This window comes from Nonomuraea sp. KM90 (genome assembly GCF_052246675.1).
In the GTDB taxonomy this organism is placed as follows: Bacteria; Actinomycetota; Actinomycetes; order Streptosporangiales; family Streptosporangiaceae; genus Nonomuraea.
This window is the reverse complement of record NZ_JBQQCB010000059.1, coordinates 1-57671: the sequence shown is the minus strand read 5'-3', so window position 1 is coordinate 57671 and position 57671 is coordinate 1. Positions and strand designations below refer to the sequence as shown.

46 protein-coding genes and 1 pseudogene (1 of these 47 running past the window's edge) are annotated in these 57671 nt (G+C 71.1%); 23 read left to right on the top strand and 24 right to left on the bottom strand.

Annotation, left to right across the window (positions count from 1 at the left end; genetic code table 11):
* Nucleotides 1-503 carry the end of a cytochrome P450 gene (locus ACTWPW_RS38730; protein ID WP_375116046.1) on the top strand. 607 nt of this gene lie to the left of the window's left edge, so 503 of the gene's 1110 nt are visible here — the last part of the coding sequence; its start codon lies beyond the left edge, outside the window; the stop codon is at nucleotides 501-503.
* Nucleotides 504-546: 43 nt separating this feature from the next.
* Here the strand turns inward: ACTWPW_RS38730 and ACTWPW_RS38725 are convergent, their stop codons facing one another.
* Nucleotides 547-1395, bottom strand: a complete 849-nt coding sequence (locus ACTWPW_RS38725) for a PIN domain-containing protein (protein WP_443171573.1) — start codon at nucleotides 1393-1395, stop codon at nucleotides 547-549.
* A 76-nt stretch (nucleotides 1396-1471) separates the two neighbouring features.
* Nucleotides 1472-2350 (bottom strand): NAD(P)/FAD-dependent oxidoreductase, encoded by an 879-nt coding sequence (locus ACTWPW_RS38720; protein ID WP_443171583.1) that lies wholly within the window; start codon nucleotides 2348-2350, stop codon nucleotides 1472-1474.
* A 215-nt stretch (nucleotides 2351-2565) separates the two neighbouring features.
* Between ACTWPW_RS38720 and ACTWPW_RS38715 the strand changes: the two genes are divergently transcribed.
* Nucleotides 2566-2712 (top strand): hypothetical protein, encoded by a 147-nt coding sequence (locus ACTWPW_RS38715; RefSeq protein ID WP_375116044.1) that lies wholly within the window; start codon nucleotides 2566-2568, stop codon nucleotides 2710-2712.
* A gap of 117 nt (nucleotides 2713-2829) precedes the next feature.
* On the opposite strand, the gene ACTWPW_RS38710 is transcribed toward ACTWPW_RS38715, so the two are convergent.
* The 6 genes from ACTWPW_RS38710 to ACTWPW_RS38685 form a co-directional block, all read right to left on the bottom strand.
* Nucleotides 2830-3009 (bottom strand): hypothetical protein, encoded by a 180-nt coding sequence (locus ACTWPW_RS38710; protein WP_375116043.1) that lies wholly within the window; start codon nucleotides 3007-3009, stop codon nucleotides 2830-2832.
* A 124-nt stretch (nucleotides 3010-3133) separates the two neighbouring features.
* On the bottom strand, nucleotides 3134-3544 hold the full coding sequence (locus tag ACTWPW_RS38705; protein WP_375116042.1) for a hypothetical protein: 411 nt from the start codon (nucleotides 3542-3544) through the stop codon (nucleotides 3134-3136).
* Nucleotides 3545-3554: 10 nt separating this feature from the next.
* Complete coding sequence (locus ACTWPW_RS38700; protein WP_443171582.1) at nucleotides 3555-4379, bottom strand: polymorphic toxin-type HINT domain-containing protein; 825 nt, start codon at nucleotides 4377-4379, stop codon at nucleotides 3555-3557.
* A gap of 105 nt (nucleotides 4380-4484) precedes the next feature.
* Nucleotides 4485-4940 carry an SUKH-3 domain-containing protein gene (locus ACTWPW_RS38695; RefSeq protein WP_375116041.1) on the bottom strand — a complete coding sequence of 152 codons (456 nt, stop codon included), beginning with the start codon at nucleotides 4938-4940 and terminating at the stop codon, nucleotides 4485-4487.
* Between the two features lie 78 nt (nucleotides 4941-5018).
* Nucleotides 5019-9992, bottom strand: a complete 4974-nt coding sequence (locus ACTWPW_RS38690; RefSeq protein ID WP_443171581.1) for a golvesin C-terminal-like domain-containing protein — start codon at nucleotides 9990-9992, stop codon at nucleotides 5019-5021.
* 808 nt (nucleotides 9993-10800) lie between these two features.
* Entirely contained in the window at nucleotides 10801-13917 is a 3117-nt protein-coding gene (locus ACTWPW_RS38685; RefSeq protein ID WP_443171572.1) for a DNRLRE domain-containing protein, read from the bottom strand.
* Nucleotides 13918-14455: 538 nt separating this feature from the next.
* Here ACTWPW_RS38685 and ACTWPW_RS38680 point away from each other — a divergent pair.
* A complete protein-coding gene (locus ACTWPW_RS38680) occupies nucleotides 14456-16105 on the top strand; it encodes a hypothetical protein (protein ID WP_443171571.1) in 1650 nt (549 codons plus the stop codon).
* 23 nt (nucleotides 16106-16128) lie between these two features.
* On the opposite strand, the gene ACTWPW_RS38675 is transcribed toward ACTWPW_RS38680, so the two are convergent.
* From ACTWPW_RS38675 to ACTWPW_RS38655, 5 genes are all read right to left on the bottom strand, one after another.
* Nucleotides 16129-16956, bottom strand: a complete 828-nt coding sequence (locus ACTWPW_RS38675; protein WP_443171570.1) for an SAM-dependent methyltransferase — start codon at nucleotides 16954-16956, stop codon at nucleotides 16129-16131.
* Between the two features lie 91 nt (nucleotides 16957-17047).
* Nucleotides 17048-17722: a response regulator gene (locus tag ACTWPW_RS38670; RefSeq protein ID WP_443171569.1), complete on the bottom strand. Its 675-nt coding sequence runs from the start codon at nucleotides 17720-17722 to the stop codon at nucleotides 17048-17050.
* Nucleotides 17719-18741, bottom strand: coding sequence for a sensor histidine kinase (locus tag ACTWPW_RS38665; RefSeq protein WP_443171568.1), 1023 nt, complete (start codon nucleotides 18739-18741; stop codon nucleotides 17719-17721). Before ACTWPW_RS38665 ends, ACTWPW_RS38670 begins: the two co-directional genes overlap by 4 nt.
* Nucleotides 18742-18943: 202 nt before the next feature.
* Nucleotides 18944-20218 carry a glycosyltransferase gene (locus ACTWPW_RS38660; RefSeq protein ID WP_443171567.1) on the bottom strand — a complete coding sequence of 425 codons (1275 nt, stop codon included), beginning with the start codon at nucleotides 20216-20218 and terminating at the stop codon, nucleotides 18944-18946.
* Entirely contained in the window at nucleotides 20215-22452 is a 2238-nt protein-coding gene (locus ACTWPW_RS38655; RefSeq protein WP_443171580.1) for a glycoside hydrolase domain-containing protein, read from the bottom strand. The genes ACTWPW_RS38660 and ACTWPW_RS38655 overlap by 4 nt, the downstream gene beginning before the upstream one ends.
* Nucleotides 22453-22608: 156 nt before the next feature.
* Here ACTWPW_RS38655 and mqo point away from each other — a divergent pair, with 156 nt between their 5' ends.
* Together mqo and ACTWPW_RS38645 are read left to right on the top strand one after the other, a co-directional pair.
* Nucleotides 22609-24120 (top strand): malate dehydrogenase (quinone), encoded by a 1512-nt coding sequence (gene mqo / locus ACTWPW_RS38650; RefSeq protein ID WP_443171566.1) that lies wholly within the window; start codon nucleotides 22609-22611, stop codon nucleotides 24118-24120.
* A complete protein-coding gene (locus ACTWPW_RS38645) occupies nucleotides 24113-24799 on the top strand; it encodes a FadR/GntR family transcriptional regulator (RefSeq protein WP_375116033.1) in 687 nt (228 codons plus the stop codon). The genes mqo and ACTWPW_RS38645 overlap by 8 nt, the downstream gene beginning before the upstream one ends.
* Here ACTWPW_RS38645 and ACTWPW_RS38640 read toward each other — a convergent pair.
* The gene (locus ACTWPW_RS38640; protein ID WP_443171565.1) at nucleotides 24789-25751 is read right to left on the bottom strand and encodes an endonuclease/exonuclease/phosphatase family protein; all 963 of its coding nucleotides are present in this window, start codon (nucleotides 25749-25751) and stop codon (nucleotides 24789-24791) included. The two genes, ACTWPW_RS38645 and ACTWPW_RS38640, sit on opposite strands and share 11 nt — an antisense overlap.
* A 276-nt stretch (nucleotides 25752-26027) precedes the next feature.
* Here ACTWPW_RS38640 and ACTWPW_RS38635 point away from each other — a divergent pair, with 276 nt between their 5' ends.
* Both ACTWPW_RS38635 and ACTWPW_RS38630 read left to right on the top strand, forming a co-directional pair.
* Nucleotides 26028-27380 carry a family 43 glycosylhydrolase gene (locus tag ACTWPW_RS38635; protein ID WP_375116031.1) on the top strand — a complete coding sequence of 451 codons (1353 nt, stop codon included), beginning with the start codon at nucleotides 26028-26030 and terminating at the stop codon, nucleotides 27378-27380.
* A gap of 160 nt (nucleotides 27381-27540) precedes the next feature.
* Complete coding sequence (locus ACTWPW_RS38630) at nucleotides 27541-28935, top strand: FAD-binding oxidoreductase (RefSeq protein WP_443171564.1); 1395 nt, start codon at nucleotides 27541-27543, stop codon at nucleotides 28933-28935.
* A 10-nt stretch (nucleotides 28936-28945) separates the two neighbouring features.
* Here ACTWPW_RS38630 and ACTWPW_RS38625 read toward each other — a convergent pair whose 3' ends face one another.
* Together ACTWPW_RS38625 and ACTWPW_RS38620 are read right to left on the bottom strand one after the other, a co-directional pair.
* On the bottom strand, nucleotides 28946-29503 hold the full coding sequence (locus tag ACTWPW_RS38625; protein WP_375116029.1) for a CGNR zinc finger domain-containing protein: 558 nt from the start codon (nucleotides 29501-29503) through the stop codon (nucleotides 28946-28948).
* 51 nt (nucleotides 29504-29554) lie between these two features.
* The gene (locus ACTWPW_RS38620; RefSeq protein ID WP_443171563.1) at nucleotides 29555-30673 is read right to left on the bottom strand and encodes a S1 family peptidase; all 1119 of its coding nucleotides are present in this window, start codon (nucleotides 30671-30673) and stop codon (nucleotides 29555-29557) included.
* A gap of 138 nt (nucleotides 30674-30811) precedes the next feature.
* Here ACTWPW_RS38620 and ACTWPW_RS38615 point away from each other — a divergent pair, with 138 nt between their 5' ends.
* On the top strand, nucleotides 30812-32188 hold the full coding sequence (locus tag ACTWPW_RS38615) for a PP2C family protein-serine/threonine phosphatase (RefSeq protein ID WP_443171562.1): 1377 nt from the start codon (nucleotides 30812-30814) through the stop codon (nucleotides 32186-32188).
* Here ACTWPW_RS38615 and ACTWPW_RS38610 read toward each other — a convergent pair.
* Complete coding sequence (locus ACTWPW_RS38610) at nucleotides 32107-34680, bottom strand: tetratricopeptide repeat protein (RefSeq protein WP_443171561.1); 2574 nt, start codon at nucleotides 34678-34680, stop codon at nucleotides 32107-32109. The two genes, ACTWPW_RS38615 and ACTWPW_RS38610, sit on opposite strands and share 82 nt — an antisense overlap.
* Nucleotides 34681-34940: 260 nt before the next feature.
* Here ACTWPW_RS38610 and ACTWPW_RS38605 point away from each other — a divergent pair.
* The 3 genes and pseudogenes from ACTWPW_RS38605 to ACTWPW_RS38595 form a co-directional block, all read left to right on the top strand.
* Nucleotides 34941-35102 (top strand): annotated as a pseudogene (locus tag ACTWPW_RS38605) (hypothetical protein); the annotation flags it as partial.
* 19 nt (nucleotides 35103-35121) lie between these two features.
* The gene (locus ACTWPW_RS38600) at nucleotides 35122-35337 is read left to right on the top strand and encodes a hypothetical protein (RefSeq protein WP_443171584.1); all 216 of its coding nucleotides are present in this window, start codon (nucleotides 35122-35124) and stop codon (nucleotides 35335-35337) included.
* A 132-nt stretch (nucleotides 35338-35469) separates the two neighbouring features.
* On the top strand, nucleotides 35470-37011 hold the full coding sequence (locus ACTWPW_RS38595; RefSeq protein WP_443171560.1) for an endonuclease/exonuclease/phosphatase family protein: 1542 nt from the start codon (nucleotides 35470-35472) through the stop codon (nucleotides 37009-37011).
* Between the two features lie 64 nt (nucleotides 37012-37075).
* Here the strand turns inward: ACTWPW_RS38595 and ACTWPW_RS38590 are convergent, their stop codons facing one another.
* Both ACTWPW_RS38590 and ACTWPW_RS38585 read right to left on the bottom strand, forming a co-directional pair.
* On the bottom strand, nucleotides 37076-38350 hold the full coding sequence (locus ACTWPW_RS38590; protein ID WP_443171559.1) for a DUF5994 family protein: 1275 nt from the start codon (nucleotides 38348-38350) through the stop codon (nucleotides 37076-37078).
* Between the two features lie 237 nt (nucleotides 38351-38587).
* Nucleotides 38588-38794, bottom strand: coding sequence for a cold-shock protein (locus ACTWPW_RS38585; protein ID WP_364134589.1), 207 nt, complete (start codon nucleotides 38792-38794; stop codon nucleotides 38588-38590).
* Between the two features lie 569 nt (nucleotides 38795-39363).
* On the opposite strand from ACTWPW_RS38585, the gene ACTWPW_RS38580 reads away from it, so the two are divergent.
* Nucleotides 39364-39681 (top strand): STAS domain-containing protein, encoded by a 318-nt coding sequence (locus tag ACTWPW_RS38580; RefSeq protein ID WP_375116023.1) that lies wholly within the window; start codon nucleotides 39364-39366, stop codon nucleotides 39679-39681.
* A gap of 247 nt (nucleotides 39682-39928) precedes the next feature.
* A complete protein-coding gene (locus tag ACTWPW_RS38575; protein WP_364134583.1) occupies nucleotides 39929-40054 on the top strand; it encodes a hypothetical protein in 126 nt (41 codons plus the stop codon).
* 193 nt (nucleotides 40055-40247) lie between these two features.
* Here the strand turns inward: ACTWPW_RS38575 and ACTWPW_RS38570 are convergent, their stop codons facing one another.
* A complete protein-coding gene (locus ACTWPW_RS38570; RefSeq protein ID WP_375116022.1) occupies nucleotides 40248-40940 on the bottom strand; it encodes a helix-turn-helix domain-containing protein in 693 nt (230 codons plus the stop codon).
* A 123-nt stretch (nucleotides 40941-41063) separates the two neighbouring features.
* Here ACTWPW_RS38570 and ACTWPW_RS38565 point away from each other — a divergent pair, with 123 nt between their 5' ends.
* A complete protein-coding gene (locus ACTWPW_RS38565; protein ID WP_443171558.1) occupies nucleotides 41064-42263 on the top strand; it encodes a cytochrome P450 in 1200 nt (399 codons plus the stop codon).
* A gap of 372 nt (nucleotides 42264-42635) precedes the next feature.
* Here ACTWPW_RS38565 and ACTWPW_RS38560 read toward each other — a convergent pair whose 3' ends face one another.
* Nucleotides 42636-43499 carry an aminoglycoside phosphotransferase family protein gene (locus ACTWPW_RS38560; protein WP_375116020.1) on the bottom strand — a complete coding sequence of 288 codons (864 nt, stop codon included), beginning with the start codon at nucleotides 43497-43499 and terminating at the stop codon, nucleotides 42636-42638.
* Between the two features lie 131 nt (nucleotides 43500-43630).
* Here ACTWPW_RS38560 and ACTWPW_RS38555 point away from each other — a divergent pair, with 131 nt between their 5' ends.
* Nucleotides 43631-44650 carry an ABC transporter permease gene (locus tag ACTWPW_RS38555; RefSeq protein ID WP_443171557.1) on the top strand — a complete coding sequence of 340 codons (1020 nt, stop codon included), beginning with the start codon at nucleotides 43631-43633 and terminating at the stop codon, nucleotides 44648-44650.
* A 40-nt stretch (nucleotides 44651-44690) separates the two neighbouring features.
* Nucleotides 44691-45956, top strand: a complete 1266-nt coding sequence (locus tag ACTWPW_RS38550) for an SMI1/KNR4 family protein (RefSeq protein WP_443171556.1) — start codon at nucleotides 44691-44693, stop codon at nucleotides 45954-45956.
* 71 nt (nucleotides 45957-46027) lie between these two features.
* On the opposite strand, the gene ACTWPW_RS38545 is transcribed toward ACTWPW_RS38550, so the two are convergent.
* Nucleotides 46028-46948 (bottom strand): phosphotransferase, encoded by a 921-nt coding sequence (locus ACTWPW_RS38545; protein WP_443171555.1) that lies wholly within the window; start codon nucleotides 46946-46948, stop codon nucleotides 46028-46030.
* Between the two features lie 148 nt (nucleotides 46949-47096).
* Between ACTWPW_RS38545 and ACTWPW_RS38540 the strand changes: the two genes are divergently transcribed.
* Nucleotides 47097-47675, top strand: a complete 579-nt coding sequence (locus ACTWPW_RS38540) for a dihydrofolate reductase family protein (protein ID WP_375116016.1) — start codon at nucleotides 47097-47099, stop codon at nucleotides 47673-47675.
* Here the strand turns inward: ACTWPW_RS38540 and ACTWPW_RS38535 are convergent.
* Complete coding sequence (locus tag ACTWPW_RS38535) at nucleotides 47672-48364, bottom strand: FadR/GntR family transcriptional regulator (RefSeq protein WP_375116015.1); 693 nt, start codon at nucleotides 48362-48364, stop codon at nucleotides 47672-47674. The genes ACTWPW_RS38540 and ACTWPW_RS38535 overlap by 4 nt on opposite strands.
* Nucleotides 48365-48580: 216 nt before the next feature.
* Here ACTWPW_RS38535 and ACTWPW_RS38530 point away from each other — a divergent pair, with 216 nt between their 5' ends.
* Genes ACTWPW_RS38530 through lexA form a run of 5 tightly spaced genes read left to right on the top strand, consistent with a single transcriptional unit; the run spans nucleotide 48581 to nucleotide 54353 of the window.
* Nucleotides 48581-49960 carry an ABC transporter substrate-binding protein gene (locus ACTWPW_RS38530; protein WP_443171554.1) on the top strand — a complete coding sequence of 460 codons (1380 nt, stop codon included), beginning with the start codon at nucleotides 48581-48583 and terminating at the stop codon, nucleotides 49958-49960.
* A complete protein-coding gene (locus ACTWPW_RS38525; protein ID WP_443171553.1) occupies nucleotides 49957-50871 on the top strand; it encodes a carbohydrate ABC transporter permease in 915 nt (304 codons plus the stop codon). The genes ACTWPW_RS38530 and ACTWPW_RS38525 overlap by 4 nt, the downstream gene beginning before the upstream one ends.
* Nucleotides 50861-51742, top strand: coding sequence for a carbohydrate ABC transporter permease (locus tag ACTWPW_RS38520; RefSeq protein ID WP_375116012.1), 882 nt, complete (start codon nucleotides 50861-50863; stop codon nucleotides 51740-51742). Before ACTWPW_RS38525 ends, ACTWPW_RS38520 begins: the two co-directional genes overlap by 11 nt.
* 20 nt (nucleotides 51743-51762) lie before the next feature.
* A complete protein-coding gene (locus ACTWPW_RS38515) occupies nucleotides 51763-53676 on the top strand; it encodes a hypothetical protein (RefSeq protein ID WP_443171552.1) in 1914 nt (637 codons plus the stop codon).
* A gap of 8 nt (nucleotides 53677-53684) precedes the next feature.
* A complete protein-coding gene (gene lexA, locus ACTWPW_RS38510; RefSeq protein WP_375116010.1) occupies nucleotides 53685-54353 on the top strand; it encodes a transcriptional repressor LexA in 669 nt (222 codons plus the stop codon).
* A gap of 29 nt (nucleotides 54354-54382) precedes the next feature.
* On the opposite strand, the gene ACTWPW_RS38505 is transcribed toward lexA, so the two are convergent.
* Entirely contained in the window at nucleotides 54383-57256 is a 2874-nt protein-coding gene (locus ACTWPW_RS38505; RefSeq protein ID WP_443171551.1) for a DUF7824 domain-containing protein, read from the bottom strand.
* 151 nt (nucleotides 57257-57407) lie between these two features.
* Here ACTWPW_RS38505 and ACTWPW_RS38500 point away from each other — a divergent pair, with 151 nt between their 5' ends.
* Entirely contained in the window at nucleotides 57408-57638 is a 231-nt protein-coding gene (locus tag ACTWPW_RS38500) for a hypothetical protein (protein WP_375116008.1), read from the top strand.
* Nucleotides 57639-57671: the final 33 nt, after the last annotated feature.

Below are 57671 nucleotides of genomic sequence, written 5' to 3'. Positions count from 1 at the left end.
CCGGGCATGAGACGACCGCCTCAATGATCATCCGGGGCACCTTCCGCCTACTCTGCCACGCCGACCAGTACGCCGAACTCGCAGCGCATCCCGAGCTGGTCGATCCGGCGGTGGAGGAGATCCTGCGCCACGAAGCACCCGGCTCCAACGGCATGCTCCGGCGCGTCACCGAGGACCTCGAGGTGTCAGGCGGAACGATCCCGGCCGACACGGTCGTGCTGCCCAATCCTTGGGCCGCCGACCACGACCCCTCGGCGTTTCAGGACCCGCTGCGGTTCGACGTGCACCGGTTCACTGGCACGGCGCCCACCCCGCACCTGGCCTTCGGCCACGGCCCGCACTACTGTCTGGGCGCGAACCTGGCCAGGATGGAACTGCAAGAAGCGTTCCGCGCCCTCGTTACGCGCCTGCCAGGACTGCACGCCAAGGAGGAGCTGTCGGCCGTGGCGTGGAGCGACGGGTTCGTCTACCGGCCGCTCCGGCTGGTGGTCAAAGCAGCATGAGACTGACACGTGCGGGCCTGGCGCACACGTGACCGACGCCAACCTAGGTACGGGGCGGCTCTTCAGCTGCGAGTTCCATCCTCCGCTTGATCACCTTCAGATCAGCCTGCAGCCCACGGGTGGCCTGGCCGGTGTCGTAGGTGAGCAGGGTAATCGGACGGGCGGCCAGCACTTCGATCGCCTTCGCCCTGTCGATGATCTCGTCATCGTTGATGGGAAGCCGTGTGTGCCCGGGCGGGTCGAGCACGATCTCAACGCTCACGTCCCTGGTGGCCACCTCGCCGTCCGGTCCGGCCTCGCCGCGGCGGGAGAAGATGCCCCGGGTGGGGGAGACGAGCAGGCGATCGAGGACCGCGAGGGTGTGTCCTGCCCGCCATCGGGTGTGGCTCTTGCCGTGCTGCTTCAGGGTGTCGAGCTCGTCCACGACCACCATGGGGAAAAGCAGGTGAACTGCCTCGTACTCGCGCGCTTGTACGAGAGCGCCGAAGTCGGTCTTGTCGAAACGGTCTGCGTGCTGGATGTAGAAGCTAGAGTCGGCGACCATGTAGTGGCTCAGGTCGCTCCAGTTCTGCACCTGCTGCTCAAACGCTCGGATCGCCTTGGTCAGGTCATCTACCCGTTCGGCTAGTTCCGTCTGGACGATATGGGCCACGCCTGCGATCTTTTGGCTCCCTGGCATGCCGTACGTCGTGGATCCGATGATCTGCTGTAGGGCCCAGTGCCTGCGGGAAAGGATCAGTCGATCGATGTCGCGGGTGGCGAGTTGCCCGCGAAGATGTGCTGCCATCTCCGCTGACCAATGCAGGTATGCGATGCAGAGGTCATCTGCTTCTCCGCTGAAATGGCGCAGGTTGGTGGTCTTCTCCAGGACATAGGCCAGAGACTGACGCACGCTTCGACGGTCTGTGCCCGGCAGGGGAGTAATCAGCACCGCAACAGAATCGCAGATGGGATGTCAAGAAGGCGCATCAGCCCAGGACTGTGCCCGAGTTCTCGGCGCCGCGGGGACGCTTGCGGGAGAACGCCGAAAGGTCTATGGCCAGGCCGGTGTGCTCGCCGACGAATCGTACCGGCCGTTCGTCGTGATCTACGCCGTTCTCGGTCTGTTCGATGATCGCGGCGAGGAACTTGCCGACGACCGGCGCGTTCTTGAACTGGTTGCCGCTCGTCCCCATGGCGACGTAGAACCCGTCCAGCTCCGTACGGTCGTAAATCGGCGTCCAGTCGTCGGCGACGTCGTAGACTCCCACGACCCCGCGAGCCCGATTCGGTATCTCCAACGCCGGTAGCCGTCGCGCAGCCCTCGTCACCTGGGCCTCGAACACCGCCGTCGTCGGATGCGCGGTGACGGCATCCGGGTCGTCCACCCACTGCAGCGGGTCGCATTCCGGTTCCGTACCACCCACCAGCAGTCCCCCGCCGGCCTCACCGCGCAGGTAGATACCCAGGTCCATGTCCGCGACGCAGATCCCGGCGCGGTTGTCGGCGCCGAAACCCGCGGGGGCCGCGACGTGCGCGACCTCCTGCCGTAACGGCCGGCATCCCACGGTGAAGTCGGATCCGACCGAGGCCAGCTCGTTGATGCGGGTCGACCATGGGCCTGCGGCGTTGACCACCACGCCGCAGGGGATCCTGCTCCCGTCCGCGAGTGTCACCGCGGTGACCCGGCCATGAGCCCGCTCGATCCCGCGCACCGACGTATGGAACCGGAACTCGGCACCGTGTGCCCGCGCGGCGGCGGCCAGATTCTGCGCCGCCAGTTGCGGATCGTTCACGAACCCCGCATCAGGTGTGTACACGGCACCCAGCGTGGTTTCGGTCTCTGCCCAGAACTCGTCGTCGTCGATACGTTTCGGTGGCCAGTACCTGCCGACGTCGATACCCAGGATCCGCTCCGACAGGTCCGCACTCGTCCACTCCTCGAACGGGATACCCGCGTTCCGGAACAGTACGGCGGCTACTCACTCGAGCGGAAGGTCTCCCTCCTGATGCCATCGTCAACCTGACGCCCGCGCAGCGGGCCGACCCGTGGCCGCGCGACTACGAGATCCTCACGCAGATCTTGGAGGAGATCGCGGTGCTGGCGGCCGACCGGCGTCGGCCGAAACCGCGCGAAGCGCGACGGCCGGACTGGATCGGAGGCAAGGGGAAGAAGGGCATCGACCGGGCGTTCGGCATCATGGCCTCGACGGCGAACACGATCAGGTAGAACGGGGCGGCAGAGCATCTGCCGCCCCGCTCCGCGTTGCCCACTCACATGGGGGCGGCCGCGAGCAGGGAGCCGGCCGACACCTGGAGCTGCCCGCTCAACTGCTCCAGCACGACGTCAGGCGCGTAGAAGCCGGTTGCGGGTGTCGTGGTCGGCGCTGCGGATCTGGTTGCCTTGAGGCTGCTTGATCGGCTTGTGGACGCCGCCGAGCCGGGCGGCATTTTCGGTGTGGGAAACGAGCGACGCACTGAACGAGCGCGTCGCGGCAGACGACGCGCCCGGGAGATACGCATACATGCCAGCGGTCCCACCGCGACAATTCGGTGGGACCGCCGTTTCGACGTCAGCCGCGCACGCTACCCGAGCAGCCCGTGGTGAGTGACCCGGTCAGAGCGCTTACCGAGCCGCCCGAGGGCGGGCCTCAGCCGAACCCTGAGAACCGCGGATGATATTCAGGTCGACCACACGTGAGGATCCTGCGAAGCCCCAGCAGGATCTCCGCCATGTCCACCTCCTCGCCGACGATCTCGAACTCGTACTCCGAGTCCCCCAGGCGCAGATCACGTGCGGCTTCGCTGGTGAAGACGACCTTGATGAGGTTTCCACGCGCCTCGATCTCGCGCACGCAACCGAACTTGGTCAGCCCAGCCTCGTTCGAGACGCAGTAGCTCTCTCCCTCGGGCCAGTTGCCGCCCTCCTCGTACTCGTTCCGCCGGAGATCGCACTGAAAATGGAAGGCTCGTCCGCCGCCATCTTCCGACTCTGCAATCCCCACCAGAAGCAGTGGTGGATGCTCCTCGACACCCGCCGCTCGAGCGACGATCGAGATCAATGTGCTTCTCCTAACTACCAGGTCCACGCCACCAGAATTGACGAGCACCATTCTCGACCCAGGTGTACACCCAGTTCGTCCCTGTTTCCGCGGCCGCCTCTTCCATGGCGACCTGACACCAACTGCATGGAGGCAACTGTCCCTCAAGGTAGTAGGTGTCGCCGGCGACGGCAGGCGTTCGGCCCAGCAGCGGATCGTCACCCGCCTTCCAGAACGGCCAAGGAGCTCCGGCGGCGCGAGTGGCACGGGCCTCCGTGTGGGTCGCCATGCCCCCCTTCCAGGGCCCCTGCGCCGCCTCCGCCGGTGTCCGTCCGCCCGACCAGAACGTGACTGGACCGGCTTCTCCGGTTTCGGCTCCTCGTGCCACACCCTTGGAGTTGAAGACCGACACCTCCGCGATATGGCCCGGTGCGCAGCCGGTGTTGTGGACGAGGAGGTCGGCCTCTCCAGCGGCCGTGTAGTAGGTGTGGATGTCGGCGATCGACAGGTTGTGGACGCGCTGGCCCTGCCGCACCTCGTGCTCGATCGCGGTGATCTGGACGTACGTGCCCGCAGATGTCTGCAGCCACATGCCCGGCCTGAGCTCGCCGGCGTCCGTCCAGCGGTCGTACTCGGGCACCCAGATCGGGTGGCGGTCCGTGGCGATCACCGTGCCGGTCCTGCCGCCCCGGTCGCCGTCCACGTCCACGGTGATGGACACCAGACGCTTGACGCCCTTGCTGGTGATCGTCTTGAGCACCGGCTTCGCCGCCGTCCGGCCGCCGGCCGGGTCGGTGGCCACCACCTGGTCGCCGGCCTTCAACCGATCGATGGCCTTGTGGGTGCCGTCGGCCAGCAGGACCTTGGTCCGGGAACGAAGTTGACCGGGCGAGCCTTGGCCGCGCCGCCGGGCTGGAAGGTTGGGTCCGCTGCCACGTCCGGCCGAGGCGATGGTTTCCGGTCAGTCTGGCGGATCTATCTTTTGGCGCCCGTACAGCTCCTTCGGAGCAACTCCACGGATGAGATTTTCGAGGCCTTCTGGAATCGTCCCGTAGCAAGCGATCCAATTCGCCACAAGGTAGATCCTCCCCACCTCGTCGATCCCCAGGAAGAAGCGTCCGCCGTCCAGTTCTCCGAGCGGGTACAAGGAGTGCCCGATGACCTCGGACCAGTCAATAAATCGATCTTCTTCCCCGTACGCCAACGATGGGTCCAGCTCAAATGGCTCAGGCGCGCCGCCGCCTGAGCTGCTGTCTACGCTTAGACCTCCGAACTCCGACAGAAAACGGGCCGCGGAATCGTGCAATTGGATTCCGTTCGCACTGAAGTGGGATCGCCACTCGCTGATGTCGATCCCTCGTCCGCGTTCCCAGCCGGCGGCACGTAGTACCAGTTCCGCCTCTACGGAGAGTTCCATGAAACGAGAATAGCAGCAGAGGCTCGGCTGTCGAGCCACGTATGAGGCCCGACAGCCAGTGCCTGCTCTAGTTTCCGGTCATCTGGTCAGGAAGTTCAGGTTGTAGTGCTCTACCAAATGCTCGCAGCTGTTGCATGGTCCGACAGGAACCCCGTGGCTCGAGTGGTTAATGTCACCACGAATAAGAACGGCAGCTGCCGAGGAGCCGGTTGGGTTCAGCCCTGCATTGAGAGCTTCGGTTAGACACACAGCCAGGCCGCAATTTCCGTGCCCTGCCCCTCGGGCTCCGGGCACGTCGGGAATCGCATCGAGAATCTGCTGAACATCCGGATGCAATTGGGGTGCACCCCCCCGAATACTCGGGCTAGAGAAGATCTGACCACCGGGTAACTCAATTGCCTCCGCGACCACAGGGCGAGCACGACTGGGACGAATGACCGAAGCTCGATCGGCTTCGGCCTTCGCCGCATCGATGCAACCGGTGTTGTGGACGAGGAGGTCGGCCTCTCCAGCGGCCGTGTAGTAGGTGTGGATGTCGGCGATCGACAGGTTGTGGACGCGCTGGCCCTGCCGCACCTCGTGCTCGATCGCGGTGATCTGGACGTACGTGCCCGCAGATGTCTGCAGCCACATGCCCGGCCTGAGCTCGCCGGCGTCCGTCCAGCGGTCGTACTCGGGCACCCAGATCGGGTGGCGGTCCGTGGCGATCACCGTGCCGGTCCTGCCGCCCCGGTCGCCGTCCACGTCCACGGTGATGGACACCAGACGCTTGACGCCCTTGCTGGTGATCGTCTTGAGCACCGGCTTCGCCGCCGTCCGGCCGCCGGCCGGGTCGGTGGCCACCACCTGGTCGCCGGCCTTCAACCGATCGATGGCCTTGTGGGTGCCGTCGGCCAGCAAGACCTTGGTCCCGGGGACGAAGCTGCTGGTCGGGCAGGCCTTGGCGCCGCCGCTGGGCTGCTTGACGGTGACCTTGGTCTGGCCGGTGACCACCCGGGTCGTCGGGGTGGACGCGGTGGCATGCGCCTTGTCGGCCGATTTCTTGGCTGTCTTGGCTGCTTGTTCCGCGCGTAAAGCGGCCATGATGTCGGGTGCCGTACCGCCGTTCTTGGCGATCAGGTTGACCCGGCGTGAGGCGGCGGCCAGGGCCTTGGCCGCGCCGTCGACACGGGCCGCGGTCTTGGCGGTGTTCCCGGCGGTGCCGGTGATCTTGACGGCTGTCTTGACCCACTTCACGCCGGTCGCGGCGGCCCCCACGAACGGGACGGCACCCGCCAGTGACAGTGCCGCGTCGACGTAGTTGCCCTCCAGGGCGTACCAGCCCGCGTTCGCGAGGTCGGCGACCTCGCCCACGACCGGCACCATGCCGGCCACGTCCAGCGCCAGGTGGCCGATGTCCGACAGAGACAGGCCGAACAGGTGGCCGTCGATCTCCACGTAGGTGATCGGGTTGCCGCCGGCGAAGGCGTACCGGTTGCCGGTCCACGGGTCGGCGGCCAGGTCGAGATCGTCCAGGGCGCCGTTGAACCAGTCCCGCTCCAGGAAGCGGTTGATGCCGGGCAGGTAGTCGCGGGCGCCCATGTCGTACGACTGCGACGCCTCGTCGTACCGCTTGTTGTTGTACCGGAAGCTGTTGTACGGCTCCTTGTCCGGCTGCGTGGCGTCGTACTTGTCGATGCCGGTGAACAGCACCTTCTCGTCGTTGCCGTAGGCGGTGTAGCCGTAGGTGGCCCGGACCGTGCCGCCGTCTCCGCTGATGGCCTCGACGTCGCCGCGCATGTTGAAGCTGTAGAAGGAGTGCTCGCGCACCCCGCCGACCAGCTTCATCTGCGACAGCCGCTGCCCCGGCGCACCGTAGTAGTACGCCTTGATCTGCGCCCCGCCCTCGGATTCGGAGACGACGTCCTCGGAGGTGCCCAGGTACTCGTACGTGGTGGTCTTCTCGCTGCCGGTCCCGGCGTTCTTGGTCCGGGTGACGGTGCGGTCCATCGGGTCGTAGGTGTACCGGGTGGTCTTGGCGTTCAGCCCGGACCCGCCGATGTACTCCTTGACGTGGTCGAACCCGTCGTACTTGTACTTGGCGGTCTGCTGGCCGGCCTGGGTGATGGTGTCCAGGCGGCCGTAGGGGTCGTAGTTGTAGACCGAGGTGGCGCCGCCGGCCGCGGTGGCCGTCATCAGCCGGTTGCGGTCGTAGTCGAACTTGGTGGTGGTGCCTTCGACGGTCTGCTCGATGACGTTGTTGTTGGCGTCGTGGACGTAGGTCTCGTCCTTCAGCGGCTGGCCGGTGACGACCTGCTTGCCCACCTTGGCGACCCGGTCGCGCGGGTCGTAGGTGTAGGACAGCTGGTGCTCGAGGTAGGAGCCGGGGCTGTCGGCGTTCTGCAGCTTGACGTGGTCGCTGGCGCGGTGGCCGTTGCCCTGGTACCCGACCTCGTGCGAGGCGACCAGGGTGCCGTCGGACTTCTTCTCGGTCCTGGTGCGGGCCAGGCCGTCGAGGAAGTAGTCCAGCTCGACGACGTTGCCGTTGCCGGCGACCATGCGCAGCAGCTCGCCGCGGGCGGTGTAGGAGAAGGTGGTCGTCTGGGTGTCGGTCGTGTTGACGGCCCGCTGGTTGACCACCGTGGCGATGGCGTCGCGCACGTCGTAGGTGAAGTCGGTGACCAGGCCGTCGTGACGGCGCTGGGTGGGGTTGCCGACCTCGTTGTAGGTGTAGGAGGTGACGTTCTTGACGGCACCGTCCTTGGACTCGGTCACCGACTTGATCTGACCGAGCTCGGTCCAGACCATGTCGTAGGTGTCGATCCGGCGGCCGGAGCTGTTGTCGGTCAGCTTGTCCAGCTGCCCGTTGACGTCGTAGACGTACTCGAACTTCTTCTGCTCGGTGTCCGTCTCGCCGGAGTTGTCGCGCACCAGCTTGACGGCGTCGGCGGCGACCGTGCCGTTGGCGGCGTCGGTCAGCGTGATCATCTGGGTGCCGGTGGAGGTCACGTTGCGCTCGCCGACCTGGCTGACCGGCGGCGCGGCGTCGCTGAAGTCGTACGAGCCCAGCGACACCCACTCGCCGGCGTTCCTGGTCTGGTCGACCTTCACCTGGGTGCTGCCGCCGCCGTGGGTGACCTGGTACGGCGCGTCCGTGGCGGTGGCCCCGGACGGGTAGCGGACGAACACCTCGTACTGCCCACCGGCGGGCATCGTGAGGTTCCAGGTCATCGACGACTGCCCGATCCCCGCGGGGGCGAGGTCGTAGTCGTAGCCCTGGAAACCGGTACCCGCCGCGGCGGGAGCCCAGGTGGTGCCGACGGTGGTGACGTTCTGGAAGTCGGAGTTGTCGACCAGGACGGTGTCCTTGCCGACCGGCGTGCCGTCGTCGGTGTGCGACTTCAGGTTGCCGTCCAGGTAGTAGTCCCACGTCAGCGTGCGGGAGGAGGAGCCGCCGGAGGCGTGCAGGGTGCGGTTGATCTGCTGGCCGATGTCGTTGTACTCGTAGGCGGCCGTCAGGTCCCACGCGTCCGTGGTCGTACGGGTCCAGCCGTTGTCGTAGAACGTGGAGACCGTGTCGTTGCGCACCGTCTCACCGGAGGACGGCGGCGCCGACACCTTGGCCAGGTTGCCGACCTCGTCGTAGAAGTACTTGACGCTGTCGGGCTTGTTGTAGCGCGGGTCGTCCTTGTCGTACGGGTAGACCTGCTCCTCGACCCGGTTCAGCTTGTCGTAGCGGGTCTCCTCGACGAAGTCGTCGGGGTCGTCGGCGGTCTCGACGCCGCGCGGGGTGATGACCTTCGTTCGGTTACCGGCCGGGTCGTACCGGAACTCGGTGACGACGTACTTGATCTCCCCGTTCGTGGACGAGTGCGGCACCTTGGACTGCTTGACCAGACCGCGCTCGTCCAGCACCAGCTCGGTCCGGTTGCCTTCCTGGTCGATGACCGCGGTGGTCTTGTTGTCCTTGTCGTACTCCCACGACACCGCATGCCCAGCCGCGTCGATCTTGGACGTCTGCCGGTGGTCGAGGTCGTACACATGCCTGACGGAGTAGTCCTCCGGGTCTGCCGTGTTGTTCTTGCGCGGATCGACGATCTTGAGCGTGTTGCCGACCTCGTCGTAGAAGTACGAGGTCCTGCCGCCCTCGGCGTCGGTCACCGTGTCGAGCTGGTAGAGCTTCGTGTAGGTGTAGCCGGTGGTGTAATCGTCCGGGTCGTCGGGCGTCAGGTTGCCCAGCGGCTCGGTCTGCTTGGTCACGTTGCCCAGCACGTCGTACTCGGTGGTGAACTTGCGTTCCTTGCCGTCCGGATACCGCGGGAGGCCCACCTCGATCGGCAGGTCGCCCTTGTCGTAGACGGTCGTCTCCACCGCGCCGTTGGAGGCGGTCTGCTTGACGACGTTGTCGTTGAGGTCGTACTCAGGGGCCGGCGTGACGATGAACTTGCCGGCGTTCTGGTCCTTGGGCACCTTCGTCTCGAGTCGGCGCTCGAAGATGTCGTACGAGATCTCGGAGACCTTGCCCTTGGCGTCCTCTGCCTTGACGATCAGGCCGCGGTCGTCGTAGGTGGTGGTGCTGACCCGGTCGTAGGCGTCGGTCGTCTTCTCCGGGTAGCCGCTCGGGTGATAGTCGGTGAACTCGGTCTCGTGGTTGTTGGCGTCGATCGCCTTGAGGATCTGGCCGTGGCCGTCATAGACGTACCGGGTCGAGTAGTCGTCGGGCGTGTCGGTGAGCGTCCCGGCGGGGTCGGTCACCCGGGTCAGGTTGCCTTTGTCGTCGTAACCGAAGGTCCACCTGCGGCCTTCGGGGCTGGTCTTCTCGCTCAGGTCGGCGACGTTGCCCTTGTAGGCGGGGTCGTAGTCGTACTTGAGCGTGGTGCCCGGCCAGCCGTTCTTGTTGGCCTCGGCACTCTTGATCGTCAGCGGGTAGCCGGTGCGCTGGTCGTACTCCCACGTCTTGTAGGCCTGGTTCGGCTCGGTGAGCTTGGTGACGTTGTGGTCACCGTCCCACTCCAGCGTGGTGGTCTTCTCGTCGGCGTTGGTCACCGAGGTGGGCCGGCCGTAGGCGTCCATCACGTACTTCGTCTGGCGGGTCAGCTCGTCGGTGACGCTGGCGTGCATCACACCGCCCTGCGACCCGTCCGGGTCGAGGTAGCCGAACTGGTACGTCGCCCCGCGCCGGGATGTGATCGTCTCCAGCTTCCACTTGTCCTTGGGGTCGACCGGCGCTTCGTAGTAGGTCAGCGCCGTGTCGTTCCCGCGCGGGTCCTTGACGCCGACCAGCTTGACGTTCCTGGTGCCCTGCGTGGCGTCATAGGTGAAGCGGAACGTCTTGGCCTGCTCGTCCCCCGCGCCGTCGACCATCTTGGCCATCAGGCCCTTGTCGGTGTAGGCGAAGGTGAGCTTGCGGCCGGCGATGTCGGTGATCGACTCGACGTTGTCGATGATGTGCGGGTTGGTCAGCTTGGAGTCGCTGACGTCGTTGCCCTCGTCGTCGACGTAGGTGTAGTCCTGCCCCTTCTTGTAGTAGGACAGCCTCAGCGTCTGGCGGCCGGTCGCGTCAGTGATCGACTGCAGGAATTTGGTGGGCTTGTTGTTGGACCTGCGCCGCTCGTAGGTGAACGACATGGTGTTGCCGTTCTTGTCGACGATGGCCGACTGGAAGCCCTCGGTGTCGAAGAAGAACTGCGTGAGGTCGGGCTTGGTGAACACCCAGGCGCGCTGCTCGGCCAGCTCGGCGGCGTTCGGCTGCCCCTCGAACCCGGCCGGGTCGACCCGCTGCAGGTAGAGGTGCACGCCGCGCGGATGCTTGTACGCGCACGTGTCGAAGTCGCAGTCGGCCTGGTCCGGCGGGTCGAGCGTCCACACGTGCGTGGTGCCGTCACCGTCGGTCAGGCGCACCTGGCCGGGCCAGGACTGGCCGGGCGGGTGGAACTTCAGCTGTGAGCCGAGCTTGGACAGGGTCGAGGTCTGCAGCGACCAGCCGTAGCCGAGCGAGGCCGCGGAGGTGTCGAGCGAGTTGTACGTCATCCGGACGTTTGTCGCGATGCCCCTCGACGGGTTGCTGATCGGGGCGTAGGACCACGTCACGTTGCCCGCGTACAGGTTGGCCGCCGCTGACGAGCCGGCCCCGGTCGCGAGACCCGTGTACTGGTAGAACTTCTCCAGCCCGAGCAGGTCCGAGGTGGGCGAGTCGATGCGGATCTGCTGCGGCAGCTCGGGCAGGTGGTGGGTGGCCGACTTCCAGTTGTTGGTGACGGTGTCCTGCACGTCCCACACCAGTTGCACCCCGTCGGCCAGGTTGGTCGCGGCCGGCGCCTTGACATCGGTGTGGACCACGGCCGACTCGCCGGGTGCCAGGCTGACGGGCAGGGGCGTCCTGAGCTGGTTGTCGGGCGCGGAGATGTCGGTGCCGTCGGGCAGCTTCCAGTGGGGACACCACCGTCCTGCCGGCGTCCCAGGTCTCGGTGGTGGTGTTGGTGACCACGACCGGGATTTGCCTGGTCTCGCCGGCGTCCAGCCGTTCCGGCGTGCCGGGCACGTAGAAGGCCGTCTTCTCCTTGTACGTCACGCGCAGCCGGGGCCGCAGCACCGGCTCTTCGGCCTCGCCCGACAGGAAGGACACCGACTGCTTGGCCGTGCCGGCCTCGTCGGCGACCTTGACCAGCAGCCCCTTGGCGGCGGCCGGGTCGGTGAGCCACGCCTTGGCCGCATCCGTGACCGCCCACTGGCGCCAGCCCGGCGTGGCCGTCACCGCGCCGAGCGTGCTCAGGGCGGCGGCGTCGAAGTCGCCGCCCGCGCTCGTCCACGGGGCGGTCCAGGTGGCTGACTCGTCGAAGTCCCTGGTCAGCTTGTGGGCGGTGAAGCCCGCGCCGGTGCCGGTGGCGTTGGCGCCCCACAGGGACAGCGTGGCCTGGGTGATCTCCGCGTCCGCCGGCACCCTGTCGGCGAAGTCACCGAACCTCAGCACAGCGCGGGTGTTGCCGAGTGCTGTGGCGGTGTTGCCGACCTGCACCCGCTTCTGCCCGGCGACCTGGTCGTGGCCGACCGACGGTTCGCCGGCCGACAGCGTGGTGTCGGCGTCGGCGTACACGAGGGTGGTGATCTCGCCCGGCCTGGGCAGGATGACCCGCAGTTCCTGCGACGGCGAGGTCTTGCCGTTGGCCAGCACCGCCTCGACCCAGTAGCTGGCCTCATGGATGTAGGACGGGTCGGCCACCGCTTCCGGCTCGCCGCCGCTGGCGGTGTCGGTGTAGGAGGTGACGTCGGCCGGCAGCGTGGTCACCAGCGTGTCGTAGCCGTCGGAGAAGCCGCCGCCGATCTGGCAGCCGGACGGGCAGGTGCGGTGCAGCTCGTAGCCGACCAGGTCGTCCGAGGCGTCGCCGGGGGTCGGGTCCGTGTAGGCGGTCCAGGACAGCGACGCGCCTACCGAGGTGGCGGTGGTGACCGGCTTGAGCGTCACGCTCGGCAGGCCGTAGGTGACGACCAGCTTGGGGGTGTTGGCCTGCTCACCGACCATGCCGTCGCCGCCGTACGCGCTCTCGGTCGCGGCCTCGTACACCGGGCCGCCGACCGGGGCCGCCGCCGACTCGTCGCTCGCCTTCAGCAGCAGGCCGTTGGTCCAGAACGGCTGCGACAGCCAGCCCTGCACCACGTTCGTGACGTTGAAGGCGTGCCAGCGCGACAGCTCATTCGGCTGCCGCGTCACGGTGGCAGCGGCCATCGGGTTGAACGTGGGCTGGCTGTTCCAGGTCACCCCGGAGGCGCCCCAGTCGGAGGTGATCTCGTGCGCGCCGACCGTCACCGCGCCGGCCTCGCCCAGCGCCTGGTCGAAGTAGACCTCCAGGCGGGCGTCGTCGACCAGCACGTCCTGGTCCGGCAGCGCGTCCACGACCTGGATGTTGATCAGCGACCGGTTGATCGCGCCGGTGCTGGTCTTGCCCACCGGGAGCTGCCAGGCGCTGCCGAAGTTGCCGGTCTTGGAGGCGGAGCTGACGTAGGCGTCCTCGGCCAGCGCCCAGTCCGGCTGCAGCGCGATCGTGGGGTCGATCACCACCGGCCACCTGCGGTCGGCCGCCGCCAGCCAGGCCGGGTCCGGCTTCAGCGTGATGGTCGCCTCGGCGCCCTGCTGGGTGACCTCCTGCGTGACCGCGTCGGAGTGGCGCTTGCCGTACGGGGAGGCCGGGTCGTCCACGGTGTCGAACATGAACGGCTTCGGGATGGCGAACGCCGCCGTCCCGTCCTCGCCGAGGAACGCGATCGACCCGTCCGGCCGGGCCTCGGCCTTCAGGCCGCCCGTCTTGACGGTGAACGCGAGCGACGTGCCCGCCGCCGGGGGCTTGGTCAGGACCAGGTACTCCTTCACCCCCTCGGAGGTGACCGCGTAGACCAGGTCGGCGCCGTCCCACACGCCCGGGTACGTGACGGTCGAGCCTGCCACCTTCGGGGTCAGCTGCCGGCCGTCGCCGGCCACGCCCAGGGTGAGCTGCCGCCCGTCGGCCTTGACCTGCAGCAGCTTGTCCGACCTGTCGCCGAACCGGGTGCTGTATCCGGCCTTGTCGTTGCCATGCGTGAAGCCGTCCTCCGACACCCCCTCGACCCGGGTGTCGATCGGCTGCCACTCGCCCTTGGCGTCCCGGTAATGGATTGGCCGGGCCGAGATCTCGGCCTGCTGCCGGCCGTCCTCGAGCTCGTACACGGTGGCGAAGCGGGTCCGCTTGCCGGGCACTTCCTTGACCCGCTTGCCCGGCGGGGCGACCTCCCGCCGCTGCTTGGCCGGACCGGAGGTCAGCCCCGGCAGGGTGGCCTTCTGGCCGCTCGGGCGCATCTCGCCCTTCGGCTCCTCGGTGAACCAGCTCGCCACCTGCGCCGCCAGCCAGGTCGAGGCGCGGGAGACGAAGTTCGGCTCTCCCGGAGCCCCGGCCGCGGTCTGCGCGGTGGCGGGCGGTGCGGGGGCCGTCGCGATCAGCAGCGTCGCCGCCATCACGACGGTGATCAACGTACGTAAGCGACCACGGGGTAACTGTGACACGGGCACACTCCAGATAAGGAGGATCTAAAAGATCCACAGCGCAAAAACACCCGAATCACGCCATAAATCGACACATCCGGTCAAGAACCACGGAAGGTGACTTACCGGAGTAGGGGAATGCACTGGCGAAAGGCGCCCGGCGCTGCGGAGATCCGCCCAGCGGCGGGAGCCCCAGGTGGACCCGCCAGATCTCACGGAGAGTGAAAGCCACAGGTCGCCGCGACCACCCCGTGCACGCCCGAAGGTCGATTCCCAGCAAACTCACAGCCTGAAAAACTGCTGTGAGTTTCGCACACGCTTTCTAAGAGGACGGCCACCGGAATCAGGGATGATCACCCACCGTGCCCAACCCGTTGGACCGGTCCGCCGGGCGGACCCCCAGCTCACCGCGGACAGAGCCCCTCCACCGCCGTTACTCTCCGTCAATCTTGACGCGAAGTGCCGCCGTGTGGCTTGATCTTGAAGCTTTCCGACAGCGACCTGCCGCCCAGGAGGAATCTTGTGGTTGTCCCGAGCGCTTGAATCGACCCGATCACTGACCGTCGTGGGCGGGACCCTGGCGCTGCTGGCCGCCCTGACGGTGGCCCAGCCACCGGCCGCCTCCGCCGTGGACTCCACGACGGATCTCGGCGTGAGCCTGGCGACCGTGGGCCTCGATCACGAGAAGGGCGGTGACACGGCCGCCGGCGGGGGCAAGATCTTCGTCTCCGGGCGGGACCGGATCGTCGTCCTGGACGGCCGGGGCACGGTAACGGGCGAGATCACCGGTCTGTCGGGCGCGGTCGGCCTGGCCATGGCGGCCGACGGCGCCCGCCTCTACGCGGCGCTGAGCGGCTCGAACCAGATCGCCGAGATCGACACCGGCACCCTCGCCATCACCCGGCGGATCGACCTCGCCTACCCGTGCCCCATGAACCTGGCCCTCTCCGGCTCCCAGCTCCTGGTCGGGTACGGCTGCGAGCGCCTCTCGGGCGGCGGCGTCCTCAGCCTCGACCTCACCGCGCCGGCGCCGCAGGCCGTGTCCGTCCGGGCCGGGATGTCCAGCGGTGCCCCCCTGGTCGCCGCGGCACGGAACACCCTGGTGTTCGCCCTGCCCAACCTGTTGCCCGCCTACCTGTACGTCTACGACCTCGACGGCACGTCGGCGACCCCGCGGGGCGGCATCGACGGCCTTGCGCATGGTCTGAGCGGCCCGTACGACCTGGCCGTCACGCCGGACGGGTCCACGCTCGTCGCCGCGCTCGACAGCCCGGACCAGATCGACGCCTGGGACACCACGACCCTGACCCGCGTCCGCTCCTACAGCCCGATCCACTCGATCTCCCGCCGCGCCGTCGCGGTGAGCCCCGACGGGACGCAGGTGGTGGGCACGGGCGTGGCGAACGTCGTGTCGTACGACGCGGCCACGGCGGAGATCACCTACCGGAGCGAGAACTCCTCGCTGGGCAGCGTCGTCCCGGGCAGCCTGACGATCTCGGGCGCCGACGTCCTCACCGTGCTGAGGGCCGGCACCGGACGGCTCCACCTGTGGCGGATGCACGGCGCGCTGCTGCCGCGGTCGTCGATGACCCTCACCGCCCCGGCCACGGGAGACGTGCTCGAACCGGTCACGCTGACCGGCGGGCTCGCGCTGCCCGGCGGGCTCGACGCCGGCGCGCAGCCGGTCGTGGTGACCCGGCACGCGCCCGACGGCACCAGCGCGACCGTCGCGGAGGTGACGACCGCTGCGGACGGCTCGTTCACGCTCGCCGACACCCCGCCGGTCGGCGGCGCGATCACCTACCAGGCCGTCTGGGACGGCAGCCAGGACGCCCGGTGGAGCTCCGCGTCGGCGACCACCGAGGTCGCCAGGCGGCCGGCCACGCTGACGCTGACCGGCCTGAAGACCGGGTCGGTCGGCAAGGAGATGCGGTTCAGGGGCACCCTGGCGGGCGACGGCGGGCTGCGGCCCGAGGGCGCCGTGATCACCGTCGAGCGTACGTGGGTCGACAGCTCCGCCACGAGACCGCTGCCCAGCGTGACGGTGGACGAGAGCGGCTCGTTCGAGTTCGTCACCACGGTCGGGGCGAGGGGACTGTACAGGTTCACCGTCAGGTGGCCGGGCAACGGCGTCTACCAGCAGGCGCAGGCGAGCCACGAGGTCCAGGTCTCCTGAGCTCGGAGGCACCGGTGGCGTGGTCAGGGTTTTCTGGCCACGCCGCCCGCGATGCAGATCCCGCCCAGCCCCGGCGGCCGCCGGACGGGCTGCTCCGGCCGCCACTCCGGCAGGTGCACCACGCCCGGCTCGACCAGCTCCAGCCCGTCGAAGAAGTGCACGATCTCCTTCATGTCCCGGGCCCGGCCGGTGCCCAGCATCGTGAGCAGGACCCCCTCCAGGGCCCGTACCTCCGGCGCGCACGAGCAGAAGTGCGTGAGCTGCAGGTAGCTGCCGGGAGCCAGGCGCGACTTGTACGTGTCCACCAGCTCCTCGGGCCCCTCGTCGTCGCCCAGGTGGTGCACCACGGCCACCAGGAGCAGCCCGATCGGCCGGGAGAAGTCCAGGAAGCCATCGACCTTCGGATGGTGGAAGATCGCCTCGGGCTCGCGCATGTCGGCGGTGATGACGCGGGTGTTGTCGTTGGTCTGCAGGATCGCCCGGGCGTGGGCGAGCACGATGGGGTCGTTGTCCACGTAGACCACCCGCGCGTCCGGGTTGATCCGCTGGGCGACGGAATGCGTGTTGTCCATCGTGGGCAGCCCGGAGCCGACGTCGAGGAACTGGTCGATGCCCTGCTCGGTCATGAACTTCACGCCGCGGAACAACATCGCGCGGTTCTCCCGGGCGCCCTGGCCGCCGTCGGGGAAGTGCTTCATGCCCTCCATCGCGACGGCCCGGTCGACCGCGAGGTTGTCCTTGCCGCCGAGGAACGCGTCGTACACGCGGGCGATGCTGGGCTTGCTGGTGTCGATCTCCGGAGGCAGGTAGTCCGGGTCCTGATGCGTCCAGTTCGGAAGTCCGTCGCCCATGGTCGCCCTCCGCCGCGTCACGTTTGATCGACACCGAATGCGCGGCAGCATAGCGACGATCGAGCAAAGGGCACAGATCCGGATGAAACTTTCAGATGCTCCGGATCACGGCAGCAGGCCGCGGCAGCAGGCCGCGGCCGTAGGCGGCGGCCGTAGGCGGCGGCCACGGCCGCCGCGGATCGGAGACGCCCAGTTTCGTGTAGATGTGGGCGAGGTGGGTCTTCACGGTCGTCTCGCTGATGAACAGCGCCGCCGCCGCGTCCTTGTTGGTGAAGCCCTTCGCGACCAGCCCGAGCACGGTACGTTCGCGCTCGCTCAGCTCGGCGGGGGCGAACGCGGGCGCGGACGTACGGACCCGGTCCAGCACCCGGGCGGCCACCGCCGGGGACAACACCGACTCCCCCACGGCCGCCGCCCGCACGGCGCGGAAGACCTCGTCCCGCGGCGAGTCCTTGAGCAGGTAGCCGATCGCGCCCGCGGTGAGCGCCGGCAGCACGTCCTCGTCCCCGTCGTACGTCGTCAGGACCAGCACGCGGGCCGACGGCACCCGCTCGGCCAGCGACCGGATGAGCTCGGCCCCGCTCAGGCCGGGCATGCGCAGGTCGGTGAGCACCACGTCGGGGCGCGCCCGCTCGGCCAGGGCCAGCCCCCGTTCCCCGTCGCCCGCCTCGCCGACGACCTCCAGGTCGGGCTGCTCGGCGAACATGCCGCGCAGGCCGTCGCGCACCACGGGATGGTCGTCCACGATCACCAGTCGTACGCTCACGTCGCCTCCTGCCCGGCCGTGCTCGGGATGGCGGGGACGGTCACGCTGACCGCCGTCCCCTGACCGGGCGCCGACTCCACCTCGACGCTCCCGGCGAGCCTGACCACCCGCTGCCGCATCGCCGTGAGCCCGAACCCGCCGCTCTCCCCGGGGCTGAACCCCACCCCGTCGTCCCGGACATCGACCACCACCACGTCCTCCATGTACGACAGGGTGACACCGGTCCGGCCGGCCCCGGCATGCCTGGCCACGTTGGCCAGCGCCTCCTGCACCGCCCGGTACAGCGTCAGCTCGACCTCGGGATGCAGCAACCTGGCCGGGCCGGTGACGGTCAGGCCGGCGGGCACCTCGTGCGCGGCGCTCCAGCCGGACACCAGCGACTCCAGCGCCTCGGGCAGCCTGGACTCCGCCAGCGGGCCGGGGCGCAGCCCGTCGAGGGAGCGGCGGACCTCGGTCAGGCTCTCCCTGGCCAGGCTCCGGGCGACGGCCAGCCGGCGGCGTACGGCGTCGGGGTCGTGCGCGGCCTCCTCGGCGGCTTCGAGCTGGGTGACGATGCCCGAAAGTCCCTGGGCGACGGTGTCGTGGATCTCCCTGGCCATCCGGCCGCGCTCCCCCGCGACGCCCGTCTGCCGGGCCGCCGCCAGGAGCCTGCCCTGCAGCTCGGCGTTCTCCTCGCCGAGCCTGACCAGGCGCTCGTTGGCGTCTTCCAGGGCCCGGTTGGCGGCGAGCCGGCGTTCGACCTCGGTCTCCATGGCCCTGATGATCCACCCGAGGAAGGCGGCGAACGCAGCCCCCGCCAGCGCGGGCAGCAGCCCGAGCCAGGGCTCGCCGCCGCTCTGGAACGCGATGGGGCCGCCCGCGGCGACGAGCGCCGTGACGACCACCCCGGCGTAGGCGTACCAGCCGGGCAGGGCCACGAACGCCGTGGGGAAGCAGCCGAGCATGACCAGCGCGTACGCCGGATGGCGGGCCACCAGCACCCAGGCCAGGGCCAGCAGCCCGGCGAAATAGAGTGCCATCGGCGCCAGCGCCGCAGCTCCAGGGTGGGAACCACATTTCCTCCTCGGCTCGATGACTCCCACCGAGTCTGCGAGGCGGAGGCGGCCCGCCGAATCGTGCGTCAGGGCGCGATCCGGCCGACCGGACGGACGATGCGGCCGCTCGTCCGGTCGGAGGATCCCCTCAGAACATGTCCTCGGCGCATGCCTTCAGTGCGCTCCCTCAGAGCACCCCGACGGCGGGCGCCTCCTGCGGGAACAGGTCGTCGAACACCGCGGCCCGGTCGAAGGACATCGCGCGGGCGCGGGCGCGCAGCTCCAGGTCCTGCCGTTCGGCGGCGGACATGTCGAGAACCACCCGGTCCACGGCCGCGGCCAGGGCGTCGACGTCCCCGGGCGGGACCACGACGGCGGTGTCGCCGACGGCCTCGAGGGTCCCGCCGGTCGGGGTGGTGACGATCGGCCCGCCGCCGGCCAGCATCTTCTCGGCCAGGGCGATGCCGAAGGTCTCGACGAAGTCGGGCTCGGGCTTGGTGGGCAGCGCGTAGACCGCGCAGCCGCGCATGAGCAGCGTCTTCTCCTGGTCATCGACGTCGGTGAGGAAGACCACCCGGTCGTCCCCCTCGGCCAGCGCGCGCACCTCGTCCAGGGCCGTACCGGTGCCGGCGACGACCAGCCGCACGCTCGACCGGCAGCGCATCCGGCGGTAGGCGAGCACCAGGTCGTGGATGCCCTTGGCCTTGGTCACCCGGGACAGGAACAGCACGTAACCGTCCCGCTCCAGGCCGCGCCGGGCGAGCGCGGCGTCCACCCGCGCCGGCTCCGGGTCGAGGAAGGCGGCGGAGTCGATCGGCGGGTAGCTGACGGTGACGCGGCGCCGGCACTGCTCGGCGAACGTGGTGCCGCAGCGGGCGTCCACCTGCTCGGCCGAGGCGACGATCTCCTCCCGGGTGTACTCGGAGACCGCGACGACCTCGTCGTTGGCCAGGAACGTGGTGAACAGCACCGTCGCCGCCCCGAACCGGCCCTCCCGCAGGCACGACCGGATCACGTTGGTGACGTCGGAGCCGACCGCCTTCGCGACGGTGTGCACGTCGGGCGCGAACCCGGCCGCCCGCGCCGCCGCGACCGCGTCCACGACCACCGAGGCGTGCGGGGCCAGGTACATCGAGAGGCAGACCGTGGGCACCGGCTCGGCGAGCAGCTCGACGAGCCGGCCGGTGAGACCCGCCTGATGACGGCCGTCCGGCACGCGGTAGTCGCCGACCGGCTCCGGCCGCTCCACGGTGATCCCCGGGCTGTACGGCAGCAGCCGGTCCAGCGGCTTGAGCGGCAGCCCGGCCGCCCGCAGCGCCGGGATCGGCCAGGTCAGCAGCCGTACGTCGTCGAACCTGCGGGTCAGCGCCACCTCGGCGAGATTGCGGGCCTCGCCGGAGTGGCCGCAGATGACCGGGTCGGCCCTGACCACGATGACGAGACGGCGACGGGGGTGGGTCATCGCGCTACCTCCGGTGTCGGGGGCGGATCGGAAAGGGACGGCGGGCGGATCCCCCGTCCCCACGCCGACGGCTCCGGGCCCAGTCGCAGGTGCAACCGGCCGCCGCGGTGCACGGTGGCGGCGCTCAGGTGGGTCGCGTCCAGGGGTTTGCCGTCGAGCGTCGCCGACTGGACGTACTGTGCCGGCAGGTCCCGGTCGAGGCCGTCGACGCCGATCGGCCGCTCGCGGTGCCCGCTGGTCTCGATCACGAACTCGTTGCCGCCGACCCGGAGCACGGCCCGCTCGAACGCCGGCGCGTTCACCAGGAACAGGTTCTGCCCGGCGATGGGGAACAGCCCCAGCGACGCCCACACGTACCACGAGCTGAGGCCGCCGGAGTCGTCGTTACCGGGCAGGCCACCAGGCCCGGTGCCGAACTGCCAGGTCAGCGCCGCGTTCACGATCTCGGCCGTACGGTCGGGACGGCCGGCGTAGTGGTAGGCCCACGGCGCCTCCATGTCCGGCTCGTTGTTCAGCCCCTCGAACCGGTTCAGGGCGTAGCCGGCCGCCATCTCCGCCGCCGGCGGGCGCCGGCCGGGCTGCTTCACCGGCGCGGCGCCGAAGCCGAAGAACCGGTCCAGCTTGTCGATGAAGCCCGAGTCGCCGCCGGCCAGGGCGATCCGCGCGGCCATGTCGTGCAGCAGCCGGAACGAGTAGTTCCACTTGCCGCCCTCGTAGAACTCCGAGTCGCGCAGCAGCCCCGTGTCCGGGTCGAAGGCGTTGGACCACTGCAGGCCGCGGTTCTCGAGATCGTCGGCCAGGCGGCGGTCGTTCAGCGACCGGGCCACCTGTGCCGTGCAGTGGTGGGCGTAGGCGAGGTCGAGGGTGTGCGTGATCGGGTGCACGACTCCGTGCTCGAAGAAGTCCTCGCCGTACATGCGGCGCAGGTCGCCGACCATGTGCACGAGCGCCCAGCTCCAGTCCAGGGCCGCCCGGCCGAGCGCGTGGGCGTCCGCCAGCGCGGTGTGCACGAGCGCGCTGGCCTGGCGGAAGAAGCGGTCGGCGCCACGGGCCATCCGGTAGCCGATGGGGAAGTTGCCCTCCTCCTCGCAGACCCGGATCAGCGACTCCAGCAGGTCGGAGGCCCGGTCGGGGGCGATGGCCGCGAGCAGCGGCAGCTGCGTCTTGTAGATGTCCCACATGGTGCACACGTCGAACGCGAACGGCCCGGGGGTCGGCCAGAACGGGCTCTCGTCGTCGGCGAAGCACGGCTTGATCAGCGCGTGGTAGAGCGCCGTGGCGAGCACGGTACGGCGGGCCGGCGTGCCGCCCTCGACCTGTACCCGGTCGAGGTGCTCGCTCCACCGGGCCCGGGTCCGCGAGCGTACGGTGTCGAACGCCGGCTGGGCGTGGCCGCACTCGCGCTCCAGGTTCTGCCGGGCCTGGTCGCACCCGCGCAGCGAGAACCCGAGCCGCACCTCGATGGTCTGCCCCGGCGTGGTGGGGCCCATGAAGAGCATGCCGAACGGCCGCAACGTGGTGTGCCGGATGCTGTCGAAGTCGAGGCGGGTGCCGCCGTCGATGAGGCGCCGGTCGTACCAGAGCATCTGCCGCCAGCCCGGGCTGTCGACGTCCACGTACACCGAGAGCGGGACGCCCTCCATCACCACCGTGCCCTGGGCCCGGCCGCGCCCCATGCTCTCCACCTGCGCCCGCACCGGCACGGTCTGGCCGAGGTCGATGGCCAGGCCGCCGCAGGACAGGTCGACCACCACGCGGGCGCTGCTGTGCTCCGGGAACGTGTACCGGTGCACGGCGACCTTGGTGCCCACGGTGAGCTCGCAGCGGACCCCGGTGCCCAGGGTGGCCGCGTAGTAGCCGGCCTCCGCCACCTCGTCGTGCAGCGGCCAGGACTCGCCCAACTCGTCCAGCGACTGCACCATCGGGGTGACCCTCACGTAGTTGTAGTACTTGCGGATCGCTCCGGTGCCGGACTGCTGGAAGTGGGTGAACCCGGACGCCTGCAGCTGCTCGAACATCTCCTCGGGCACGCCCTCGGTGTTCTTCGCGTACCGGCCGTAGCCGGTGGGGTACGCGCCGGAGTAGGCGCAGGCCGACACCATGCCCAGCGGCGACGTGGCACCGGGGTGGGTGTTGCCCACCTGTGGTTTCGGCCACCACCAAGTGGCGGCCAGACCACGAGCCGGAGGCAGGTCGGTCGCCGCTGTGCCGATGAAGGGGTCAACGTTGTCCAGGATGGCGGGAATCTACCCACCGCGATCGCGCCTTAGGTTTCCGCCAGGTGAAATCTCCTCGGGAACATGGGCGGAAGGCGCGCACGAGCAGGCGGACAAACCTGTTATACAGGACAGAACCCTGTCATACAGGTTGCGGTCGCGAGGAGACATCAGGTGAGCGCCGAACGCGGATCGAGGACCGGCACCGGCTACGACGTGGTGCTGGTCGGGGGCGGGATCATGAGCGCCACCCTCGGCGTGCTGCTGCGCCGCGCGCAGCCGGACTGGTCGATCCTCGTGCTGGAACGGCTGGACGGGCTCGGCCTGGAGAGCTCGTCGGCCTGGAACAACGCGGGCACCGGCCACGCCGGGCTCTGCGAGTTCAACTACACCCCGCTCGGCGGCGACGGCTCGATCGACGTCGGCAGCGCCATCGCCGTCAACGAGCAGTTCCAGCTGTCGCGGCAGCTCTGGGCGGGGCTGGTCGAGGAGGGCACGCTCGGCGACCCGGCCGGCTTCATCCGCTCGGTCCCCCACTTCGGCTTCGCCCGCGGCGCCACTGGGGTGGAGCACCTGCGCCTGCGGCACGAGGCGCTGCGCGGGCACCCGCTGTTCGAGGGGATGGAGTTCACCCGCGACCGGGACGTCATGGCGCGCTGGCTCCCGCTGATGTTCGACCGCCGTCCCGGTGGCGAGCACGTCGCCGTCTGCCGCACGCGTGGCGGCACCGACGTCGACTACGGGGTGCTCACGCGCCGGCTCTTCACCGCCCTCGCGCGCGACGGCGTCGAGGTGCGCACCGGCCACGAGGTGCGCTCCCTCTCCCGTGACCACCGGTCGTGGCGGCTGCGGGTGCGCGATCTGGAAGGGGCCCGCGACTACGGCGTGCGCGGCTCGTTCGTGTTCCTCGGGGCGGGCGGCGGGACGCTGCCGCTGCTCCAGAGCGCAGGGGTGCGGCAGACCCGGGGGTACGGCGGCTTCCCCATCAGCGGGCAGTTCCTCCGTACGGACCGGCCGGAGCTGCTCGCCCGCCACCACGCGAAGGTCTACGGCCACGCGGAGCCCGGCGCGCCATCGCTGTCGGTGCCGCACCTCGACACCCGCGTCGTGGACGGCCGCGGCTACCTCATGTTCGGCCCCTTCGCCGCGTTCTCGCCGCGCTTCCTCAAGCGGGGCCGCCGCTCCGACCTGCCCCGGTCGGTCACCCCGTGGAACGCCGGGACGCTCCTGGGCGCGGCCCGCGACAACCTCGGCCTGCTGCGCTACCTCGTCGGCCAGCTGGCGCAGACCCACGGCGGCCGGATGCGCGCGCTGCGCCGGTTCGTCCCGGACGCGCGGCCGGGCGACTGGGAGCTCGTCACCGCCGGCCAGCGGGTGCAGGTGGTCAAGCGGGTGGACGGCCGTGGCTCGATCGCCGGGTTCGGCACCGAAGTCGTCACCTCCGATGGCCTCGCCGCCCTGCTCGGCGCCTCACCGGGCGCCTCCGCCTCGGTCTCGATCATGCTGGACGTGCTCGAACGAGCCTTCCCCGAGCGCGTGCCGGCCTGGCGCGCGGCGCTCCGGACCCTGGTCCCCACGTACGGCACCCGCTTGTCCGAACACCCGGACCTGCTCCAGGAGGTCACGCGACGCAGCGCCCTCGCGCTGGGCCTGGCGGAGAGCGCGCACGGAGCCGTCCGTGGCTGACGATCACGCCCCCAGCCTCGCCGACCGGGTGGAGGGCGAGCTCCGGCGCGCCATCGGGGACGGAACCTGGCAGCCCGGCGACCTCATGCCCGCCGAAGGCGACCTCGCCGGCCGGTACGAGGTCAGCCGCACCGTCGTACGCGAGGCCATCTCCCGGCTGCGTGCCGCGGGGCTGGTCGAGACCCGGCGCGGACGCGGATCGTTCGTCCTGGCCAGGCCGGCGGCGCAGGACTTCACGCACTCCGTGGGCACCGTACGGAGCCTGGACGACCGGCTTCACCTGCTCGAACTGCGCCGTGGCATCGAGGTGGAGGCCGCGGCGCTGGCCGCCGCCCGCGCCACGCCCGCCGCCCTGGCCGCCGTCGACGCCGCGCTGCGCCGGATGGCCACGGTCCGGGGCAGCGCCAGCGACGCGGTGGAGGCCGACTTCGCCTTCCACCGCGCCATCGCCGTCGCCACCGGCAACCGCTTCTACCTCGACCTGCTCGACGCGCTCGGCGCCGCCGCGATCACCCGGCCGTACGCGGGGACCGAGCACGATCCCGGCCACCTGGACCAGGTGCTCGGCGAGCACCGCAAGATCCGGGACCAGATCTCCGCCGCGGACCCCCTGGGCGCGGCCGCGGCCATGCGCACCCACCTCGACGCGTCCAGGACCCGGCTGACCCTCAGAGCCTGATGCGGGCCACGACCGGGAGGTGGTCGCTGCCGGTCGCGGGCAGCGTCCAGGTCGCGACGGGCGTCGCGGCGCGGGTCATGACATGGTCGATCCGGGCGAGGGGGAACGCGGCGGGCCAGCTGAAGCCGAACCCCGCCACGGCCGGGGTCATCCGGGAGGTGACCGGTGCCAGGCCGCGGTCGTCGAGGGTGGCGTTGAGGTCGCCCAGCAGGACGATCCTGTCCAGCGGCTCGGCGGCGAGGGCCGCGCCCAGCGCGGCGGCGCTCTCGTCCCGCCACCGGGTGCCGAAGCCGTCCGGCAGCCGGATCCGGACCGAGGGCAGGTGGGCGACGTAAACGGCCAGGTCGCCGGACGGTGTCCGCACGGTGGCGCGCATCCCCCGGTTCCAGTCCCCGGTGACCCCCTCGGGCCTGATGCCCACCGGCCGGGAGCCCGTGAGGGGATGCCTGGACCAGAGCCCGACGGTGCCCACGACCACGTGGTGGGGATGGCCGGGGGCGAGGACGGCCTCGTAGACGGGCCGGGCGTCGGGCATCACCTCCTCCAGGGCGATGAGGTCGGCCCCGGCCCCGGCCAGGGCTCGCGCGGTGCCCGCCGGATCGGGGTTCTCCTCGCCGACGTTGTGCTGGAGCACGGTCAGGTCGTGGGCCGCCCCGCCGTCGGCGGGCGACAGCCGCGCACCGAAGACGGCGGCCCAGACCGCCACCGGCAGCACCAGGGACACCATCGCGATGGCCGAGCGGCGCAGCAGCGCCAGGACCAGCAGCACCGGAACGGCCAGGCCGACCCAGGGCAGGAACGTCTCCAGCAGGCTCCCGAGGCTCCCCACGGCGTTGGGCACGGCTCGGGGGAACGCCTGCAGCCCGGCCACCAGCACGGCGAGCGCGGCGAGAACCCGCCCGCGCCGCCACGGCGAGTCGCCGCCACGAGCCCGCCGATCTTCGATGCTCATACGCCCGACCGTACGGCTCACCGCCCGCCCCCACCGAACCCCGGCGAAGAGCCCGTTACGTGAACGTTACGGGGAGGATCATGCCCGAGTTTCCGCTCATAGCCGTTTGACCTGGGATTCCTGCTGTAACGACCTGAATTGGCGGCCGTTCGGGGATTTCTTCCGGGTTATTGACGTAATTTGCGAGACTTCGGCAGACTCTGCGCAGCGGCACGGCGCCCCAGCCGCTCAGCGGGAGCGGGCCCGGCAGGCGTCGATTGCGGGAGGACGTGACAGATGGCTGATTCCGAGAACGGGTTGCACGTGAACCGGCGGTCGTTGCTGACCGGTGCGGCCGGTTTCTTGGGAGCGGCGGCGCTTCCCACGGCCGCCGCGCAGGCGGCACAGGCGGCGCCCGCCGAGGCCGCGGCGAGGCGGCGCCACCCGTCGAACTGGCCCGAGCCGGAGCCCTACGGCCTCGCCGACACCCGGCTGGACCTGTGGCCGCGCGAGGACAACTCCTTCATCCTCCCGCTCGAGTTGCGCCCCCGCGACGAGGCGCTCGGCCGGGTCTGGATGCGGGACACCTACGTCAACTGCTTCGTCGTCGACGGCCGCCCGGTCTACGTCGCCACCGGCACCACGCGGGTGCCCGGCCTCGAAGCCGCCGCCCCGTGGAACGACGGCATCTTCGTGTGGGTGTCCCCGTCCCTGCGGGGGCCGTGGCGGCTGGCCGACACCACCGGCATCCGGCCCGGCGCCGAGAAGGGCAAGGTGTGGTCGCCGGAGTTCGCCGGCGAGAACCGGCCGGGACGCACGGTCGTGGCCCCGTGGCAGGAGTACTGGACCGACGACCGGTTCGGCAAGCGGGGCCAGGCCTGGGCCCCGGAGGTGCACCACTTCCGCGGCAAGTGGTACATCGTGGCGTGCATGGGCGACCACTCCCAGAAGGTCGGCTCGTTCATGCTGGTGAGCGAGGGCGGGGTCGAGGGCCCGTACCGGCTGGTGGAGGGCAACCTCGACAAACCCTTCGGCGAGTCCTTCATCGGCGGGCCCGCCTTCATCAAGCCGGGCGCCTACCACCACATCGACGGCAGCCTCTACGCCGAGGGCGACGACGCCTGGCTGGTGCTGCACAACCATCTGTACGCGAAGTTCCGGGACGACATGGAGGACATCGTCCCGACGACCGGCCTCCCCCAGTTCCAGCAGGTGCCGTACGCGCCCGAGCCGTACCTCGAAGGCGCGTACGTGTTCAAGCACGGCGGCAAGTACTACCTCCTGCACGCCGCGTGGAACCGCTCCTCCACCAACCCCGACGGCACCACGCGATACGCCTACGCCACGCCCGGCGCCGGCCGCGTGCAGTACCAGTACGACGCGGTCGTCGCCGTCGCGGACAATTTCGAGGGCCCCTATTCCAGGCGGTGGACCGCGGGAGTCGGCGCCGGTCACAACAACTTCTTCGCCGATCGCAGCGGCCAGGTGTGGGCGACGTTCTTCCGCAACCCCAACTTCGGCTACTGGTCCGACCCGTCGCGCATCGGCGACGCCGCGGTGGCCGGTGTCGTACGGGTGGAATGGACCGGCCCCGAGGGCAACCGCCTGTACGTCCAGCGCCGCAACCACGGGCACACGGTCGACGACTGACCGCCGACTGCCGGGGACGGCCGCCCGCACGGGCTCCGGCCTCGTCGCCACCACCCCCCGTCGCCTCCTCCGGCCGGGCGTGCCCTGAAGCCGGTTGGCACGCCTGGTGTCCGTATGATTGCTGAAAGTAATGATACGGACACAGGTCATGGGGGTGGCCGTGACGAGGTCGCGCCGGCCCGCGGCGGATGACTGGCAGGCGCTCCGGAGACGCGTACGCGGACCGGTGCTCCTGCCCGGCGACCCCGGCTACGAGCAGGCGCGCCGGATCGCCGATCCCCGGTTCGGCCTGGTCCGGCCGCTCGGGGTGGTGCGGTGCGCCGACCCCCGGGACGTACGCGAGGCGGTGCTGTTCGCGCGCCGGCACCGGTTGCCGCCGCACCCCCGCTCCGGCGGCCACGGCTACGCCGGCTACTCGACCGGACCCGGGCTGGTCATCGACGTCTCCCCGATGTCCGGGGTCACGGTGGACCAGGACGTCGCCCGGGTGGGAGCGGGGGCCAGGGCCGGCGAGGTGGCACGGGTACTCGACCGGCACGACCGCCTGCTGCCCCTGGGCACGTGCCCGGACGTCGGCATCGCGGGGCTGACGCTGGGCGGCGGCATCGGGACGGTCGGCCGCGCCTACGGGCTGACGATGGACCACCTGCTCCAGGCGGAGGTGGTGCTCGCCGACGGCCGCATGGAGACGTGCGGCCCCGACGCCCACGCGGACCTGTTCTTCGCGCTGCGCGGCGCGGGGACGGCCGGGTTCGGGATCGTCACGTCGCTGGTGTTCGGCACCCATCCGGCTCCCGACGTGCACACGTTCCTGCTCGAATGGCCCTGGGCGCCGGACCTGGTGGCGGCGTGGCAGGAGTGGGCGCAGACCGTGCCCGACCGCATGTTCACCCAGCTCGTCCTGCGGCCCGGCCCCGGGCAGGCCGTCGTGGTGGCCGTGTGGTGCGGCCCGAGGCGGGAGGCCGCGCACCTGCTGGTGGGCCTGACGCGGGCCATGGGGACCGGCCCGGCCGGGGTCAGGACGCACTCGTCCCGGTATCCGGAGGCGACCGAGTTCCTGTGGTGCTTCTCCCGGGAGGGCATGGCCGGGGCGTCCGGCCCCTGCTTCCAGGCCGACCACCTGCTCGACCGGCCGCTGCCCCCGGAGGCGGTGGCCGTGCTGATACGAGCGCTGGCCCGCGGCGCCGCGTCCGAGGGCGGCGGGCGGCGGGACTGCGTGATCGAGTTGCAGGGCGGGGCGCTCGGCCGCGCCGAGGGGACGGCCTGGGCGCACCGCGACTGCCGGTTCGGCATGTGGGTCCGCGCCTGGGCGGACGCCCGCACGGGTCTCGGCGCGACGCTGGCGGCCCGCGACTGGACCGCCCGGCTGTGGCAGGACCTGCGGCCGTGGGCGACGGGGCAGGCGTACCAGAACCACGTCTCCGCACGCCAGCCCGACTGGGGACGCGCCTACTACGGCGAGCACCTCGATCGCCTGCGCGCGGTCAAGGCCCGCTACGACCCCGGTGACCTCTTCCACTTCCCGCACGCCATCCGTCCCCCGCGACCCGCCTGACCGGCCGGCGTCAGCGCGTGCCCGCCACCTGGGCCTCCTTCTTGCGCGCCCGGTAGGCAGCCGCCTTGATCTTGTTGCCGCACGACTCCATGCCGCACCACTCCCGCCGCCCGCCCCGCGAGCGGTCGATGAAGACCTTGGTGCACTCGGGGTTGGCGCACTCCTTCATCAGCGGCACCTCCGGCCCGCTGAGCAGCTCAACGGCATGCCGGGCCACGGTGGACAGCGCCTGGGCCGGGGTCGCCTCGACCCACCGCCCCTCGGCCGTCAGCTGCGGCGCCGCCGCGGGCTCGCGGGCGGCCTCGTTCACCAGGGCGAGCGCCTCGCCGTCGTATCCGTCACCGGCCAGCCGGGCGGTGACCAGCGCGTAGATCGCCTCCCGAACCGCCACGGCCCGGGCCAGATCCGCGTCCCGGCAGGGGGAGACGGCGTCGACGAGGCCGGACTCCAGGTACCAGGCGTCGAGCCGGTCGGGGGCGTCGAGCGTCTCGAAGCGCTCCGTGCGGCGCGCCCGGAGCGTGCCGGCGAGGTCGAGCGCGGGGTTGCCGCAAAGGAACACATGCTTCACATCACCAGTTTGACAGGTGATGCAAATCCTGCGCAATCGCCGGGACGCCGCTCAGCCGGTGACCAGCGTGAGACCGAAGGCCGACAGGGGCTCCGCGACCGGCTGGAAGTACGTGGTGCCGCCGACCGAGCAGTTGCCGGAACCGCCGGAGGTCATGCCCTGGGCCTGGTCCCCGGACAGGAACGGCGCCCCCGACGTCCCCGGCTCCGCGCACACGCTGGTGCGCACCAGGCCGGTGACGGTGCCGCCGGGGTAGACGACGGTGGCGTTGCGCTGCTGGACGATGCCGCAGTGCCAGCCGGTGGCCGGGCCGGCCTGGCAGACGGACGACCCCACCGGGGCCGGCGCCGCGCCGCGCACGGGGCGTTCGACGCCGAGGGCGACCACGGTGCCACGGGGGGTCCAGCCCGGGTGGAGCGACACCCAGGCGTAGTCGTCGCCCGGGTAGGAGGATGCCTCGAAGACGCCGATCGGGGTGCCTCCGTAGCCGGTCAGGGCGACGTCCCCCCTCTGGCCGCAGTGCCCGGCGGTGAGGAACCCGCCGGTGGTGCCGCGCCGTACCGTGAAGCCGACGATGCAGCGCCCCTTGTCCCGGACGACGAAGGTGTCGCCGCCGCGGATGTCGGCGTACGGGACGGGGCGGGCGGTCGAGGTCCGCACGCGTACGACGGAGGGGTCGGCCTTGCTGCCGGAGACGAAGGCGGTGCCGCTCGCCTGGTCGGCGGCCAGCACCACGACGTCGTTGGCGGGCTCGTCCACGTACCAGCCGTGCACGCCGGGGCCGGCCAGATGCGCGGCCCGATCCAGGAGGTCCCGCGTGGCTTCGAGCGCGGCGAGCGGCCGGGCGACGACGCTGGGCCGGGCTCCCGAGGCGGCGATGGCCGGCGCGTCGGCCGCGTCGGCGGTGGCGACGACGAACGATCCGTCCGCCGCCAGCCAGGCGCCGCCGAAGCGGGGGCCGAGCAGGCCGCGCAGGGCCGGCTCCGCCCGGCGGGCGCGCTCCTCGGCGACCAGCCGGGAGGCGGCCTGCCCGGCGGTGAGCCCGAGATCGCGCCGCATGGCCCGCACCATCTCGGGGGATGCGGCGGGGGCGGGGGTGGCGCGCACGGGGGTGCCGGTGAGGACGAGCGTGGCGGCCACCGCGGCGGCGACCGAGCGGAAGGACTTCATGCGGACCTCCTGAGCCAAGCCCTGCCGCCACCGTAAGCCGGACGGCCGCCCCGCCGGACCTACCATTTGCCCCCGGGGCACGGTGATATGGGGGGGCGGACGCCCGACCGCCGCGACCCGGATGGTTACGGTAGGTGCATGACCGCTCACAATGCTTCGGCTTCCGGCTCCGAGGAAACGGGGTCGGCGGCGGCGCGGGCGGCGATGTTCGGCGCCCTGATCTCCGCCAGCCACACCTCCACGCTGGAGCAGATCCCGGACCTGGTCTCCGAGCACGCCCGCCGGGTGGGGCTGCGCGAGGTGCTGATCTACCTGGCGGACCTGCAACAGGAGGTGCTCTCCCCGCTGGTCTCCCAGCCGGCCCCCGCCGGGACGCCCGAGCGGGACGAGATCGGCATCGAGGGGACGGTGGCGGGCCGGGCGTTCCAGCACGGGAAGATCCTGCCGGCCACGGTGCGCGACCCGGAGCAGTGGTGGGTGCCGCTGGTGGACGGCACCGACCGGCTGGGCGTCCTGCGGATCGCCGTTCCCGCGGTGGATCCCGAGGTGCTGCTGGACATGGAGCGCCTGGCCGGGCTGGTGGCCCTGCTGGTGGTCTCCAAGCGCCCGCTGAGCGACACCTACGCCCGGCTGGTGCGGCGCCGGCGGATGAGCGTGTCGGCGGAGATGGAGTGGCGGCTCATGCCGCAGCGCACGTTCGCCACCGACCGGCTGGTGATCAGCGCGGTGATGGAGCCCGCGTACGACGTCAGCGGCGACGTGTACGACTACGCGTTCGAGGGCCGTACCGCACACCTGGCGATATTCGACGCGATGGGACACGACACCGCGGCCGGCCTGACCGCCAACCTCGCGCTGACGACCCTGCGCAACAGCCGCCACGAGGGCGACGGGCTCGCCCTGGCGGCGGCCAAGATCGACGAGGCGCTCACGGGGCAGTTCGGCGGCGAGCGGTTCGCCACCGGCGTCATCGCCAAGCTGGACATCCCCAGCGGCGCCCTGGCCTGGGTCAACTGCGGCCACCATCCGCCGGTCATCGTCCGCAGACGCGCCACCATCGAGCTGGAGTGCCCGCCCGGCTCGCCGACCGGCACCGGTCTGCACCTGCCGGTGACCGTGTGCCACGCGCAGCTGCAACCCGGCGACCGGCTCCTGCTCTACACCGACGGCATCACCGAAGCGCGCAACCGGCACGGTGAGGAGTTCGGCATGGAGCGGTTCACCGACTTCCTCATCCGGCACCAGGCCGACGAGCTCCCGGTGCCCGAGACGTTGCGCCGCCTGATCCACCACCACCTCGACTACCACGAACGCCGGCTCCGCGACGACGCCACGGTCGTGCTCGTCGAATGGCCCGGCTCCCCCTACTCCCGGAGGGAGACCGAGGCGCTGACCGGCCTCCCCCCGGAGGGCGACGGTGCACCGTCCGGTGGCTACGGCGGCGGGGATTCGGCCTCAGGCAGGGGTTCCTCGGGGTCGGGCGCGGATGGGCGCATCATCGACGGGTCGGCGTAGGCCAGGTAGCCGTACTCCGCGTAGTGCGTGGCCCGCCGCAGCTCCTCCTCCTGCCGTCCCAGGTCACGAAGCCGCTGCTCGGCCAGCTCCCGCGCCTCGGGATGGCCGGTGGCGATCGCCTCGCCGAACCAGTGCCGGGCCTGATCGAGATTGCCCTGCCGCTCCTCCAGCAACGCGAGGTTGTACATCGTGAGGGGCGCCTCGACGGGATGGCCGCCGGCGATCGCCTTGCGGTACCAGTGGCGTGCCTGCTCCGGATCCCCTCGGTCCGCTTCGAGCGCGCCGAGGTTGCGCATCGCCTTGGGCGCCTCCTCGGCATGCCCCGTGGCGATCGTCCGGCGGAACCAGCGCCGCGCCTGTTCGAGGTCGTTCCACCGCTCCGCCAGCCACCCGAGGGTCCGCATCGCGACGGGCGCCTCCTCGGCGTGCCCGGTGGCGACCGCCTCGCGGTACCAGCGCCGCGCCTCTCCGATGTCCTCCTGGGCATTGGCCAGCAGTGCCAGGTTGATCATCGCCTTGGGGGCCTCCTCGGCATGCCCGGTGGCGACCGCCTCGCGATACCAGTGCCGCGCCTCTTCGAGCTGCCCGTCCTTCCGCTCCAGCGCTGCGAGGTTGCGCATCGCCGCGGGCGCCTCGTCGGCGTGCCCGGTGGCGATCGCCTCCCGATACCGGCGCCGCGCCTCCCCGAGATCGCCCTGCTGCTCTTCCAACCACCCGAGGTTGACCAGCGCGTTGGGTGCGTGGTCACGATGGCCGGTGGCGATCGCCTCATGGGACCAAAGGCGAGCGGCGTCGAACTCAGCCTGCTCCATCAGCATCAGGGCGAGATGGACCATGGCCCAGGGGGCGTGGTCGCGGTGCCCGGTGGCGATCGCCTCGCCGAACCAGTGCCGGGCCTGATCGAGATCGCCCTGCTGCTTCTCCAGCAGCCCGAGGCTGCCCTTCGCCCGTGGCGCATGCTCGGGATGGCCGTCGGCGATCGCCTCGCGGTACCAGTGGCGGGCCTCATCGAAATTGCCGTGCTGCTTCTCCATCAGGCCGAGCTCGTACATCGCCTCCGGCGCGTAGTGATCGTGCTCCGTCTCGATCGTCCTGACGAACCAGCGTCGCGCCTGATCGATCTCGCCGGTCTCCTTCAACCGGAAGCTGAGCCGGCAGAGGATCGCCGCGTCGAGGCCGGTGCCGGTGTCGCTGTGGTCCAGCAACCGGCATGCCGCCGGATACGCCTCCCGCTCCACGGCGAGGTAGCCGATGTCGCGGCGCTGATCCCCCTCGAAGTACCGGTCGGCGTAGTCCCACAGGGCGTCGTGGACGGGCCAGCGGGCCGGATCCGACGTCTCGTCGGCGATGGCGGTCAGCAGCGGGTGCGGGGAGTAGAAGCGGCCCGAGCCGGAGGACTTCCGCTGGATCAGGCGAGGCCGGCGGCTGCCGGTGGCCATGGCCCACTTCAGGGCCGAACGGTAGCCGGTCACGGGCACCGGAGCGCCGGGCGGCAGGCCGGCGATCTCGCGCCGGTAGCCCTGGAACAGGTGGTCCAGGATGTCGCCGGTGAGCGGGCGCCGGGTGTCCAGGCGCAGGCGGTACCAGTCGGCGACCGCGCGCAGCAGCGCCACCCGGTCGGTGGCCTGCTCCCCGTCGCGGTTCAGGGCGTCACGGATCTCCTCCCAGGAGACCATGAGCCGCCCCATCAGCACGTCGTGCCCCTCGGCGAGGAGCGGGCGAAGGTCCGCGTAGGCGTCCGCGGCCACCAGCGCGCCGCGCTCGCCCGGCGTGATCGCCCGCAGCTCGGCCTGCACCGCGTACCGGTCGAGGAAGTCGGCCACCACCTGCCGCAGCGCCGGGCCGTCGGCGAGGGTGACCGCCAGCCACAGGCGCGGCGGGAGGTCCTGGGGCGAGGTCGCCGCCAGCTCGTTGACGCGGTGCTCCGGCAGGCCCTCCAGCCAGAGCACCGCCCCGCCGCCGTCATCGGCGTGGCGGGCGGCGCGCTCGATCATCCGGCTGATCGGCAGGCGGGGATCGTCGTGGTAGGCCACCATCCGGTAGCGGCCGGGCAGGTGGGTCAGCACCGCGTGCGCCAGCGCGGCGGTGGTGCCGGCCAGCCGTGGCCCGCGTACGACGAGGAGGCGCCGGCCGCCGCCGGTGAGCGCCGCCGCCAGCACGCCGTCGATCTCGCGCGGGATGTACGGGGCGGCCCAGCCGTCCGTGGCGAAGCGGCTGGCGTGCACCCCGAGGTCGCGCGGGGTCACCTGGTCCAGGGACTTGGGCTTCCCGTCGGGGCCGGCGAGGGCGGGCCACAACACCGGAGCGTCACCCTCGCCCCGCGCGACCGCGATCCTGTGGGTGACCACCGCGGCCACCCCGGCCAGCACGAGGTCCCCGGCCAGCCACCACCAGGCCCACTGACCGTCGTTGAGCACCTGGTTGGTCGCGACCCCGATCGCCACCACCAGTGCCGCGGAGGCGGCATCCAGCAACCACACCCGGCGCGTCATCGGCCGCCGCCCGCTGCCGCCCGCCCGTCATCCAGCCGTACGTACGCCATCCGCTCATGAGTCAGTAACTGAACCGGCACACACCGATATCGCAGACGATCATCCGGCCGCTACTGAGACGCCCCGACGCCCTCCGCGGCGAGGCGGATTGCGACGTTCCGCTTCCAACCCGCTAATACTCGTTCGCAGAACTCGAATTCTGCCCGGCCAAAATACCCGATGGCGTCCTGCGTACCAGGGCGTTCAAATTCGAGAACGGCGTGAAGACGGACCTGAATGTCGTCACGGGCAGCAGCGCCGTGGACGTCAACACGGCCGGTCAGATCGCCGGCACCCACCGCCGTACGGAGACGCCGGGCCTGCCCGCGAACCAGCAGACGCAGCGCGCCTTCCTCTGGGCGAACGGCGCCGTCACGGAGCTCGGCACGCTGGGACGACGGCGTGATCGTCGGAACCCACGCCTGCGACCCGGCCGGCACCGCGCACCTGGCGGTGTGGACAGACCCCGCCCAGGCGCCGGTCCGGCTGCCGGACCCGGCGGGAGGCACGGCGACGGCCGTCAACGGCATCAACCTCGGGGGCGAGATCGTGGGAGCGGCGACGTACCCCGGCAACGAGCAGCGCGTCGTGCTCTGGAAGCCGCAGACCCCCGGCTGACCGCGCCACCCTCGCCCCGGGGAACGACCGGGGCGGGGTCGTTCCTCCGGGCGCCAACGACGTGCCACGGCCCGTACACATGATCGTCACCAGTCCGGTCCACGCTTCTCGATGTCAGTCAAGGAGGCACGGATGCGTTGGCTCACGTCGCTCGGATCAGCGATGCTCGTCCTGTTCACTTACGTCGTCCCGGCGTCGGCATCGCCGGACGGCACGCTGACGGTCGCCTCCCCGGCCGTACGCAGCGGGGAGCCGATCACGGCGACGTACACCACCCCGGCCCCCGACCCGACCAACTGGCTCGGCCTCTACACCGACCCCGGCAACGGCCCGGTGGACGAGAAGTTCGTCGGCCCCTCGCTACGCTGGACCTACATCACCGGCGGAAGCGGTACGGCCACACTGCCGACCGACGGGCTGGAGCCGGGCAACTACATCGTCTTCGCCCTGGCGAAGGACGGCTACCAGTGGCTCGCCACACCGGTGAAGGTACGAATCATGAGCAACGCCCCGCTGCACTTCATCACCGACAGCTTCGACCTGCGCAACGCCCGCGCCCTCGAACCGTACGAGGCGACGGTGGGCGGCCTGGTCCGCGGGGACACCGACGGCCTCACCTTCCGCAAGGTCGCCGGGCCGCAGTGGGTCACCGTGTCGGCCGACGGGAAGGTCACCGGGACGCCGCGCGTACGCGACTCGCTGCGCCCGGCACCCCTGCGCGTCGAGGCCCGCAACGCGCGCGCCGAGACGAGCACGGCCACGATCGGCATCGACGTCCGCCGGCCCGGCGAGGACCTGGTGCCCGAGCTCAGGGCGATGAGCTTCAACCTGTGGCACGGCGGCAGCCAGGTCGACGGCGGCCGGGAGAAGGAGCTGCGGTTCCTGCTCCGGTCCGACGTGGACGTCGTGGGTCTCCAGGAGACCTCGGCCACCTCCACCCGCGAGCTGGCCGAAGCGCTGGGCTGGGACTACCACCAGGCGGGCACCGACCTGGGCGTGATCAGCCGGTACCCGATCACCGAGCGCAAGGCGCCCGTGGACGGCGGCCCGCTGTCGGCGGCGACGAAGGTCCGGGTACGGATCGGCGAGCGCCAGGACGTGGTGGTGTGGAACGTCCACCTCGGCTACACCCCGTACGGCCCCTACGACGCGTGCTTCGGCAAGATGACCCAGGAAGAGCTGCTGGCCAACGAGGAGCGCTCCGGCCGCACGCCCCAGATCGAGGCCGTGCTGCAGGAGATGCGCCCGGACCTGGCCGCGGCGGGGCGCACGCCGGTGCTGCTGACGGGCGACTTCAACGCCCCGTCCCACCTGGACTGGACCGCGGCCACGCGCCGGTGCGGCTACACCACGGTCCCGTGGCCGACCTCGGTGCTGCCCGCGCAGGCGGGGCTGCGGGACTCCTACCGGGTGGCGAACCCTGACCCGGTGACCGCGCCGGGGATCACCTGGTCGCCGGTCTATCCGGTGTTCACCGGCGGCTACGGCCACGACCCGCACAAGGGCGAGCCCGAGCCGCAGGATCGGATCGACTTCGTCTACTACACGGGCCCGCTGCGGGTGACCGGCTCCGAGGCCGTGGTCGAGGGCACGCCGACGGCCGTACCCGACCACCGGGGCAACGACTGGACCTCCGACCACGCCGCCGTCCTGACCACGTTCCGCCCCTCCTGACCACATCTCCCTGGCCAGGTCGCCAGGGCCGGCACGGCCCATGGAGACGTATCGAACCGGGTGGTCAGCCGGCGGGGGCGGTCCGGCGGACGTAGGAGACGAGGTGGTCGATCTCCGCGAATCCGGCGGCCTCGAACAGGGGCCAGGTGGGGGTGCCGGCCACGTACAGGATCGTCTCCGACGCGCCATGGTCGCGGAGGAGGCGATCCGCCTCCTGGAGCAGATCGTGCTCCAGCGTCTCGTCGGCCTGGCACGCGTCCGCGCCGAACCACCACAGGATCCCGAGACCTCCCACGGGCTCCTGGACGACGAGCTCAGCCGAGCAGCCGTCGCCCCGGGCCTTGAGCCACCATCCGGGCGGCGTCTGGCTCCTGACCACCTCGACCAGCGGGGATGCCGTGGCGTCAGGGTCGCGCGGCAGGGTGCGGCGCAGGTATCGCCAGGTGTTCCGCCCCGTGAAGCCGGCGTGCTCCAGCACCTTCGTGGTGATCGGCCGGCGGCCCACCGGCAGCGCGGCGACCCCGAGTCCGACCGCGGCGGTGAAGGCGTGGACGACGGTCCTGCCGTCGAGTTCGCGCAGGGCGTGGCCGACGAGCTCGTCCACCACGTCGAGGATCTCCCGCCCGTGCAACCACAGGATCTGCCCGCTGCCGTCCTCCCGGTGCACCGTGTGGGAGACCGCACCCATGACGCGGCCGTCCGGATCGACCAGGACGTCGGTTCTGGGGTGTTCGAGATCGGCCCAGGGAGCGGGGTCGCGATGGCACGTTCCGGCCATGGCCTCGTCGAGCTCGGCGGGCGTGCAGGCCGGCTGGCCGGGCAGGCGGTCCGCGTCGATCAGCGCGAGCACGGCCTCCCCGTCGCAGTCGCGGTAGCGGCGCATCCTCGTGCCCCCTGCGGAGGAGGCCGGACGGCAGTTGGTGAGGATCTCGTGCGCGGACAGCGTGTTGCCCGTACGGGCGGCGCTTCTCATCGCGGCGGTCGCCACGGGGACGGCGGTGTCCGGTGGGATCACCAGGAGCAGGAATCCGTCCTGGTTGCCGCGGATCATCCTGATCGTGTTGGGGGTCGCCGGCAGGCCGCTGATGCGCAGGAACCGTCCATCGACGAACAGGTGGAGCGGGACCTCGTCCCATGCCGCCACGTCGAGCCGGACCCGGAGGATCGGGCCGAGCCGGTCCTGCAGGAGGCGGATGAGAGCGGGAAGTTCGCGGTGGAGGTCGGTGGAGTACGGCCACCAGGCCCCGTCGAGCGTTCCATCCCTGGTCAGCGTGGGCTCCAGGAACACCCGGGCCGGCTGGAGAGCGATGGGTATGACCGATGGCTGGTGGTTCGGCATCTCTTGTGCCGCCTGTCTCCGGCGTGAACGGGCCGGCTGGGCCTGAGGCGACGCCGACGCGGCTGCCGGCGTGCAAAATATCCCAGGTGAATTCAGCCTACGCCGCCCGATCCGTCCCATGGGGCCTGGGGGGCGCGGCACGCCTGCCCGTCTGCTCAGGACGAGGAATCGCCCGGACATGGATCGGGCCCGCACCCCCGGAGGGATGCGGGCCCGATCTCATGCCACGCGCCGGTGTCAGGCGGTGACGATGTTCTCCGCCTGCGGGCCCTTCTGGCCCTGCACGACGTCGAAGGATACCTTCTGCCCCTCGACCAGCTCACGGTAGCCGCCGTTGGCGACGATGTTGGAGTAGTGAGCGAAGACGTCGGCGCCGCCGTCGTCCTGCGCGATGAAGCCGAAGCCCTTTTCCGAGTTGAACCACTTCACGGTTCCAGTAGCCATGTCTATCTCCTTCAGATACGTGCATAAGCACAGGGTTCGCACCGTGCGAAACCCGTGTCGCCCGCGATGAGCCCATCCGGAAATGACCGGCAAACAAAAAGCGCCCAGAAGATTGTAATCTCCCAGGCGCACACGAAGTCTTTATGGGTACCACAACTGCAACTCCTTCAGCCTAGCACACCCTCGCAGCGAACCGCGCCATGAGACCCACAGGGGGACCCTGGAGGGGTAGTCTGGGGCTACCGAGGACACTTCGTGCGTTGGCATTCGGGTTGGCGTCGCCCACGGCGAAAGACAGCATGTGGCCCCGCAGGGGTCTGGACGGGCGGGCGATCATGGCGCCGGCATCTCGCATCCACCACAAGCCGCCATGTGTCCTCCATGCTCCATTCCGGGCTCCATTCCGTGCTCCATTCCGTGGTGCGGCTCAGCCACCACCTTCACAGGCTCAGGCACCACCTCCAGGCGCGAGGCACGCGACCCCGATCCGCATGCGGGCAGGCGCGTTCGACACCCGCATGCCCGATCCTGTCGCCGCCCCGGCTTCCATCCCTACGATCGGAGCATCCATGACGATCCTTGGCGCCACGCCTCCCAGCATGGTCGAGCCATGCACCACCGTTCACCTGTCCGGCGAGATCGACATCTTCACCAGCAAGGCTCTGCGCACCCGGTTGATGGACGAGTTGGACCGGAGCCGCGAGTTCCTCGTCCTGGACGTGTCAGGCCTGGCGTTCGGCGACGTCTCCGGGCTCGCCGTGCTGGTCGGGGTGCAACGTCGCGCGCGATCCATGGGCATCACCGTCGTCCTGACCGCGCCGTCCCCCCGCATGTCCACGATGCTGCGCATGACCGGGCTGGGCAGAGGCTTCTCGATAGAAGGGTGACGAACACCCGGCCGGATCGCAGGTCCGCGCTGTACGCTGCTGCTGGCGACGACGCGTTCCCCCCGCCGTCCCGGCTCGGGAGCCCGATGTCATCCCACGTCAACGGTCGCTTTACTAGGAGATAGGGCGCATACTTGCACTAATGAGGCCTACTCAAGCCGCGTCCCGGCGCCGACTCCCCGGAAGCCCCTTCAACGTCCCCGAAGCCCCTCCGCCTCCTGTCGAGCAGTACGAGGTGCGAGACCAGGTGAGCCACGACAAATACGGCCTCGGCCGGGTTATCGCCGTGGAGCAGAACCTTGCGATTCTCGTCGACTTCGGCTCGGAGACGTACCGCATCGTCGCACCTTACGCGAAGCTCGTGAAGCTGTGACGATCGCGCCCCTACCCCGCCGACCGGCACTCTGATGCGGTCCGGCACGTAAGCGAGCAACGAGGAGGAACTGCCGGCGAAGTCGAGGTCACCCCTTCATTCCTCCTCCTTTCGCCCCGTTCGCGGGTGACGGTGAACGACGGCACGCAGGCCGCACGGGCCGCCGTCGCCCCCCATACGGGCCAGGTGGAGCTCAGCGCAGGGTTCGCCGCCAGTGCTCGGCCGACTCGGCCATGTCATGGGCGAGCACCTGGAAGACCTGACTCGTGGTGCGCAGCCGGGCGCCGGCCGGGCTGTTGTCCCCGAGCAGTTCGGCGCCTTCCTGGGAGAAATCCCGCCACATGGTCATCGACTGGATGCTGGCCTGCCACGTCCGGTACCAGATGTGGTCGTCGACCAGGTAGCGCTCCCGCCGGCCGGTGCGCTCGCGCCTGATCAGGCCGCGTGCCGCCAGCCAGCCGACGGCCTTGGAGATGGAGGCCGGGCTCACCTGCAGCAGCGCGGCGAGCTCCGCGGCCGTGCAGCTTCCCGCGTCGGCGGTGAACAGCGTGGCGAGCACCCTGGCCACCATCGCGGGCACGCCGGTCTGGATCATCATGCCGGCGAAGCGCCGCTCGAAGTCGCGCACCGCCTCCGGGTCACGGCCCCGGCCGTCGGCGGCCGGGGCCGGCGGATGCAGGCCGGGCTTGCGGCGCGCGCGCCAGCTGGTCGCCTGTTGCGCCAGGTTGGCCCGATAGTGGCCGGCCCCGCCGTTGCGGGTCACCTCGCGGCTGATCGTCGATCGGGGACGCCCCAGGCTCCTGGCGATCTCGGCATAGCCGTGCCCGGCCGCCAGCCCCGCCGCGATGCGCTGCCGGTCCTCGTAGCTCAGGCGGCCTCCCGGCATCCTCTCCTCCGGCGTGGTGCATTCAGCCTCAATGTCATTGCACCCACGATAACGCTTCTACCTGGCCCGACATGGATGGAGCGTTGGTGATGCCGGAAACCTGTGCCTAACGTGCGGCAGGTCATGAACGTACGAGAGGAGACCGGCATGACCTCGTCGCTACCGACCGGACGATCAGTTGAGCGGCCGTTCGATCCGCCTGCCGGGCTGCGCGAGCGCGGCCCGCTGAGCCGGCTGAGCTATCCCGACGGGCACGAGGGGTGGCTGGTCACCAGCCACGCCCTGGTGCGCGAGGTGCTGGCCGATCCGCGCTTCAGCATCCGGCCCGAGCTGCGGCACCTGCCCGTCCCCACAGCGACCCCCGCCAGCGACCGGCCGGCGCCGCCCGGGTTGTTCGTCGCCATGGACCCCCCGGAGCACACGCGCTACCGGCACCTGCTCACCGGCCAGTTCACCGTCCGGCGCATGCGCCTGCTCACCCAGCAGATCCAGGACATCACCGCCGAGCACCTCGACGCCATGGAGCGGACCGGGCCACCCGCCGACCTGGTCACCGCGCTCGCGCAACCCGTCCCCGCGCAGGTGATCTGCGAGCTGCTCGGCGTGCCGTACGCGGCCCGCGCCCGTTTCCAGGACCACGTGTTCGAGCTCTTCCGGCTGGACGCCACGCCCGGGGAGATGGCCGCGGCGTACGCGGCCGTGCACGGTTTCATGGGCGAGCTGGTGCGGGACAAGCACGCCGACCCCACGGACGACCTGCTCAGCGGACTGACAGCCGGCGACCTCACCGACGAGGAGCTGGTCAACATCGGCTTCGCCCTGCTGGGCGCCGGCCTCGACACCACCGCGAACATGCTGGCGCTCGGCACCTTCGCCCTGCTCAGCCACCCCGGCCAGCTCGAACTCCTGCGTCGGGACCCGAGCACCGCGGACCGCGCCATCGAGGAGCTGCTGCGCTATCTGAGCATCATCCCGTTCACGGTGCGCACCGCGCTGGAGGATCTGGAGCTGGCCGGTGAGCAGATCAAGGCCGGCGAGGCCGTCACCGTGTCGGTCCCGGCGGCCAACCGCGACCCCGCCCAGTTCGCCGATCCCGACACGCTCGACCTGCTCCGCTCCACGGCCGGGCACGTGGCCTTCGGGCACGGCATCCACCAGTGCCTCGGCCAGCAGCTGGCCCGCGTGGAGCTGCGGGTGGCGCTGCCCGCGCTGATCGCCAGGTTCCCCACGCTGCGCCTCGCGATCCCCGCCACGGACGTTCCCCTGCGTACCGACACGCTCATCTACGGCGTGCACAGCCTGCCCGTCACCTGGGAGGTGTGACGGAGCGGTCCTTACCGGGCGCGGCGTAGCGAGACGGGGCCGAGCGATGGCTCCTGTCCGGGCGTGGCCGTCACGACCATCCGGGCGGACCGCCCCGTTGCCCGCTACGCCTGCTCGATCACCTGGCGACGGCCTCTGTCACCACCAGTCCCAACCGCCGCCCCAGGGGCCGCCCCAGCCGCCCCACCAGCGGCGACGCCGGCGGCAGCGACGACGCCAGCGGCGACGCCGGCAACCTCCGCCTTCGTGGTAGTCATTCGCTTCGAACATCGCTCCTCCCCCCGTTCGATCACTCCTTAATTCCGACATTAACCCCGAAAACACCACAAACAGTGCTATATTCGTCGATTTCGCTTAACTTTGACGTCGAATTCACGACGTAAAAAGGGCTGCCGAGTCGCCGGCCTGCTCCTCCAGCCAGGCCACGATGTGCTTCACGTAGCTGTCGACGAGGGGGATCGGCCCGCCGTCGAGGACGAACACCGCGCAGAGGATGTTGACGCCGAACAGCCGGTCCCAGACGCGCGCCCGGCGGTAGGTCGCCCCGTCCACCGCCCGCCGCACGTTGTCCCAGCCGTGCCACCCCATGAACGCGGCGTCCACCGCCGGGTCGAACAGGTGCGCCCGGTCCCAGTCGAGCACCCCGACCAGCTTGCCGTCCTCGCCCCAGTGCACGTTGTCCCCGACGAGGTCGCCGTGGACGAGCACGTCGGGCACCGCCTCCAGGGCCGTCGCCGCCGCCAGCCGGCGCTCGGCCTCGGGCCGCCAGCGGTCAGGCAGCCGGGGCAGCACGTCCTCCGCCAGCACGCGCGCCCAATGCCCGTCGTACGCCCGCGGCGCCGGCAGCAGGCCGCGCAGCTCCGGCGTGACCGGCAGCTCCCGCAGTGCGGTGAGCACCTCGGCGATCTGCCCGGGATCGCCCTCGCCCTCCGCCAGCCCCGTACCGCCGATCCAGGAGACGGCCACGGCCGCGCGCTCCCCGAACCCCGTCACCGGCGTCAGCGGCTCCGGCACCGCGAACGGCAGCCCGGCCGCCCCGATCGCGCGCAGGATCTCGACGTTGCGCGGCATGGCCCGCGCCCCGAGCGGACGCCGGCTCACCCGGACCGCCGCCACCCCCGGGAGCAGCACGACGTCGTGCACCCCGCCGCGGGCGAGCCGCGCCCGATCCAGCGGCGCTCCCGGCAACAGGGCGTCGGCGATCTCCAGCAGATCGGCGGGCACGCGGTCGTTCATGGCGGGAGGCCTCCTGGTGGCGGTGGGGGACAGCGAGATTACCGGGTCGAATATGCCTTCAGGAGATCAAACCTCCATCAGGGGCGCGTGTCAGGGGCGGACGGCGGCGAGCGCTTGCCTAGCGTGTCAGCATGGACGACCGGACCGGCCGCTGGGCGGCCCTCAAAGGGTCGCCGTACTTTCCCGCGACCGTGATAGTGCTGATCCTCGGCGCGGCGGCGGGGCTGTTCGCCGGGTCCTACACCTACGCCATGGCCGACCCGACCCCGCACCGCATCCCGGTCGCGGTCGTCGGGGTCAGCCACGAGACCGTACGCGGCAAGGCCTTCGCCGCCGGCATGGAGCGGCAGCTGAACGCCTCGCTCGCCCTGCGGTACGAGCGCTCGTTCGAGCAGGCCGCCCAGGAGGTCGAGGAGCAACGCGTCTTCGGGGTGCTGGTGGTGCACGGGGAGGACGTCACGCTGTACGTGTCGGGTGCCTCGGGCGCGTCGGTCGCGCAGGTGCTCAGCGAGGCGGCGCCGAAGGTGGCGCAGCAGCTCGGGGTACGGCTGACGGTGCGGGACATGAAGCCGCTCCAGCGGGGCGATCCGCGCGGCCTGGCGCTGTTCTACATCACGCTCGCCGCGGTGGTCATCGGGTTCATCGGGGCCGTGCAGCTCAGCGTCAACGCCGGTGTGCTCTCGCCCGCCCAACGCATCGCGTTCACCGTGGCGTACGCGGCGCTCGGCGCGCTGTCCATCGTCGCCGTCGTGGACTGGGGGCTCGGCGCGCTCGACCTGCCCCTGCTGGAGTCCTGGTTCATCCTGGCGCTGACCATGTTCGCCTCCGGGATGGTGTTCACCATGTTCAACACGCTCGTCCGGCGGTGGGCGATGGTGCCCACCTGGGGGCTGATGGTGCTGCTCGGCAACCCGTCCTCGGGCGGGGCCGTGTCCTGGCCGCTGCTGCCGTCGCCGCTGGGCACCATCGGACGGTGGCTGCCGCCGGGCGCCTCGATCAACGCCCAGCACACCGCCGTCTACTTCGGGGGCCATCAGCGGGTGGCGCCGTTCCTGGTGCTGGCCGCCTGGGGGCTGGTGTCGTGCGTCGTCTTCCTGATCTGGCGCGACCGCCACCCCAGCGGCCCCTCCGCTGACACGCAGGCCACATGAGCCACACGCTCACGTCCGATTCGCAGGATATTGTCCTGCGGTGCGTCCCTCCCTGTCGTCGTGGCCATGGTGGCCCATCGCCGTGGTCACGTATCTCGCCTGGGTGCCGGCGGAAATCATCACAGCTCTGCTGCTGCCGCCTCGGTACTGGGGAGCGGACTTCAGCGTCGTCCCCGCCGCGTACGCCCCCATGTCGCCGGTCCACCGCTTCGTCGACGGCGTCTCCGACATCTCCTTCTGGCCGGTCGGGTTCATGTTGTGGGTGCTGGCCTGGCTGGCGCCGCGCCGGCCGTCGGCCCGGGCCCAGCTGCGGATCGGTACGGCCGCGTTCTCCGTCTCGCTCGCCGAGCTGGCCTTCGCCGAGGCCGACACGATCCTCGACAGCCTCCGCACCGGGGCACCACCCGTCCACGAGCACGACCTCGCCGGGCTCGTCTGGTTCTACGGCCCGCCGCTGCTCATCACGGTCGCCACCTGGGCGGGGCTCCGCGAGGCCCGGGGTATCGCCTCGTTGCCCGTCCCGTACCGGCCGGCCCGCCGTACCAAGGTCACGTTCACCACGTTCCTGGTCCTGATCCTGGCCACCGGCGAGGCGCCGCCACCCGTCGTGCAGCAGCCGCCCCCCGCGCTGCTGCCGGATCGGCCCGTCCAGACGGCCGAACCCGAGACGGAGAGCATCGGCTGCCGTCCCCGACCGCGCCGGCCCGTGGTCCGCCGGCCGGCTCGCCGGGTCACCGCCCGGGTCGACGCCGCCTGGGCCCGCCTGGACCGGTGGCTGGCCAGGAACGCGCCGCGCACGTACAGGGAGCTCAACCCGCCCGCCGAGCCGACGGACATCGCCCGGGCCGAAGCCAGGATGGGCGTACGCTTCCCCGACGACCTCAAGGCGTCACTGCTGCGCCACGACGGCGCGAAGTTCGGCAAGGGGTCGTTCTTCTTCGTCTACCGCCTGACCCCGGTCAAGGAGATCGTGAACGACTGGAAGGTCAGCTGTGAGGTGGCCGAGGACGTGATGCCGTCGGGCGCCAAGGAGCCCAAGGGATACGTGGATCCCGAAGGCTTCTGGTGGCACGGCAGCGCCATCCCGTTCGCCATGGACGGGGGCGGCGACAACCTGGTGCTGGACGGCAAGGGCCGGGTCGGTCACTTCTTCCACGAGGACGGCCTGAGCTTCACGAGCAGCTGGGCCTGGCCTTCCTACGTGGACTTCCTGGAGGACGTGGCGGACGCGCTGGAAAGCGGCGAACCGCTGCGCGACTCGCCCCACACCGTCACCCCGGACGGCGACCTGGACTGGTCCTACTGAGCCGTGCCGAGCGCGTCGGCGCCGGTGATCGCGGGCCCTCCAGCGGCTAGCAGGTCAACCCGCTGCTCCCGTCAGGACGGCAGCGTCAGCGGGGGGCGCTCGCGCCACTGCCCGACCATCGGCTGGAGCATCCGGTCCAGCCCGGGGTCCTCGCGGGTGACCGCCAGGGCGGCGATCACCTGGAGCATTCTCGCCCCCTCCATCCAGTCCAGCAGCTCCCGGTCCACCCGCGTGCCGCCGGCCCGCTCGTACGCCTCGACGGCGCGCGGCCCCGATCCGACCAGGTCCCATTCGACGGGGCCCAGCGTGACGTCCTCGAAGTCGCCGAACAGGTGCCCGCGGGCCGTCCGCAGCACGTTGTACGGCGGGGAGTCCCCGTGGATCGGCTGCGGCCGGGACCCGGGGAAATGGCGGGGAAGGTCCGCGGCCGCTCGCTCGACCACGGCGTACTCCTGCTCCGCCCGGTCCAGGTCGGCCACGGTGAGCGACTCGGGGCGGCGCGCGCGCAGGTCGGCCAGGAGCCGCCCGGCCTGCGGCACCAGCGGGGCGAGCACCGGCAGCTCGCCGGGGTAGCCGGCCATCAGGCGGTGCAGCTCGGGGACCCAGGCCGTCTGCTCGGTGAATCGGCCCTCCAGCTGCTCCGGAGGGGTGTCCCGGATGGAGTCGCGTTCGTCCACGTACTGCCAGAACGTCAGCGACCTGTCCTCCCGGACGACCGGCTCGCGGGGGACGAGCGGGCTGGGCGGCACGACCGGCGCGCCGTTGCCGGCCAGCCAGCCCACCACGTCCAGCTCCCGCCGCTGCCTGGCCGCCTGCTCGTCGGCGGGGGCGAGGGTCAGGGCCGGCACGCGCGCCACGACCGGCGCGGGAGCGAGGTGGACCAGCACGTTGAACCCCGCGTAGAGGACCCGCGGCTCCTCCACGGTCAGCCCGAGCCGCCGTGCCGCGCCCGCCGCGAGCTCCAGGGCGTGTTCCGTACGTTCGCCGGCCATGCCGACGATCTTTCGGGCCGGGGCCGCCGGCGTCAAACAGGCCGCTCGGGGACTGCCGGAAAAAAAGCCTTCGCGCGGATGTCGATCCGCCTGCCCTCAGCTCGACGCGTTGGTGAAAGGTCAGGCAAGAAGACATCTGGGAGATGTGATGAGCAACGTGGTGATGCACAACGTCGTGTCGGTGGACGGCTTCATCGCCGACGGCAAGGACGACGTCGGCCCGCTGTTCGAGTGGTACTTCAACGGCGACGTCGCGCTCGACGAGAACATCGGGATCAAGGTCTCGCAGGTCTCGGCCGCGTACGTCAAGCCGGCGTGGGCCCGGATCGGGTCCATGGTGATCGGGCGTCACCTGTTCGACATGACCAACGGCTGGGAGGCCAAGCCCCCGACGGGCGACCACGTGGTCGTGGTGTCGCACCGCCCCAAGCCCGAGGGGTGGCACCCCGACGCCTCGTACCACTTCGTCGCCGACGTGGCCCAGGCGGTCGCCAAGGCCAAGGAGCTCGCGGGCGACCGCGACGTCGCCGTGGCGGCGGGCGAGGCCGGCGGGCAGGCGCTCGCCCTCGGGCTGGTGGACGAGGTGGCGATGGACGTGGTGCCGGTCGTCTTCGGCTCCGGCAAGCGCTACTTCGGAACGGTCGACGCCCAGCACCTCCTGGAGGACCCGCACGTGGTGGTCCAGGGCGACCGGGTGCTGCACCTGCGCTACCGGGTCCGCCGCTAGCGGCCGGGGCGGCGGCGGTTCCAGGAGTCGAGGATGTGGCGGCGCATGGCGGCCGCCGCCGCGTCCGGGTCGCCGGCGGCGATCGCGTCGCTGATCGCCTGGTGCTCGTCCAGCGTCTGGCGCATCACGGGCTCGTTGTACTCCCCGTGGTAACGCATGCTGGTGCGGGCCTTGTCGTGGATGCTGTTGACGATGGCGCGGCCGAGGCGGTTGCGGGACGCCACCATGATCATGTCGTGGAATCGCACGTCGGCGGCGCCGAAGTCGGGGGCTGAGTCGAGGTTGGCGCGCATGACGCCCAGCTCCGCCGCGATGCGCTCGTCGTCCTGCGCGGTGTGGAGGCGGGCCGCGGCGGCCGCCATGTCCACCTCCAGCGCCATGCGGACCGAGACCAGCTCGTCCAGGAACGTCGCGTTCTCGTCGTGGGTGATGACCGACGTCAGCACGACGTCGTCGAGCAGGTTCCACTGGCGCGGGTCGGTGACCTGGGTGCCGCGGCCGTGCTCGATCCTGACCAGGCCCTTCTCCTGCACGACCTTCACCGACTCGCGGATCACGGTCCGGCTGACGCCGAACTCCTCGCACAGGTCGCCCTCGGACGGCAGCGCCGAACCGGGGCGGAGCGCGCCCCGGACGATGTCGTCGACGAGCTGCTCGACCACGGTGGTGCCCAGCTTGGCGGGGCGCACGCGGCGCGGTCGGGGACCGGGCGGGGCTGGCTGCGCCGCGTCGCCGGTCGACGGGCCTGCCGGTGCGTGCTGAGTCAACGTGCCCTCCCGAGCACTGATGGTCCTGATCTCGGACCGCCTTGAGTATAGGGCATTGTAAATGACATCACACGTATGATGTCATACTCCGAAACGCGGCGTTTACGTACCTCACTCCCCCGTCAACGAGGAACACCAATGAGACGATGCAGTCACGCCTCCCGCCGCCGGGCGGCGCCGGCGATCACCGCGGCGGCGGTTCTACTCGCCCTCACGGCCTGTGCCCCGCCCAGCCCCGCCGGCACCGCCAAGACCGACGCGGGCACGCCCGCCGCCGCCTCCCCGTACGGCTTCGCCCCGGCACCGCAGAAGGACGGCAAGCTCGTGGTCTGGGTGGACTCCACCCGGCTGGACGCGGCGAAGGCATACCAGGCCGCGCATCCGGACAAGCAGCTGGACATCGTCACCTACGACGGCAACGCCAACGGCTCCAACTCGCTCAAGACCAAGGTCCAGCTCTTCAACCGGGCCGGTGAGGGCTGGCCGGACGTGGTGTTCACCACCGACAACAACACCGCGTCGTGGGCCTCCCAGGGTGACGACGCATTCGTCGCCCCGCTGAACAAGGGGCTGATCGACCAGGGCACGCTGAGCGGGTTCGCCAAGGGGGCGCTCGACGTGTGCACCGTCGACGGCGCCGTCTACTGCCTGCGCAACGACCTGGCCCAGGTGGTGCTCTGGTACAACAAGAAGCTGCTGGACAAGTTCGGCTACGAGGTGCCCCGGACCTGGGAGGAATACCAGGCGCTGGGCGAGAAGGTGGCCGCCGAGCACCCGGGCCACATCATCGGCACGGCCGGCGACGCGTGGGCGCCCGAGATCTACATGTGGGGCGCGCAGTGCCCGGCCAACCAGGTCACCGCCGCCAAGGCGATCACCGTCAAGGCCACCGACCCCGCGTGCGTACGCGCCGCGCAGCTGATCGACAAGCTCGTCGCCGGCAAGACCATGTCCATGTTGCCGCTCTTCGGCCCCGACTTCGCCAAGAACCTCGGCGACAAGGTCCTCATGCTCCCCGGCCCCGCGTGGTACGGCGGCGCGGTGTTCCAGGGCGCGCTCAAGACCCCCAAGGGTGAGCTCGCGGTCGGCGACGCGCTCCACTGGGCGGACCAGAACCCGCCGGTGACGGGCAACGTCGGCGGCGGCGCCTGGTGGGTCTCCCGGCACAGCGCCCGCCTGGACGCCGCCAAGGACTTCGTCACCTGGGTCGCCACCTCCGACGAGTACCAGGTGGAGAAGTCGCCCGGCTACCCCGCCTACTCCCCCGCGGCGGCCAAGTGGATCGCCAGGCAGCAGGAGAGCGGCTACTACGCCGGTGACATCGCCGCCCCGATCACCGCCGCGGCCGCTCAGGTGTGGCCCGGCTGGGGCTCGCCGGAGTTCAGCCAGGAGGCGGTGTGGGCCAAGACGGTGATCCCCGGCCAGACCGCGGGCAAGACCGTCGAGTCCCTGCTCCCCGAGTGGCAGACCGCGATCGAGCAGCAGGCCCAGGTGTTCGGCTACCAGGTCGCCAAATGAGCGCACCCGCGCTGACCGCCGCCGGCGTCCGCGCCAGGAGCCGTCCGCGCTCCTGGCGGCCGGCGGCGGGGCACGTCTTCGTCTCCGGATACGTGGTGCTGCTGGTGGCCTTCGGCATCGTCCCGACGGTGTACGCGCTCAACCTGGCCTTCACCGACGCCGGCGGGCGCTTCGCCGGGGTGGCCAACTTCGTGCGCACCGCCCAGGACTACCGGTTCCTGGCCGCCGTCGGGCACGTGGCGACGTACCTGGTGTTGTGGCTGGTCACCCTGACCGTGCTGGTCCTGGTGCTGGCGCTGTTGGTGCACCGGCTCACCGCGACCTGGTCGAGGGCCGTGCTGCGGTTCGTGTACTACGTTCCGGGGGCGCTGGCCGGCGCCTCCAGCGTGCTGTTGTGGCTGTTCATGCTGGACCCGTCCGTGAGCCCGGTCGACGGCATCGTCCGCACGCTGTGGGGGTCGACGTTCGTGGCCGTGGTCGCCCCGGGCCACCTGCCGTGGATCTTCACCATCATCGCGTTCTGGACCGGCGCGGGCGGCTGGATCGTGGTCATGTACGGCGCCCTGAACAGCATCCCGCACGAGGTCATCGAGGCCGCGCGGGTGGACGGCGCCGGGCCCGTACGCACCGCCCTGCGGGTGCAGCTGCCGATGCTGCGCAAGTGGATCGTCTACATGCTGATCCTCTCCCTCGCGGCCGGCACCCAGCTCTTCGTCGAGCCGCAGCTCATCTCGCAGGCCAGTTTCGGCGTCGTCGGCACCGACTACTCGCTCAACCAGCTCGCCTACCTGTACGCCTTCGACCAGAACGACTTCAACGGCTCGGCCGCCATCGCGATCGACCTGCTCATCGTGGCGCTGTGCGCCGCCGGGCTCTTCGTCGCTCGGGGAGGGCTGTTCGATGCGGACTGACCGGGCCGCCCGCGCCGTGCTGAAGGCGCTGATCGCCGCCCTGCTGACGGGGTTCGCGCTGTTCTTCGTGCTGCCCATGGTGTGGCTGGTGCTGGCCGCCACCAAGACCCCGGCCGGTCTCATCCAGGACGCGCCGCTCTCGCCCGGCTCGCTGGCCGCGCTGCTGGACAACTGGCGGAACCTCATGTCCTTCCAGGACGGCGCCGTGGCGACCTGGATGGGCAACTCCGTGCTCTACGCCGCGCTGTCGGTGATCCTCACCCTGCTGGTGAGCGTCCCGGCCGGGTACGCCCTCGCCCTCATGAGCTTCAAGGGCCGCCGCCTGCTGCTCGTCGTCACCCTCGTGGTCATGCTGATGCCGGCCACCGCCCTGGTGCTGCCGATCTTCCTGGAGTTCAGCTACATGGGGCTGGTCAACACGACGGCCTCGGTGGTGCTGCCGATGTCGTTCTTCCCGTTCGGCGTGTACCTGACCTACATCTACTTCTCCACCAGCGTCCCCGCCGAGCTGCTGGACTCTGCCCGGCTCGACGGCTGCGGCGAGGCGGCGACGTTCGCCCGGGTGGCGCTGCCGCTGGCCAAGCCGGTCGTCGCGCTGGTCGGCTTCTTCAGCTTCGTACAGAACTGGAACAACTTCTTCCTGCCGTACGTGATGCTGCCGAGCAGCGGCAACTACCCCATGCAGGTGGGGCTGACCCAGATGCTGGCCGCGACCCCCACCTTCAACCCCGTCGTCGGCGCCAACGCCGAGGTGCAGCCGCCGGAGCTGGTCCTGGCCACCCTGCTGTCGATCACCCCCGTGCTGCTCGTCTTCCTGTTCTCGCAGCGTTTCCTGGTCGCCGGACTGACCGCCGGCGCGACCAAGGGCTGACCTTGAGGAGTCTCCCCCGCATGACCACCGTCACGGCCAGTGTCCCCGTCCTCGACCCCCCGGCGTGGGCGCTGTCCCAGCGCGCCCTGCTGGACCTGCTCGACAGCGGATGGCGGCTGTTCTCCTCCCGCTACACCAGGCCCGACGGCTCGCTGCGGTACGGCGGCCGGCTGTCCTCGCGTGACGGCGCCGACGACTTCTTCGAGCCGTTCTTCAACTGGCCCCAGCTCTACCTGCTCGGCGGCGCGGACGACCTGCTGGAGACCTGCGCGCGTCACTGGCACGGCGTGGTGGCCCAGATGACCGGGCTGGGCATGTTCGCCGACGAGTTCGAGATCGGCTACGACTGGTTCCACCAGGGTGAAAGCCTGCTGTTCACGTATTTCCTGACCGCCGCCGACCCGGCCGCCTGGGCCGGGCGGGCCACCCGGTTCGCCGACCTCTACCTCGACCCGGCCAAGGGCAACTACGACCCGGAACGCCGCATCATCAAGGCCCCGCACAACGGCAGCGGCGGCGCCAGGGAGGGCGTGGCCGACTCCCCCGCCTACCCGTGGACCGAGGCCGAGGCCGCCCAGTACGGCTACCCGCTGGACTGGCTGCTCCCGCCCGGCGCGCCCGTCCCGCCCACGAGCGAGGACCCCCGCCTGGGCGCGGAGATGCAGCGGCGGCTCGGCCGGGGCGACGCGGTCGGCAACCTGAGCGTGGCCGGCCTGGTCTGCAACGCCTACCTCGTCTCGGGCGAGGAGCGGTACGCCGAGTGGCTGCGCGACTACGTCGGCGCCTGGCAGCGCCGGGCCGAGGAGAACGGCGGCGTCGTACCCGACAACGTCGGCCTCGACGGCGTGGTCGGCAGCGCGCTCGACGGCCGCTGGTACGGCGCCCACTACGGCTGGACCTGGCCGCACGGCCTGTACAGCATCGGCCAGGCGGCGGCCGTCGGCGCGCTCTCGGCCGCCCTCGCCACCGGCGACGACCGGTATCTCGGCTTCGTCCGCTCCCTGCTGGACGCGGTCATCGAGCGCGGCGTCAAGCTGCCCTTCGACGAGAGCGACTCGGCCAACCAGGGCCGCTGGCGCGCCCACCTGGGCCCCGACGCGTACGTCCCGACGCTGCTGGTGCCCTACCGGCACAGCGACAAGGGCTGGTTCGACTACAACCCGATCCAGACCTCCGTGCCGCTCGCGCTCTGGCACCACACCGGTGCCGCCGAGGACCGGGCCCGCCTCGACGCGCTGCGCTCGGCCGCCGGGTACGACTGGGCGACCGTGCGGCCGTTCCGGGACAAGGAGGAGGCCGGGCACGAGGAGCCCTGGTACGCGTACCTGTGCGGCGACAACCCCGGCTACCCCGAGCGGATGCTGGCCGCCGCGCACGCCCAGGCCCGCCGCCGCATCGCGCTGCTGCTCGCCAACGCCGACCGGGACCTGCCGGAGGAGGCCATCCACCTGTGGCAGAACGTCAACCCGGTGGTGACCGAGGCGCTGACCCAGCTCATGTGGGGCGGCCCGCAGGTCGTCTACAACGGGGGCCTGCAGCAGGCCAGGGTCCGCTACTTCGACGCCGAGCGCCGCCGTCCCGGCGTGCCCGAGCAGGTGGCGGCCCTGGTGAGCGCGATCGAGCCGGAGGCCACGGTGGTCACCCTGGTCAACCTGTCGGCGACCGCGGACCGGACGGTCGTCGTACAGGCGGGGGCGTTCGGCGAGCACGAGATCGTCACCGCCGCGGCGACCGCGGCCGAGCCCGGCTGGACCGGGCACGACTCCGAGTACATCCACCACGAACCGGTCGTCTCGACCACCGAGCACGCGGTGGGCGGGCCGCACCTGACCGTGCGGCTGCCGGCGGGCACCACCGTCACGCTGACCCTGCGGCTGCGGCTGCGCGCCCACCGGCCGTCATATCGCGCGCCGTGGGAGCGCCCGGCACCGTAGCCTCTAGCATGTCGCACGTGACCACCTACGACGATCATGACGCGTTCGAGTACCTGGACTTCTCGGCCCTGCCGCAACGCCAGCAGCGGATCCTGGCCACGATCCGGGACTGGGTGGTCAGACACGGCTACCCGCCGAGCACCCGCGAGCTCGGCCACGCGGTCGGGCTGCGGTCGTCCTCGTCGGTGTCGAAGCACCTGAAGAGCCTGGAGGAGAAGGGGTTCCTGCGCCGCGGCACGACGATGACCCGGCCGATCGACGTGCGCCTGTTCCTGCGGGCCTCGGCGCCGGAGCCGGCCGCGGACCTGGTGACCGTGCCCGTGGTCGGGGACATCGCCGCGGGCATCCCCATCCCGGCCGACGAGCGCGTGGACGACCTGCTGACCCTGCCCCGCGACCTCACGGGGCGGGGCAACGTCTTCGCGCTCCGGGTGCGGGGCGACTCGATGATCGACGCCGCCATCTGCGACGGCGACATGGTCGTGGTACGGCAGCAGCCGGAGGCGCACTCGGGCCAGATCGTCGCCGCGATGATCGACGGCGAGGCCACCGTCAAGGTGTTCCGCCGCCGTGACGGGCACGTACTTCTCGAACCGCGCAATCCCGCCTACGACGTGATCGACGGCGACGAGGCCGTGGTGCTGGGCATCGTGGTCTCGGTCCTCCGCAACGTCTGACCCTGCTCCCGCGCCCGTCCTGCCACTGATCAGCTGCTGCCGGTCAGCTGTTCGTGCAGGGTGCGGGCGGTGCGTACGAAGCCGCTCGACCCCTTGCGGGCCGCCACCTCCGCGACCGCGGGGACGGGACCGCGCGCACCGGCCCAGCGGGCGGCGTCGATGGCGAAGGTGAGCGCCTGGGTGTGCCCGGCATGCGACCGCTCGTCCGGCCCCGGCAGGTAGACGGGCAGCAGCCCGGTCATGATCTCCCACACCTGCCGGTGCGCACCCAGTTTCGCGCACCCCTCCAGCGCCGAGCGCAGCGGACCGAACTTGGCCACGTCCCTGCGCAGGGACAGCCCGAGCTGCCGCCCGCACTCCACGGCGGGCAGGATGCCGGCCGCCGCCGCGTCCAGCAGCAGCCCCTGGCCGCGCTCGGGCCAGCCGTACACGCCCCGCTCGGCCAGCTGGGCGGCGATCAGCAGCGCCAGCGCCTCGCCCACCGGCCCGTCCTGGGAGAACAGCGCCGCCACGTACTGGTAGAAGTAGCCGGGCCGGCCCCAGGCGTTGAGCAGGTGGGGCAGGAGATGCATGGCCACCGCCTCCCGGTCGGAGGGCAGCGCCAGCCGCCAGGAGTCCATGTACACCCCGCCCTCTTCGTAGGTCCAGGGATTCGGGTCGGACAGCAGCGCGTCGACCAGCGGCAGCCCCGTCGGCTCGATCCGGATGCGGGGGCGCAGCCGGGGGCTGTGACCGCCCCGCTGCCGGTCGTGCGTGTAGTCGCCGCCGGCGTGCGACCAGTCCACGCGCATCTCCGGCGCCGGCCGGTCGGCCAGCCAGCGCGCCAGCGTGGCGCCCGCCCGCGAGGTCAGCTTCCCGGCGCGGTCGATCACCTCGGGGTCCACCTCGCGCGGCAGCCGCAGCAGCGCCTGCCCCAGGTCGGCGGGGAGGGCCTCGACGCCGGCCGCCTCGTATCCCTCCAGGCGGGCCACCAGCTCGGCGGGATCGAGGTGGCCGGAGGTGAGCGTCGGGGTGGCCAGCAGGTACGGCGGCAGCGTCCGGGCCTTCAGCGCGGCATACACCTCGGCGCAGCGCATCAGCATGGCGTAGTGCGGCGTCGAGACGTGCCTCGGATCCGGCAGCCGGTCCCGCGGCCCGGCCTCTTCCTGCTCGCTCGGCTCTGCCCAGTTGCCCGACGACATGATCGACACGCCCAGGATCTCCGCTTCGAGCGGCGGGCCCTGCGCCGAATCCGCCAGGTTGCCCAGTGGAACGCCGCGTCGCGTGAGGTCCGCGGCGATGCTCTCCCGCAGCTCGGCGGGCAACCGGCCGAAGTCCGTCTCGAAGTCGCCCTCAGGGGTGCGCACGCCGATGACATGCCTGGCGTACAAGGGGGCGCGCTCGGGCTCGGGGACGGGCGGCTCCTCGCCGGGGTTCGCGGCCTCGCGCAGCAGCGCCTCAGTCCACTCCTCCAGGCGGTTCCACTGGCGGCGGCCGTAGATCCGGCCCTGGCCGGGGCGGGGCCGCTCGGCCGGGTCGCGGACGAAGCCGGCCAGCCACCGCTCGAAGGTGATGCCGTCGTGAACCCAATGGTAGGCGGCGGTCAGGTCGTCGAGCGGCGGCGGGAACGGCTCGCGGGCCGGCGGCTCGAACGGCGGCAGCGTCCCCGGCTCGAAGTCGTCGACCGGTTCCGGCTCCGCCGCCACCGCGCCGTACGCCTCCGACAGCCGCGCCGCCAGCTCGGCGGGCAGGACACCCGCCGCCGTACGCACGGCCTCGGCCCCGGCGGGCGTGAAGCGGGCGGCGTGCTTGACGGCCAGGCGCACCGTGCGCTCGCGCACCTCGTAGGACTCGCACAGGAACGCCGAGGCGAGAGCCGGGGCCAGGTCGTCGAGGTCGTCGGCCGCGTCGCGGGCGGCCTGGTCGAGCAGGGTGAGCCCGGCGCGCACGAGCTTGCCCTCGGGTCGGAACAGCAGCGCCGACACCGCCTCGTTGACCTCCCCACCGCTCAGCCCGCCTCCGCCGCTCAACCCGCCCGCGCCGCGCAGCTGCCGCAGCGCCAGCTCGGCCACCGGGCCCGGCGCGGCGGGCAGCAGGCGCAGGTAGTCGCGGGTGCGCTCCGGGCTCGGCGCCGGGTCGAGCATCTCGTGCAGGCGGGCGAAGAAGCGCAGGTCGGTGGCGCTGCCGCCGCGCAGGAACCGGCTTACGCAGCCCTCGACCAGCGGCTCGGGGGCCAACCGGCCGGCCGCGACCGCGTCGCGCAGCGCCCCCAGCCAGGTGCGGCGGCCGGAGTCCCAGGAAGGCGGGTCGACGTTGTCGTCCCGCAGCTCCCGGCCCACTCCCTCGGCCTCGAACAGCCGGGGCACCAGGTGCTCGGCCAGCGGGTCATGCTCCAGGTCCGGCGGCTGCGACACCCAGGCGGTGGTGAGCGGGTCGTGGTCGGGCGGAACCGCGCCGGAGCGGCGCAACAGCTCCAGGGCCAGCGGCACGCTGTCGTCCCTGGCCTGGGCACGGCTGCCGCGCAGCCGCAACGCCAGCCGCACGGCGAGGTCGGCCTGCCACTCCGGCGGCCGTGCGGCGATCACCCGCAGCAGCGGCCCGGAGTCGAGCGGCCGCCGCCAGCGGGTGAAGTCGCGCCGGTAGAGCCAGGTCGCGACGGCCGCCGCCCCGCCGAGCACGCCCGCGCCGGCGACCCGCACGGGCTCGATCCAGTCTTCTCCGTCGGTCCAGTGGCCCTTGCGCCGGGCGCGTTCGGTGCTCTCCTTCCTGGCGACGCCGATGTGGCCGGGCAGCTCGCGGGCCACCTCGCGGCGCCCGGCCTCGTCGAGGGCCAGCACCGCGTCCGCGACCAGGGCCGGGTCTCCGGCGGCGACGGCCGCGCGCACGCCCGGCCAGGCCCCGCGCGTGGGGGGTTGTGTCGTCATGCCGCACACCGTAGAGATCGGCTCCGACAGAACCAGAGTGCGCTGGCAAAAGGAGCAGAACCCTTCTGGACGCGGGAGCCGCGTCTACCGTGAACAGGGCAAGGGCTAGGAAAAGGTGTTCTCCGGGACTTGCGGGGGTGGTCTTGTGACGATGTCAACCATCATGGCGGCCGGTTTCGTGATCGCGGTGGCGATCATCATCATCGCGGTGTTGCGGTCCCTGCTGACCGGCGGGCGCACCATGCGGAGGGGATCCGGCAATCCCGGAATCCCGTACGGCGGGAGTTCGGGCCCGTCCGCCGGGGGCGGCTGGGACGGCGGCTCGTCGGGCGGCGACGGGGGCGGGGGCGACTGCGGGGGCGGCGGGGGCGGCGGCGGATGACAGGGTTGCGCCCCTGAACGGGCGCTGGACAGC

Coding starts and splice junctions, on each gene's coding strand:
- ACTWPW_RS38590 (WP_443171559.1), bottom strand. CDS start 38,350: ATGCCGAACCACCAGCCATCGGTCATACCCATCGCTCTCCAGCCGGCC.
- ACTWPW_RS38545 (WP_443171555.1), bottom strand. CDS start 46,948: ATGGCCGGCGAACGTACGGAACACGCCCTGGAGCTCGCGGCGGGCGCG.
- ACTWPW_RS38515 (WP_443171552.1), top strand. CDS start 51,763: ATGACCACCGTCACGGCCAGTGTCCCCGTCCTCGACCCCCCGGCGTGG.
- ACTWPW_RS38665 (WP_443171568.1), bottom strand. CDS start 18,741: ATGGCACTCTATTTCGCCGGGCTGCTGGCCCTGGCCTGGGTGCTGGTG.
- ACTWPW_RS38565 (WP_443171558.1), top strand. CDS start 41,064: ATGAACGTACGAGAGGAGACCGGCATGACCTCGTCGCTACCGACCGGA.
- ACTWPW_RS38690 (WP_443171581.1), bottom strand. CDS start 9,992: ATGGACGCCTACGGCCGGCCCACCTCGGTGACCAACGCCGACGAGAAG.
- ACTWPW_RS38610 (WP_443171561.1), bottom strand. CDS start 34,680: ATGACGCGCCGGGTGTGGTTGCTGGATGCCGCCTCCGCGGCACTGGTG.
- ACTWPW_RS38595 (WP_443171560.1), top strand. CDS start 35,470: ATGCGTTGGCTCACGTCGCTCGGATCAGCGATGCTCGTCCTGTTCACT.
- ACTWPW_RS38660 (WP_443171567.1), bottom strand. CDS start 20,218: ATGACCCACCCCCGTCGCCGTCTCGTCATCGTGGTCAGGGCCGACCCG.
- ACTWPW_RS38525 (WP_443171553.1), top strand. CDS start 49,957: ATGAGCGCACCCGCGCTGACCGCCGCCGGCGTCCGCGCCAGGAGCCGT.
- ACTWPW_RS38615 (WP_443171562.1), top strand. CDS start 30,812: ATGACCGCTCACAATGCTTCGGCTTCCGGCTCCGAGGAAACGGGGTCG.
- ACTWPW_RS38555 (WP_443171557.1), top strand. CDS start 43,631: ATGGACGACCGGACCGGCCGCTGGGCGGCCCTCAAAGGGTCGCCGTAC.
- ACTWPW_RS38560 (WP_375116020.1), bottom strand. CDS start 43,499: ATGAACGACCGCGTGCCCGCCGATCTGCTGGAGATCGCCGACGCCCTG.
- ACTWPW_RS38580 (WP_375116023.1), top strand. CDS start 39,364: ATGACGATCCTTGGCGCCACGCCTCCCAGCATGGTCGAGCCATGCACC.
- ACTWPW_RS38635 (WP_375116031.1), top strand. CDS start 26,028: ATGGCTGATTCCGAGAACGGGTTGCACGTGAACCGGCGGTCGTTGCTG.
- ACTWPW_RS38530 (WP_443171554.1), top strand. CDS start 48,581: ATGAGACGATGCAGTCACGCCTCCCGCCGCCGGGCGGCGCCGGCGATC.
- ACTWPW_RS38675 (WP_443171570.1), bottom strand. CDS start 16,956: ATGGGCGACGGACTTCCGAACTGGACGCATCAGGACCCGGACTACCTG.
- ACTWPW_RS38570 (WP_375116022.1), bottom strand. CDS start 40,940: ATGCCGGGAGGCCGCCTGAGCTACGAGGACCGGCAGCGCATCGCGGCG.
- ACTWPW_RS38640 (WP_443171565.1), bottom strand. CDS start 25,751: ATGAGCATCGAAGATCGGCGGGCTCGTGGCGGCGACTCGCCGTGGCGG.
- ACTWPW_RS38520 (WP_375116012.1), top strand. CDS start 50,861: ATGCGGACTGACCGGGCCGCCCGCGCCGTGCTGAAGGCGCTGATCGCC.
- ACTWPW_RS38540 (WP_375116016.1), top strand. CDS start 47,097: ATGAGCAACGTGGTGATGCACAACGTCGTGTCGGTGGACGGCTTCATC.
- ACTWPW_RS38620 (WP_443171563.1), bottom strand. CDS start 30,673: ATGAAGTCCTTCCGCTCGGTCGCCGCCGCGGTGGCCGCCACGCTCGTC.
- ACTWPW_RS38505 (WP_443171551.1), bottom strand. CDS start 57,256: ATGACGACACAACCCCCCACGCGCGGGGCCTGGCCGGGCGTGCGCGCG.
- ACTWPW_RS38695 (WP_375116041.1), bottom strand. CDS start 4,940: ATGGAACTCTCCGTAGAGGCGGAACTGGTACTACGTGCCGCCGGCTGG.
- lexA (WP_375116010.1), top strand. CDS start 53,685: ATGTCGCACGTGACCACCTACGACGATCATGACGCGTTCGAGTACCTG.
- ACTWPW_RS38500 (WP_375116008.1), top strand. CDS start 57,408: ATGTCAACCATCATGGCGGCCGGTTTCGTGATCGCGGTGGCGATCATC.
- ACTWPW_RS38710 (WP_375116043.1), bottom strand. CDS start 3,009: ATGTATGCGTATCTCCCGGGCGCGTCGTCTGCCGCGACGCGCTCGTTC.
- ACTWPW_RS38585 (WP_364134589.1), bottom strand. CDS start 38,794: ATGGCTACTGGAACCGTGAAGTGGTTCAACTCGGAAAAGGGCTTCGGC.